The sequence below is a fragment of the Paenibacillus sp. KS-LC4 genome (assembly GCF_036894955.1).
Taxonomy (GTDB): domain Bacteria; phylum Bacillota; class Bacilli; order Paenibacillales; family Paenibacillaceae; genus Pristimantibacillus.
Map to the genome: position 1 here is coordinate 4,655,387 of NZ_CP145905.1, position 57,671 is coordinate 4,713,057.

At 43.1% G+C, this 57,671-nt stretch carries 44 protein-coding genes and 2 pseudogenes (2 of these 46 running past the window's edge); 8 read left to right on the forward strand and 38 right to left on the reverse strand.

What is annotated here, in order from left to right; genetic code table 11:
* Positions 1-193: the 5' end (the start) of an RHS repeat domain-containing protein gene (locus V5J77_RS19690; RefSeq protein ID WP_338552535.1), read on the reverse strand. It extends 1,415 nt beyond the left edge of the window; 193 of the gene's 1,608 nt are visible here — the first part of the coding sequence; its start codon is at positions 191-193; its stop codon lies beyond the left edge, outside the window.
* Positions 194-886: 693 nt separating this feature from the next.
* Between V5J77_RS19690 and V5J77_RS19695 the strand changes: the two genes are divergently transcribed.
* Together V5J77_RS19695 and V5J77_RS19700 are read left to right on the forward strand one after the other, a co-directional pair.
* The gene (locus tag V5J77_RS19695) at positions 887-2,308 is read left to right on the forward strand and encodes an FG-GAP-like repeat-containing protein (RefSeq protein ID WP_338552536.1); all 1,422 of its coding nucleotides are present in this window, start codon (positions 887-889) and stop codon (positions 2,306-2,308) included.
* A 246-nt stretch (positions 2,309-2,554) separates the two neighbouring features.
* Positions 2,555-3,726 (forward strand): annotated as a pseudogene (locus tag V5J77_RS19700) (transposase); the annotation flags it as partial.
* A gap of 482 nt (positions 3,727-4,208) precedes the next feature.
* On the opposite strand, the gene V5J77_RS19705 reads toward V5J77_RS19700, so the two are convergent.
* The 19 genes from V5J77_RS19705 to V5J77_RS19795 all read right to left on the reverse strand — a co-directional run bounded on the left by V5J77_RS19705 (position 4,209) and on the right by V5J77_RS19795 (position 28,793).
* Positions 4,209-4,739 (reverse strand): hypothetical protein, encoded by a 531-nt coding sequence (locus V5J77_RS19705; RefSeq protein ID WP_338552537.1) that lies wholly within the window; start codon positions 4,737-4,739, stop codon positions 4,209-4,211.
* 1,093 nt (positions 4,740-5,832) lie between these two features.
* Positions 5,833-6,099 (reverse strand): hypothetical protein, encoded by a 267-nt coding sequence (locus V5J77_RS19710; RefSeq protein ID WP_338552538.1) that lies wholly within the window; start codon positions 6,097-6,099, stop codon positions 5,833-5,835.
* A gap of 509 nt (positions 6,100-6,608) precedes the next feature.
* Positions 6,609-7,100: a hypothetical protein gene (locus V5J77_RS19715; protein WP_338552539.1), complete on the reverse strand. Its 492-nt coding sequence runs from the start codon at positions 7,098-7,100 to the stop codon at positions 6,609-6,611.
* 113 nt (positions 7,101-7,213) lie between these two features.
* Positions 7,214-7,726 carry a hypothetical protein gene (locus V5J77_RS19720; RefSeq protein ID WP_338552540.1) on the reverse strand — a complete coding sequence of 171 codons (513 nt, stop codon included), beginning with the start codon at positions 7,724-7,726 and terminating at the stop codon, positions 7,214-7,216.
* 142 nt (positions 7,727-7,868) lie between these two features.
* The gene (locus V5J77_RS19725) at positions 7,869-8,108 is read right to left on the reverse strand and encodes a hypothetical protein (RefSeq protein WP_338552541.1); all 240 of its coding nucleotides are present in this window, start codon (positions 8,106-8,108) and stop codon (positions 7,869-7,871) included.
* Positions 8,109-8,119: 11 nt separating this feature from the next.
* Complete coding sequence (locus V5J77_RS19730; RefSeq protein ID WP_338552542.1) at positions 8,120-8,425, reverse strand: hypothetical protein; 306 nt, start codon at positions 8,423-8,425, stop codon at positions 8,120-8,122.
* A 17-nt stretch (positions 8,426-8,442) separates the two neighbouring features.
* Entirely contained in the window at positions 8,443-10,851 is a 2,409-nt protein-coding gene (locus V5J77_RS19735; protein WP_338552543.1) for a hypothetical protein, read from the reverse strand.
* A gap of 97 nt (positions 10,852-10,948) precedes the next feature.
* A complete protein-coding gene (locus V5J77_RS19740; protein ID WP_338552544.1) occupies positions 10,949-13,132 on the reverse strand; it encodes a hypothetical protein in 2,184 nt (727 codons plus the stop codon).
* A gap of 18 nt (positions 13,133-13,150) precedes the next feature.
* Positions 13,151-14,926: a hypothetical protein gene (locus tag V5J77_RS19745; protein WP_338552545.1), complete on the reverse strand. Its 1,776-nt coding sequence runs from the start codon at positions 14,924-14,926 to the stop codon at positions 13,151-13,153.
* 173 nt (positions 14,927-15,099) lie between these two features.
* Entirely contained in the window at positions 15,100-15,528 is a 429-nt protein-coding gene (locus tag V5J77_RS19750) for a GtrA family protein (RefSeq protein ID WP_338552546.1), read from the reverse strand.
* Positions 15,529-15,538: 10 nt separating this feature from the next.
* Positions 15,539-16,816 carry an NAD(P)/FAD-dependent oxidoreductase gene (locus V5J77_RS19755; RefSeq protein ID WP_338552547.1) on the reverse strand — a complete coding sequence of 426 codons (1,278 nt, stop codon included), beginning with the start codon at positions 16,814-16,816 and terminating at the stop codon, positions 15,539-15,541.
* An 18-nt stretch (positions 16,817-16,834) separates the two neighbouring features.
* On the reverse strand, positions 16,835-17,779 hold the full coding sequence (locus V5J77_RS19760; RefSeq protein WP_338552548.1) for an NAD(P)-dependent oxidoreductase: 945 nt from the start codon (positions 17,777-17,779) through the stop codon (positions 16,835-16,837).
* Between the two features lie 21 nt (positions 17,780-17,800).
* Positions 17,801-18,709, reverse strand: coding sequence for a decaprenyl-phosphate phosphoribosyltransferase (locus tag V5J77_RS19765; RefSeq protein ID WP_338552549.1), 909 nt, complete (start codon positions 18,707-18,709; stop codon positions 17,801-17,803).
* Between the two features lie 59 nt (positions 18,710-18,768).
* The gene (locus V5J77_RS19770; protein ID WP_338552550.1) at positions 18,769-19,506 is read right to left on the reverse strand and encodes an SDR family oxidoreductase; all 738 of its coding nucleotides are present in this window, start codon (positions 19,504-19,506) and stop codon (positions 18,769-18,771) included.
* Positions 19,507-19,511: 5 nt separating this feature from the next.
* Positions 19,512-20,876, reverse strand: coding sequence for an FAD-binding oxidoreductase (locus V5J77_RS19775; protein ID WP_338552551.1), 1,365 nt, complete (start codon positions 20,874-20,876; stop codon positions 19,512-19,514).
* 11 nt (positions 20,877-20,887) lie between these two features.
* Positions 20,888-23,320 (reverse strand): hypothetical protein, encoded by a 2,433-nt coding sequence (locus V5J77_RS19780; RefSeq protein ID WP_338552552.1) that lies wholly within the window; start codon positions 23,318-23,320, stop codon positions 20,888-20,890.
* A gap of 21 nt (positions 23,321-23,341) precedes the next feature.
* Positions 23,342-27,226 carry a glycosyltransferase gene (locus tag V5J77_RS19785; RefSeq protein ID WP_338552553.1) on the reverse strand — a complete coding sequence of 1,295 codons (3,885 nt, stop codon included), beginning with the start codon at positions 27,224-27,226 and terminating at the stop codon, positions 23,342-23,344.
* Between the two features lie 29 nt (positions 27,227-27,255).
* Complete coding sequence (locus tag V5J77_RS19790; protein WP_338552554.1) at positions 27,256-27,993, reverse strand: ABC transporter ATP-binding protein; 738 nt, start codon at positions 27,991-27,993, stop codon at positions 27,256-27,258.
* Between the two features lie 11 nt (positions 27,994-28,004).
* On the reverse strand, positions 28,005-28,793 hold the full coding sequence (locus V5J77_RS19795) for an ABC transporter permease (protein ID WP_338552555.1): 789 nt from the start codon (positions 28,791-28,793) through the stop codon (positions 28,005-28,007).
* 144 nt (positions 28,794-28,937) lie between these two features.
* Here V5J77_RS19795 and V5J77_RS19800 point away from each other — a divergent pair, with 144 nt between their 5' ends.
* Both V5J77_RS19800 and V5J77_RS19805 read left to right on the forward strand, forming a co-directional pair.
* A complete protein-coding gene (locus V5J77_RS19800; protein ID WP_338552556.1) occupies positions 28,938-29,240 on the forward strand; it encodes a hypothetical protein in 303 nt (100 codons plus the stop codon).
* Between the two features lie 788 nt (positions 29,241-30,028).
* The gene (locus V5J77_RS19805) at positions 30,029-31,588 is read left to right on the forward strand and encodes an IS1182 family transposase (protein ID WP_338552557.1); all 1,560 of its coding nucleotides are present in this window, start codon (positions 30,029-30,031) and stop codon (positions 31,586-31,588) included.
* Positions 31,589-31,949: 361 nt separating this feature from the next.
* Here the strand turns inward: V5J77_RS19805 and V5J77_RS19810 are convergent, their stop codons facing one another.
* From V5J77_RS19810 to V5J77_RS19840, 7 genes are all read right to left on the reverse strand, one after another.
* Positions 31,950-34,166, reverse strand: a complete 2,217-nt coding sequence (locus V5J77_RS19810; protein WP_338552558.1) for an ISL3 family transposase — start codon at positions 34,164-34,166, stop codon at positions 31,950-31,952.
* A gap of 59 nt (positions 34,167-34,225) precedes the next feature.
* The gene (locus V5J77_RS19815) at positions 34,226-34,786 is read right to left on the reverse strand and encodes a hypothetical protein (RefSeq protein ID WP_338552559.1); all 561 of its coding nucleotides are present in this window, start codon (positions 34,784-34,786) and stop codon (positions 34,226-34,228) included.
* 745 nt (positions 34,787-35,531) lie between these two features.
* Entirely contained in the window at positions 35,532-37,478 is a 1,947-nt protein-coding gene (locus V5J77_RS19820; protein ID WP_338552560.1) for a GBS Bsp-like repeat-containing protein, read from the reverse strand.
* 343 nt (positions 37,479-37,821) lie between these two features.
* The gene (locus V5J77_RS19825; protein WP_338552561.1) at positions 37,822-39,102 is read right to left on the reverse strand and encodes a class II aldolase/adducin family protein; all 1,281 of its coding nucleotides are present in this window, start codon (positions 39,100-39,102) and stop codon (positions 37,822-37,824) included.
* A 200-nt stretch (positions 39,103-39,302) separates the two neighbouring features.
* Complete coding sequence (locus V5J77_RS19830; RefSeq protein ID WP_338552562.1) at positions 39,303-40,721, reverse strand: NAD-dependent malic enzyme; 1,419 nt, start codon at positions 40,719-40,721, stop codon at positions 39,303-39,305.
* Positions 40,722-40,826: 105 nt separating this feature from the next.
* A complete protein-coding gene (locus V5J77_RS19835) occupies positions 40,827-41,774 on the reverse strand; it encodes a response regulator (protein ID WP_338552563.1) in 948 nt (315 codons plus the stop codon).
* On the reverse strand, positions 41,771-43,363 hold the full coding sequence (locus V5J77_RS19840) for a sensor histidine kinase (protein WP_338552564.1): 1,593 nt from the start codon (positions 43,361-43,363) through the stop codon (positions 41,771-41,773). The genes V5J77_RS19835 and V5J77_RS19840 overlap by 4 nt, the downstream gene beginning before the upstream one ends.
* A gap of 119 nt (positions 43,364-43,482) precedes the next feature.
* Here V5J77_RS19840 and V5J77_RS19845 point away from each other — a divergent pair, with 119 nt between their 5' ends.
* Both V5J77_RS19845 and V5J77_RS19850 read left to right on the forward strand, forming a co-directional pair.
* A complete protein-coding gene (locus tag V5J77_RS19845) occupies positions 43,483-44,523 on the forward strand; it encodes a DctP family TRAP transporter solute-binding subunit (RefSeq protein WP_338552565.1) in 1,041 nt (346 codons plus the stop codon).
* A gap of 115 nt (positions 44,524-44,638) precedes the next feature.
* On the forward strand, positions 44,639-45,967 hold the full coding sequence (locus V5J77_RS19850) for a dicarboxylate/amino acid:cation symporter (protein WP_338552566.1): 1,329 nt from the start codon (positions 44,639-44,641) through the stop codon (positions 45,965-45,967).
* A gap of 113 nt (positions 45,968-46,080) precedes the next feature.
* On the opposite strand, the gene V5J77_RS19855 is transcribed toward V5J77_RS19850, so the two are convergent.
* Both V5J77_RS19855 and V5J77_RS19860 read right to left on the reverse strand, forming a co-directional pair.
* The gene (locus tag V5J77_RS19855; RefSeq protein WP_338556937.1) at positions 46,081-46,323 is read right to left on the reverse strand and encodes a type II toxin-antitoxin system HicB family antitoxin; all 243 of its coding nucleotides are present in this window, start codon (positions 46,321-46,323) and stop codon (positions 46,081-46,083) included.
* A gap of 246 nt (positions 46,324-46,569) precedes the next feature.
* A pseudogene (locus V5J77_RS19860) lies at positions 46,570-48,068 on the reverse strand (dienelactone hydrolase).
* Between the two features lie 188 nt (positions 48,069-48,256).
* Between V5J77_RS19860 and V5J77_RS19865 the strand changes: the two are divergent.
* Positions 48,257-49,219, forward strand: a complete 963-nt coding sequence (locus V5J77_RS19865) for an RluA family pseudouridine synthase (RefSeq protein WP_338552567.1) — start codon at positions 48,257-48,259, stop codon at positions 49,217-49,219.
* Between the two features lie 103 nt (positions 49,220-49,322).
* On the opposite strand, the gene V5J77_RS19870 is transcribed toward V5J77_RS19865, so the two are convergent.
* The 7 genes from V5J77_RS19870 to V5J77_RS19900 form a co-directional block, all read right to left on the reverse strand.
* Positions 49,323-49,739, reverse strand: a complete 417-nt coding sequence (locus V5J77_RS19870) for a GNAT family N-acetyltransferase (RefSeq protein ID WP_338552568.1) — start codon at positions 49,737-49,739, stop codon at positions 49,323-49,325.
* 184 nt (positions 49,740-49,923) lie between these two features.
* Complete coding sequence (locus V5J77_RS19875) at positions 49,924-50,565, reverse strand: PepSY domain-containing protein (RefSeq protein ID WP_338552569.1); 642 nt, start codon at positions 50,563-50,565, stop codon at positions 49,924-49,926.
* Between the two features lie 129 nt (positions 50,566-50,694).
* Entirely contained in the window at positions 50,695-51,465 is a 771-nt protein-coding gene (locus V5J77_RS19880; RefSeq protein ID WP_338552570.1) for a PepSY domain-containing protein, read from the reverse strand.
* Positions 51,466-51,578: 113 nt separating this feature from the next.
* A complete protein-coding gene (gene ilvD, locus V5J77_RS19885; protein ID WP_338552571.1) occupies positions 51,579-53,270 on the reverse strand; it encodes a dihydroxy-acid dehydratase in 1,692 nt (563 codons plus the stop codon).
* A gap of 24 nt (positions 53,271-53,294) precedes the next feature.
* A complete protein-coding gene (locus V5J77_RS19890; protein WP_338552572.1) occupies positions 53,295-53,960 on the reverse strand; it encodes a GntR family transcriptional regulator in 666 nt (221 codons plus the stop codon).
* 147 nt (positions 53,961-54,107) lie between these two features.
* Positions 54,108-55,679 (reverse strand): HAMP domain-containing sensor histidine kinase, encoded by a 1,572-nt coding sequence (locus tag V5J77_RS19895; protein ID WP_338552573.1) that lies wholly within the window; start codon positions 55,677-55,679, stop codon positions 54,108-54,110.
* A complete protein-coding gene (locus tag V5J77_RS19900) occupies positions 55,676-56,383 on the reverse strand; it encodes a response regulator transcription factor (protein ID WP_338552574.1) in 708 nt (235 codons plus the stop codon). Before V5J77_RS19900 ends, V5J77_RS19895 begins: the two co-directional genes overlap by 4 nt.
* A gap of 414 nt (positions 56,384-56,797) precedes the next feature.
* On the opposite strand from V5J77_RS19900, the gene V5J77_RS19905 reads away from it, so the two are divergent.
* Positions 56,798-57,094, forward strand: a complete 297-nt coding sequence (locus V5J77_RS19905) for a DUF6509 family protein (protein ID WP_338552575.1) — start codon at positions 56,798-56,800, stop codon at positions 57,092-57,094.
* A 104-nt stretch (positions 57,095-57,198) separates the two neighbouring features.
* On the opposite strand, the gene V5J77_RS19910 is transcribed toward V5J77_RS19905, so the two are convergent.
* Both V5J77_RS19910 and V5J77_RS19915 read right to left on the reverse strand, forming a co-directional pair.
* The gene (locus V5J77_RS19910) at positions 57,199-57,468 is read right to left on the reverse strand and encodes a glutaredoxin family protein (protein WP_056041432.1); all 270 of its coding nucleotides are present in this window, start codon (positions 57,466-57,468) and stop codon (positions 57,199-57,201) included.
* Between the two features lie 23 nt (positions 57,469-57,491).
* A protein-coding gene (locus tag V5J77_RS19915; protein ID WP_338552576.1) for an ABC transporter ATP-binding protein crosses the window boundary here: on the reverse strand, positions 57,492-57,671 show its final stretch. It continues 1,839 nt past the right edge of the window; 180 of the gene's 2,019 nt are visible here — the last part of the coding sequence; its start codon lies off the right edge, out of view; it ends in the stop codon at positions 57,492-57,494.

Genomic DNA, 57,671 nt, shown 5'->3' on the forward strand with positions numbered 1-57,671 from the left:
CCTTTAAAATTAGATTCCCGTTCTGATCGTAGACATAATCTACTTTTTCACCATTGTCTTTCACTTCAGAAATAAGTCTTCCATTGCTATCATAAAGATAGGAAGTGCTAGCATAAGCTAGATTAGTAACCGTCATTAACACTAAAACAATACACAAAATTTTTAAGTAAATACGTGATGCTCCTGAATTCATTCCTAATCCCCACCATTTATATTTCTATATAAATCATCATTTTGAACTAGCTATAATAAAACGCTGCTTTATCCACATAAAAAATTCCCGCAGCATCTGCTTCATTGGCTCTTAGTAGGTAAGCATTTACTCCTCCAATTAGGATAATCTCGAAAAAAGCAATAATTATATAACGTGAAACCTATTAAGTGGCATATATGACTTCCCCTCCCCAAAAAGACCCAGTGATAAATATATCATGGTTATAACCTTCTATTCATCAGGAGATTTTGTCGAATTATGTATTTAGATGTCGATTTTTAATGAGAATTAATTATTCTTGCTCAACGAAACAAAATCTTCTATCTTTTTCATCTTATTTCTACAAAATCAGCTTAGTTTTTATTGAAGATTTAACCCCTTTGATATTGTAGGCAAAGTTCTAATAGTGTTATTACGATAAATATAGTAATAAAAGATATTAGGGAGTATTGTCATTGAATGGTCGAAGATCCGGAAATATGACGAACGTTACTAACTGCCGTTCGCATTACACGGTAAAATTTCAACCTGCACCCCCAAGCAGCACGGGGTTAGTTTCGAATTCATAGGTAGATTTAACTATGCTTGGAATAGAATATCTGTTACATTATATTAGTATTTTCCTTGCGTTTAATACATGCATAGCAAATAAATGAATATGGAGGTTTTTTGGTGATTATTAAGATATGGCGGAATTCAGGTAAGCTCGGAACAATTAGACGATTAATCTTAGCACTAGGTATACTTTTTACTATGAGTTCAACTTATGGCGCGGATAAAATAAGTGCCGCGAATGCTGCAGCAGGCTACATGCCCTGGACCTGGAATTCCAGCGCAAGAATACTTGAGGACAACGGCAATATGTGGTTTGCCGATGTAAACGGAGATGGCAAGGCTGATCTGATCACTAAGGGTGAGACAGGGGCAGCGAATGCAGGTTTTGTATATGTAGCATTAAGTAATGGAACTGGCTATCCAGCATGGACATGGCATTCCGGGAAACGGATGATTGATGATAATAGTACGATCTGGTTTGCCGATGTAAACGGAGATGGCAAGGCTGATCTGATTTCTAAAGGACAGGCTGGAGCATTAAATGCAGGTTATATATATGTATCTCTTAGTAACGGAAAAGGATATTCGGGCTGGACCTGGCATTCGAGTGCAAGAATACTTGAGGACAATAGTAAGCTGTGGTTCGACGATGTCAATGGAGATGGGAAATCAGATTTAATCTCCAAAGGTGAAGCCGGAGCATGGAATGCAGGCTTTGTATATGTGGCACTTAGCAACGGAACTGGTTACCCAGCATGGACATGGAATTCGGGAAAAAGAATGATTGATGATAACAGTACCATGTGGCTTGCAGATGTAAATGGTGATAAGAAGGCCGATCTGCTTACCAAAGGTCAAGCGGGGGCTGCGAATGCAGGTTTTGTGTATGTTTCCTTAAGCACAGGAAGCAGCTACCCGTCTTGGACCTGGGACTCAGGTAGACGAATGATTGATGATAACAGCAGTATGTGGTTTGCCGACATAAATGGAGATAGGAAATCAGATTTGGTCTCCAAAGGACAAACTGGTGCCGCGAATTCTGGCCAAGTATATGTTAGTTTAAGTAATGGAACCGGCTATCCATGGTGGACCTGGGATTCAGGCTCCAAAATGTTTGATAATAACAGCGGTATCGCTTTTGCAGATGTGGATGGGGATGGGAAGACAGATTTACTGGGTGTAGGCGAAGCCGGAGCAATTAATGACGGTTGGGTATATTTTTCATTAAGTACCGGAACAGGCTTTGAACCATGGACCTGGAATTCAGGCCGTAAAATTGTTAATGATACCTCAAGCTTATGGTTGGCAGATGTTAACGGGGATGGGAAGAGTGACATAATAACTAAAGGAGCGGCACCGGGCCCAACAGCAGGTTTTGTCTTTGTTGCATTAAGTACCTATCTTGATCTGACAAAAACCCAGTACGAGTACAATGCTGCGGGGCAGCTCAAGACAATAACGTATCCCGACGGGACAAAAATCTACTATGAATATGACAATAATGGGAATTTAATTAGCAGAAAAAAAATAACCACTTAAACGTAAGAAGCCGAAAAAGCTCATGGATTGAATTCCAAGAGCTTTTTTAGTATGCCCAGCATGATCATCTCGAAGGTGAAAGTCACGAGCGAGGACGCCAAGCGCCTACCGTTGAAGACTCTCTGGACATAATGAGTGTCTAAAATTCAATCCAGATTTTTTTATTACTTAAAACAACTAATAAACCTATATAGGTGATTGGGTGGATTCATAAGAAAAATGTCTCTTTATGGTACTCCTGTTGAAGTCAATTACAGAGCGATGGTTAATTCCTTGATCATCCGAATCGTTGAACGTATTCCAACGATTAAGGATTTAATAAAATGGCTTCAGCATGACCTCCTTTTCCGCCTAGATTGTGGCTTTATGATTTCTGTATCTATTCCTTCTGCATCGTCGTATTCCCGATTGGTGTGCAAGATTAGCCAGAGTCATGCCTTGGAGGAAATCCAAACACAGTTGATGAACCAGGCGATGGTGGAAGGATTCATCACCGACGATACGGTTGCCCTTGATGAAACACATATTGAAGCCCGCGATCAGGCAGCAGCAAGGCAGGAGAAAGAAAAGTCTGAGCCTAAAAAGCGCGGTCGTAAACCAAAATTCGAACGTGAGGTCTGGCTCAAACAAAAACAAGAAGAAGAGAAACAAAAACCAATCTTCAAGAAAGAAATCGCAGCACAGCTTAGAGAGACGTTTCATGTGCTAAGGGATGAAATGCCTCTTGACCCGCAGTGGGAATTAAGAAAAATAGTGATGGTAAAAATGTCTTCTAGTATGGCTATAAAGGTCATCTTGCCGTTGGAACGAAGAGTCAATATATCCTTGGAGACCTGTTATCATCTGGGAACTTGAATGATGGAAAAGCAGCGATTCCCCTCCTAAAAGGGCTTGCTTTGCAGTATCCAACTTTCCATTTTAACTATGCAACTAGGGATGCTGGCTGCGATTATGAGCCCATTTATAAGCAAGTTCTCGAAGCGAAGGCTCATGCCATTATCGCCTATAACTGTCGTTGAGATTCCGAACTTGTCGGGTTTGACGAATACTTCGCTCCTACCTGTGTGTGAGAGCATTCTTATCGTTACGACAGCTACGATAAAAAATATGAAACACTCAAATACGTTCGACCAAAAGAATATGAGAGCTGTCCGTTAGCGCAAGATGCCCTTTGTCAGAAGGTTTACAAGATGAAGATCATGACCGATCTTAGAAAGTATACCTCTCCGGCTCGAGGCTCCAGCCGTTGGAAAGAAATCGCTAAAAAACGATCTGCAGTCGAAAGGATTAATGCATACCTAAAAGAATTCTTCCGGTTGAACAATGTGAGACATCGAACAGGTCAAAAAGCGAAAGCACATTTCAACTTGGCAACACTGGTTTATAATTGCACAAAGTTAGCATGTGACCGTCTAAGTCGCCAATTACACAACAAGCAGCCTAATTTTCAAAACGAAAATGCTCAAATTCGGTTCGTCTACGATTCTGTAACTAAGTATTATGAAATTGATTCACATTAGGATTAATTATAAAATCATCGCTTGAAACAAACGTTTTTTTATAAAATGGGTTATCAAGTTTTCTTTGATCGAACTGCGAGTATTTAATGGAATAGACCACTCGTTTACCCAGTATGCTCTTAATATCGTTTTCATCATAAATACTAACTGTCCCCCATTTAATATCCTCTTTTATTATCCAAGTACCAAAAAATAAATGTTCTAATGACTCAGTACTATCGTTATAGTTTAGCGTTGGTGAAGCTTTTTCTTCGAAATTTGCTTATATTCATACTTGTATCAGGTTGTGGAGTAAAAAAAATGAATTGTATTTTTTCTCATTATATAGATTCCAACTTAGCCATAGCTAGCCCCTCAATTATAAAAATTCAATTCTATAATTAGCTCATAACTTCATATGAGAATAACTCGACATAATAGCCGCAACGTTCACCTCTTCCTTCCATACATGCTAATAACTCTTTCAACGTTTTTTGGGGGCTGCCTATTTTTTGATTCAATTCATTCACCGTTTCCTCCCACGTTCGTTCCATCCTCATATTATATAAAGGATCAACTTTACAATCGGATGGCAAATAAATAGCAGGACCAAATCTTTTGCCAAAACGGCTTAAATCCTTACGCAGTCGATTTTGCAGCCGTTCATCCTCTAAGAGTGTGTGCCAACCTATCATGATGTCAAAAATAAAGAAATGCTCTCCTAGTTCGATATCAAATCCATGCACATTTAGAAATTCAAGTTGACCAGAAATACTCATACATTCAGGGGAGTGAGTATCCTTTTTATTATAGGCCCATTTCCATACTTCTTGAGCATTTGATGTATCTAGCATTATCTCAGTGAGCTTTTTGCATGCAAGCCCCAAGTCAGATCCTTGATTTTGAAAAATTGCTGTGAATGTTGATCCCATATATCCCCCTTGAGTGTTTCTAAACTCATATTTGACTGATTAAATAACTAAAAATTATATCTCTCCGCTAATTGGTAGCGGTATCAAGTCCTTCTTCTCTTTGTTCCACCAAAATGAGTTTACTCCATAATAAATATCATGCGCCCATTCTTCAGGCAGTTCTAGTTTATAAATCTCAAAATTTTGTATCTTTCTAACAGTTATTCATTTTGATTTGCCATATTGAATTTAAGAACTTTTTTCAAATCCATCGTAATTTACAATCACAAGCGAAATGAAGCAAAACTAAAAGGCATGAGTCCGGTAAATTTCCAAACTCATGCTCAACAATCAGACTAATAAAATGTCCTGTATTATTTCAGGGAGATAAACTCAAAAATAGCTACATATAATTTAAAAATAATCAAACTTAATTTTTGAATGCCACCGCTAAAAATAGATAAAAAAATATGCTTGAAGCAATTAAGTACAGCATGTGTATAAATAAAGTTACCAACACCGCCCTATTTGTCAATCTCACCAAACAAATGACAAATGAAACTAAAGAAATTAGAAAACAAACAATATTCACCACGAAAAAAAAACCAAAAATATTTTGAAGAAAAAGATTTAAGTTTATATCAGATATTAACATCAATAATACTACCAAAAAAATGCTCCAGTTAAATATACCAATTGATAAGAGTTTATTTTCAATAATCATCCCTTATCTCTCCTAATATATACTTTAAAAATTTAATGATAGGGTAAAACATCATTTTTAAAATGTTCCCAGCCATTGTCAGGACTACTAAAATTATAAGTTCCTTCATTTATTGGAGAAGTTACAAGTTTATCATTAGTCCCATATACACCCTCCATTATACCATCAGCGGACACATACTTCTTATGGCATTTTAATCGAATGCAATCGACACCGTTTGTCTGGCTGAAAATATCAACCGCTAATTTCTAGATCGAGCCGTAATTATTTTTTATTGTTACTACTCAGGTCTACCTCAACTCCGAGGAAGACCTGAGTAGTAAATAAAATTTTAATCATTTTGTAAATAGAAACTTTATTTCGATTTTTCAACAAATAAAATAGCTTCTTTTATATATTCATAGATTTCATTTCATTCAGTGACTTTGTTCTTTTTATAAAAAGAGGATTTAACCAATCATCATTTTTCACTATATTTAATTTAAAACTACCATCGTCTAAGTTAAACTCTGGATACCAACCTAAATCTAAAACAAATTTATTATCATACCTAACTTGTAATATATCCTCCTTGAAAGACCAAATTTGATGGTCTAGGGCGACACCTTCATTAAAATCAAAATCATTAAGAATGACATCGCCTGATTTAAATAGCACCTATGACTTCGCTAAACTTCATAACCTTCCCATTCCCTCAATGTTATGTCGGCGCTGACTGCGATATTTGGGGAATTCGAGAAACTCAGTTCTTTTAGCACTTTTTCTGATTTTTCTTCGTCTATAATTAACACATATCTAGCAGCCCAAATTCTAACACTCTCATTATCATGATTAAACAATGAAATTAATTCAGAAACATAACTAGTTTCTTTAAGCCATTCATACGAACTATTCAGCTTATTATATGATCTATTGGCTAACCGAGAGTTTCCTTAATCTGTACCTTCTTGGTGCTTCATTGCAGCTTCAATGAATTTTAAAACTGCTGTCTCTAATCTCAAAATATCTCCTCCTTAAACAGTGTGAAAGACCCTTCAATAACTGTTTGTTTAGCTACACCATAATGTTGTTAAACGAAAAGGTAGACACAGAGCTTCTAAACTCACATATAGTTTTAGCCTTATTTTTTTCATACCCGTACAAAAGAATCCATCAATAAAAAACTATTACTTAGGTCCTTCTATAGGAATAACTATTTTACTTTTTTCAAATACATGGACGAGATATTTTGAGTTTTGCTCTACTTGTACATATCCTGGAGCCAATGAAAATACTTTTCTTTCTTTATTCATTTCCACTAGTATCCTATCACTATCATTATAAATTTTTTCCCTACTTAAAATTACGATTTCTTTACTTTGATAACCCATTATAAATGAATCTACAAAAAGATTGGAAAATTGTATGGCAGATAGCAATCCAAGCCAAAATCCATAGATGCACATTCCAATAAATAATACTTTTTTCAGTTTAACCAATTTAGATTTAATCGCTTTCCACATGACAAAAAAAAGTTCAAAAAACAACAAATAGCAGCCTATAAAGTGAGTGGCAATCTTGAAAATCAAAATATTCCGCTCAAATTTATCGTACATTAGAAAGATTATAGTGATCATAATGATAACAACGCAGAAAACTAAAAGTCTCAGCCATTTCATGCTTGATCGTCTCATGTATCTCCCTTCTTAAATAAAGCTAGTACAAGTCTCTGAAGTAAGCAAGAAACCACTTTTGCATATGTTCCAGCTAGGCCGAGGTCGTGTCTGAAGATTTATGCAACACTAGTGATTACTTTTATCAAGTCATAATCATAAATATTGAGATAGCTGTTGGGCGTAAAATATTTTCTAAAGGATGCTCTTTTTATAGGATATACGATTTCCCATTCATCCACATTTAGATTGGCATATCGAACTTTGGTTTCCTTATCTTTTTCAAAACTTTCGACGTTACCTATTAATAAAAATCTATTTTCTAATTCATACCATCCAAAATCGAACTCCTTTTCGGATAGAAATTTGTTTGGGCTATTCCTAGACACTCTCACAGCAAGGTTCTCTTTCAAGTGCGAATTAATGTTTGTTTTTGCAATCCAACCTGTATCAAGTACATATTTAGCTTCCGTTACACAAATATATTCCCCAGTGTTTTGCCTTTGTTGTGCTTCGACGAGTTTAACCGCAAATTTTATAGGAATAAAGTTCATTAAAACTGGAGCTATTACTACAAATAACGATAAAGAGATGACTATTCTCTTCACACTCCCAACTTTTTTAAGCATCATTTACATCATCCTTCTCTTCCATATGGAAAACTGGTTATTTTATCATCAACAATTAGAAGCTCATGGTATCCCAGCCCTTAGAAAATATTTTCTACACAAAAAGAAACCACTTGGAATTTTCATACTCACAAGTAGTATCGTTTTAAAAAATATACTTAAAACTATTTGATCTGTCATAGCGAAAATCTAAATTAGTGGAATTGATAACAGCATATCGCGGTGAAACTTCTTTTATTTTATTTTGAAAATACCCTAAACTTTCTTTACATCGCTTTCTTCTTTTTAACTGTTGTAAATATTCAGAGCTCCCTTTATATCTTTCATCTGAAAAGGCGATACCCTTAGGGAAAAAATTATATATTTCTTTAAAAAATCTATCCACCCGGTTCACCTCTACATATTGAACAATTGCTGTGCTTCAATAAGAATTTCGTCCTGATTCGCTTCTAGCTTTTGAATTATGATGCTGCTGCATGCCTTTTTCTCGGTTTCGGTAAGGCTATCGGCTATAGCTTCTAATAGCATGAAGGATTGAAATCTAACTTCTATGGCAGGACTGTCTAGGAGCCTCGTAATGACTTCAATATATGGACGATAATCAAGGTTTTCTAATGCATAAAGAAGTGTTCCTCTACTCTTTATCGTTTTAGGATGCTGTATTTTCAAATTAACTGTAGGCAGTCTGTGATGAACTTGCAATACTCCAGCTCCTGTCGTTAATGAAAGACGATATCTCGGATCACTGCCCAATCATAAGTCGAATCGTTGTTTGCACCTGCATCTACTCTAAGTCTTAGCCGCTCGCTGCCAAGCCTCTGCAACTGATTGGCCTGCAACTGGCGGGAGAGGCGGTCGTCCGATGGGTCAATAAATATACGGTTCAACGTTGTCCAGGCTTGATTGTTTGGATCAAATGACTCCAGATAAAATGTAACGCCGTCCGATTTGCCGGCAGCCTTGACTTCGGGCAATAATCCGACTTCGACAGATACCGAATGGTCTGTCGGCTCCAGGTTAAACAGCAGTTGCCCGTTCGGATGAAAAAGAACCGCTTGTTCATTTCCCCAAATTCTCTTCTCCAACGGATGCTCCAGAACGGCATCAACCGGCGTTCGGTTGCTTATACCTTTTAACGCAAATTCCCATGGATTGAATGCGCCCTCAATCAAGCTTTCAGAATACAGCTTTAAATGGATTCCACTTTGAAAATAAGCCGGATTCGTTGTCGATAGCTTGAGTTGAGTCACATGCTTCTGCGATAAGCCGGATAACGCGGACAACAAGTCATCGTTATTCTCTACAAGCGGGGATAGCAGGAATAGTTCTCCTACCATTGCAGGTATAATCCGAAACACCTTGTTCATCCCGTCCTCCAAAGTAACCTCGATAAAAACCAGCGGAGGCTTAAACAGTGCCGATCTTGCTTTTCCCAGCACATTTTCGTTAATGTCAAGGCTGATGTAGCTCAGTTGCTCCGACGGTTTCAGATGGTATGGAACTCCCCAGCCCACCTCGCCTTCATGCACGAGCGCGAGCTCAGGCGTTTCTCGCTCCTCTCTCTTTTGGAACAACAGGAAGGGGCTTTCCTCATCCACAATGGAATAGCGGTGAAGCAATTGGGTAAGCCAAAGACTGTCGTCCGCCGTTGGAAATCTGCCGTCAATCGTTTGTATCTGTAACAATACGAAGGCAGGCCCGTTTTCGATAATTGCCGCCTCATTAGCTTTCAGCAGTTTGCTTGTATAGGCTGAATAGCTTTGGAAGATGGGCCGCGGCGTCCAGTTCAAACCGTTAAAAATCGCGTAATTTTGGTTAAAGCCATACACATCTACCGTTTCGTTCCCTACAATGCTTTTGATCTTATCCAGGCGATATTGCGATATCGTCGCAGCCTGCTGATTCTCCAGGTCGCTTTTTAGCGCTTGCATGCTTCCGGGAATCAACAGCCGCCCGGCGTTTCGTTTCAGCTCGTATATTTTTTCAGAAAGAAAAGCCTGAGGAAAATGATCCCTGTACTTTATACTGCCGAACATGAAAAATGCCACGCAAAGCACTATAATCAGCCCCCCCTTAAAAAACCATGGGGACGTTAAAACCAGCACAAGCTCCTTCCCGCTTTCCGTTTTTACTTTAAAGAGCTTCTCCCATCGTTCTCTCTCCAACTGAAGAGTTTCCTTAAACGATAGCCTTGCGGCTCCCAGTACGACTCCGGAAACAACTGCGATGAACGCGAAAAACATAGGTTCGCGCACATTGTGCCGGATAAATCCAAGCTTCCATACCAAAAAAGTAATTATTAGAATATAACCGTATATAAAAAGCGTCCCGATATGTTTTCTCCATGAAATGAATGGTGTTTTGGGAGTGACTAATCCTAACAGGGTTAAGCACAATACAACTGCGAGGATTGATGCTGGATCGCCGTATCTCGACATCGCCGTATATCCGCGAGATACCTCTAATGCATTTATGATATAGATAAAAAGATGGTGGGGAGCCTGATCGGCCGCTACCGTCCAAAGTGCAAAAAGAGTAAGGGAATAGAAGCCTGCGATTGCAAGGAGATGAATAAACTGCCGCTTGAAGCAATAATAGCAGGATAACAAAACAATGGCGATTCCTACTGTGACAAACAGCGTAAATTTGGTCAATGCCAATACACCGAAGATACCGCACACCCCAAAGAGCAAGGGGATGTAGAATCTATTGTCAGACTGGCTATACATAATTAATAGAGTATAAGCAAGCACAACCGTCGAAATGAAAAAGCTGTCCAGGCTCAAGGTGAGCACAAGCCCCAAAAACACCAGCCCTGCAGCAAGCGTTCCCGAAGCTCTGCGAAACAAACCGAGCATGACAACGGAAACCGCCGCCATCACTAGCCAAAAGCTCGTTTTGCCCCAAAAAAGCTCCGCATCGAATGCCCTCAGCGTCAGCCAAGACAAGGGACCGTAGGTAAAAACAATTTCCGTGCCAAACGAGAAATCAGATTTCGCAAAATAATTGTATGCGTTTCGCCACGAAGGGTCCAAAGTGGTATCCGTAATCTGAAAATCTACGGAACACACGAATAAAAATAAAAGCACATATAGCATAACCCAGCATATTCTGCGCGCATAAACCATACCCTGAGCCTCCTGGTGTTTCTCGATTCTAATACTCGGCAAATTGCCTTGATGTAACTGGACAAAGCCGAAACCGTTGCCCTTTCTCGCTGTATCTCTATTTGCTTATGATGCGACTTATGGCATCGCGCAGCTTATAATATTTCGATAATATTTTCCAGCCGTTCGAACTATAGATTTTTTCCAGTTCTTTTCGAAAGGAAGCTAGTTCTATATCTCTTTGTTCAAGCTCCCGCACATAAACCGCTGCCTGTTGAAACCTTGATAATCCACTTTCCTTAAGCCAAGCAATGCCCGCCTTCGGATATCCATAATACCCCAAAAAATCTGGGGCTTTCGCCGATACAGCTGTCAGCAAGTCACGATACTGAATGTGAGTTAGTTCACCAAACTGTCCGCTTTCAACCTCTGGACGAAGATTTCGGTATTGAGGCAGCGGAAAATTGTGACCTGGCGGCAAGGCTCTCACAGTCAGGCCTGTCCCCCATATAGCCAATGCCAAACAGGCCTCGCCGCTCCCCACATAGTCGCTGTCTGCAACACTCGCCGGGTCATGCCCGGCTTGAATTTGTCGTACTTCATTGGTCAGCGGATGAAGTCCAGCTGCAACAGATAGCAGAAAATAATCGGCCGTCCGCTGAAATATGCCGCAGCTTCTGCGAACAACAACAAACCCGCCATTATAACCAGCCTTCACAGTCTGACGATCGACAACGGATACAACGAAAGGAAGCCTGTTATAATCAACACCGCATAGACTGCATAAGCTCTGCCAATAAGCATCTCGAGGATCTTCCGCTCCTGTTGAACAGATACCTTGGACAGTCACCGGTCTTGCTGCCGCATTGTCATTTCCCAGACTCAAATCAGGTTCAGCCAAAAAAACGGTATCACTGTCCAACCCAACCAATATGTCAGCGGTTGACATTTTTTCATATTCTGCCCAGACAAGCACTTTGAAGCCAGCCTCATATTCCGGGCAAGGCGAAACGAAGGATAACGGAATATACCTAGCTCCAAGACCTTCCAATCTTTGCAGCGTTGCTTTTCCAGGACGACGATCCGGACGCGGTGAAATTACCGCTATGCCTGATTGAGAATAACGACCGCCAAACTGTCGGATACTTTCACACAGCATAACTGCTTGAACTTCTGAAATTCCTAGCTCCGCGATTATTACAAACTCATAAATAGCATCCTTCTCTGCCAGAGCCTCTTTACTCTTTGCTGACAAATATTCTAAAACTAAACTCCTCAGTATTGGAGACAGCTCAAGAGCCGCTTGCTTTATTTCCTCCACTTTTTCATTGGAAAGCTCATAATTTAAAACGCTTGTTTGCAATACTTCTACACTTGTATAGTCAATTCCCCAATTTTTCTTTAACCATGCCCTATCATTCCGACTAAGCTCAAGTATTCTTTGTTTATCAAAATAAGGGATATCGAATTTAGGCCCTTTTATCCTCCATAATGGACGGATATCCCCATCAGACCTTTGCTCGCCAAGCAAGTTCTTTTCTCGAAACAATGGCATTTTTTCATTTATATACGAAATAATATCTCCAGCAATTAATGAGATGCTCTCATTGGCAGTAACAAGATGAACGTTTGATATCTCTTTATCGCTCATCCCAATGGTGGATAAAAAATGGCCTACAAGTCCAAATTTATCCAATACCGCTTCTTCAAAGGAGTAAACGTTGACAGATTCTTTTCCAAAAACATGTACAAATTTATCTATACGATTGACAAAGAGATTTTCAATAATTTTTTCAAAATGGGCTGCTGCATTTTTATAACTTTCTCTTCCAGTCTTAACGAATTGCTGTATAGCACTTACAGTCCATTCCAAAGGGGATCTTACATAAATCATTACTTTAATATTGTCTGTGAAGATTGTACTTAAATATTCTTTGTATACACTTAAATTATTCACTGAAAGCAATGAAATATCTTCGCCTGAAAGGATTAAACTTGTTAGCTTTCTTTCATCTATCTCTGCTTGCAGCTCATTTAAATATCTTTCATTAAGAGAAGCGATCTGATCCGCCGTATATCCATTCCTAATATGGATATGATAAGCTGTTGGATCATCACAGAACGAACTATAAATAGGTATAGAATGGTTAGAAGGCCAGCATTTCGGATAGAGGTAGCCTTTGCTTTCCAGCAGCTTATTGTTGTGATCTACATGTAATGTATCCTGAATACTCGTCGTGCCTGTTTTATGCAAGCCAACATGTAAAAAAATCTCTTTTTCCTTTCCTTTATCAAAACTCATTGCCTCACACTTCTCTCCCTAATCAATATGAATTTGCTTGATTACGGCCCAATCATATGCGGAATTATTATTTTCCCCGCTATCTACACGCAGCCTTATTTTTTCAAAATCTTCGACAATATCAGCTTGAAAGGATTTGAAGCTATTTTCATTCAGATTTTTGGGATTCAACTCAAATTCACCAATAACTTTCCATTCGGAACCAGCCAGCCCTTCCCAAAACAATCTCACTCCATCCGATTTATCAGGGCCAATAGCATCCGGCTTTAACGCAACCTGGACAGCAGCTGATCTGTCGGTTGGTTTTGTACTAAATTCAATACTTGCAGCAGGGTGGAATAAAAATGTCAGACTCCCATTAACAATTGAAGGTTGAAACGGCGCGGTTTTTTCGGAACTGCTCGGGATTCTATTGCTATACCGACTAAATGCCATCTCTTCATAGTTGTCTCTAAAGACAGATACTTTATATTTTTGCATCGTTGGAACCAAGTTTATTTGCAGGTATGGAGAGTTGTATGTGGTTTTTTCAATTTCTTTATTGGCCACCGCAAGTAATTCATATCTGATCCACGCGTACTTCTCTTGATCTTTCATAAAAAGTTGAACGAACGTATCTGAATTAATCATAAACATTGAAAAAAACGTTGACAAGCTGACTGCAATTATGATTTTATGATTTATTTTCATTTTCTTATCTTTGTAATGCTCATCTAAAAGATAAAAGATGATTACTGCCAAACCAATCCAGAAAAGATTTGATATGGTAGTGTATCTTGATGCGAAATATTCCAGCCTTCCTGCACCTGTAGACAGCTCACTGATCAGCCCGTATGAACTGATTGTTACCCATGGCAATACCTGAATCACTTTATTTTGAGCTGCATAATAACTAATAAAAATGAATAGGGTTACTCCTATAGCGCCTGTAATAACCGAGTAAATCGGGGCAGCTTCAACGAAAATAATTGATGCGCCCATGTTTCTTAGAAAATAAATCATGACTTTTAACGGTTCATGCAAAAAATTCGAAATAATAGCAGCTTGATTGCTAAAGTGATAAAAATAAGTCAGAATAAAAAATAATGATGCTCCGATCCATGAATACAGGAATTTTAATTGAATTTCTTTAGTTGCAACTCGATAAACGACAGGGATGAAGCCTACAAGCCAGTAGTATAACCCATTAGCAAATGAGTACAAGGCAAGAAATCCAAATACTGCTGATGCTGCTAAATGCACATATCCAAGTTTTTTTTGAACCAGAAAATTTAACCCCACTACAGTAAATAGTACATTTAGAAACACCTGAATTTGAAAACCTGTTGAGTAATTTTCGAATTGCATGATTGAAAAACAAAAAAAAGAAAGAACAACCATTAACCAATAATTATACTTCAAGCCATTTTCAATATATGTTTTTATTGATCGAAACACCATATACAGATAAATCAGAGTGCCAATTATAACATTAGCTGCGATTTCATAATAAACATTCCAATGTGTCGGTATGTCGATGGCCAATAAAATCAATTTGGGAATCATTAATCTGTGCTCATTATGTTGCTCAAAAAAATCCTTGAAGGTTAAGGTGCCTAAATGGTACTTTTCTATATATTTCAGCATCATCCATCCATCTGGCGACGGTAAATCTACTGAATATTGAATTAGTTTGGATATAAGAAAAAGTAACGGTAAAAGAGCAATCCCGGCACAGGCAATCCTAATATAGACTCTACGAGTATAGTTGTTCGGCATAAAATCCCCTTGATTGGCATTTTTATCAGTTCGCACTCCATCGTCGCCAAATCATTAATTTTGATCCAATTCCTGCAAAAAGGCTTTCAAGCCTTCTCGCCATGCAACTCCCCCGCTCGCTTGGATTTTCCATATACACTTTGCGGGCTCGTAACGCCTTACCTCTCGCTTCCTCCCAGTATGCACTTCACATTCTCTGCAAATATTATTTACGAATTTTTGGCACCTGAAAAAGTAACGTATTTGTGACCAACATAGCTTGAGAAAATAGGTACACATACACCAATGAAGTGGGCAACTTCATTCGGATGAAACCCCCAACCAATAAATGGGAGGAAATAATTTCTAAGCACGATGCTGACAATTAATGTTTGAATAATCGCGATAACATTAACGAGAGTAAAGTATGCTAACTGCCGAATAGCTGAATGTTGACTTGCTCCATGAAATACGAATAGCTTGCTCAGGACAAATGCTGTAATCATGCCAAACATATAGGCAAGTGCAACGGAGAGCGTAAAACTCAAATAATGATTCAATACTATACGCGAACCCAAATTAACAATCGCCGCTAATCCTCCTGAAGCCAGGAACAGTAAAAATTGTTTCGATGTAAAAAACCTTATCCATTTTTTCATGTTCATCCTTCTAAATCATTTTTGAAATTTCAATGCCTATCCTTATGCTCTCTGAAATAGAGCGATCTTCCGGATAGTAATAGGAGGTGTCGGCCATATACAAGCCTTCTAATTCTGTTTTCATTGGAGGCAGCATTTCTAAAAATCCGGGAGGACAGATAGGTTGAGCGTACTTGTATCTGGAAACAGTTGAAGCCAAAATCCAATCTTCCGAAAAGTCGGGATTTACCATTTTAGCATAATGAATAACTTTTTCAAGGAATGTAGCATTGCTTTCTTGATATTTAGGATGATCTTTATGTAAATAAAATGGAACATATAGAATCTTATCTTCCATCGGGTTTAAATTAGAGTATTCAATCATCCCCGGGATCTCCATACGACTATCATTTATATTCATCCAGAAATTTTCTGTAAGGGCCTGTTTTAGCTTTAATATCACACATACCACACCCACGTTATCTATTTGCTCGATTCGCCCCTTAGTCTCTAGTGAAAAGTCAGGTACGAGGTCAGGAACAAATGGAAGGGGAACGGTAGATATGACATGATCATAAGCAATTACATCATTATCAATTTTAATGCCAGTGACTTTATTGTCAACAACGATAACTTGATCTACATTCTGTTTTAAATAACAATGCCCGCCCATCTGCTCAATGCGTGCGAGTAAGGCATTGAGCAAAGTTTCCGAGCCGCCCTCTATATACCCCATTCTTTCTTGGAAGAGACTTTTACGGGATTCAGCCACTCTTTTTAAACGCGTCCAAATCCATGCTGCAGAAATATTAGCAGTATACTCATAAAACTTTAGATCAAATAATGGTTTCCAAAAGATATTATAGGCTTTATTGCCTACAAAACTGCGAATCCAATCAACTGCTTGAACCGAATCGAGATCCCTCCAATTTTCCCGTTTACTAGAAATAAATAAATGCAAGCCATATCTCAATTTAGAAATGAAATCGGCCTTGGGAAAGCCGAGTACATAAAAAGGATTTCCCCATTTATATAGCTTTCCTTCATAGTAAAAACCCATCTTGGTATCTGTCCATTTGAGCTTATCGTAAATTTCCAGTTCTTTTAACATTTCGAACAACGTATAGTCCGGCGCACAAACAAAATGATAGTATCTTTCAATCTTCAACCCATCAAAATCAAAAGATGCGGACATACCGCCGATTCGATCATCTCTTTCATATAGATCGACCTGAAACCCTTTTTTTAACAACTCATATGCACTGGCAAGTCCCATTGCTCCAGCGCCAATTACCGCAATTCGTTTCATGGTGCACCTCTATCGCGATTATCGCTTTAAAATGTACTTACTGTATTTCGAATCATGATGCGTTTCTTGCATGGCTCTCTCAAATGGGGTAGCTGTGACCTCAAATGTTTCCCACCAATGGTCTTCAGGAAAATGATCCCCCGCAGCTAACGCTTTTAATTGGTCAGCCGTAAATGGCGGCTTGCTGCTGAAGATTGCGTAAACGCGAAGAAGAAATTCAAAAAAACCAAATGGAATCGTCATAATGATCGTATGCAGATGTTTAACTCGCTTTATAATTCGTATCATATCAATATAATCAATTTTTTCTTTCCCTGTTATGTTATAAATTTTTCTTTCAGGCTGATTTTCCATGCACTTCATAATAACCTTGCAGAAATCTCTAACATATAGTGGCTGTCTCATAAACTTGCCATCCCCTGGTACAGGAAAGACAGGAATTCTCTTCATAAAGCGTGACAGCCAGCCTAAATGTTTACGGTCGAACCACCCAAACATTAAAGTTGGTCTTAGAATACAATAATTAAAATCGCTTGATTTCACCAATTCTTCTTGTCTGGCCTTTGTCCGCGTATAATCATCGTCAGCAACCGAAATAACTACAGAAGAACTAATATGAACGATGTAAGGAATTTGATATTCTTTAGCTGCATGCAAAACAATCTCGGTTGAAGTAATATTATTTCGAACAAATGGATCTGCGGTCTTGCTTGTAAGCTGGGCTTGCAACATAACTACGATATCTCCGCCGGCAAACGAGCGTGTCCATTCTCCTTCCTCGGCCAAATCTGCTAAGATGACTTCGATTTCAGGATGCAGTTCTTTAAGATATTTAATATTGTACTCATGCTGATCAATCGCTACAATATTCCAGTAACCCGACTCCTTCAACAAAACAATTAAATTCTGGCCAACTAATCCTGCAGCACCAGGAATAATGATCTTGGCGTTCTTATTTAACATAATTCTCTCCCATTACATAAATTAGAGATACGCTTTAATAAACAGTACGGAGCATGCGAATATAAGTACAGTAAACAAAATGTGCTTATCTGTGATTAATATTTCCTCAGGCTTGCCGCCGCCATTTTCCATATGCATTAAATACAAATATCTGAAAACACCGTAAAGAACGAACGGAATTGTAAACATCATATAATGATTCTCAGCTGCATACAGCGAATAGCACATAATAGTTAAGCCCGTGACAATGGATATTAACTGATCAAGTAATTTAATCGAATAAAATTGCATAACCTTACGCTGTTTACTTGTATCGCCTTCAAACAATTGCAGCTCGTGTCTACGCTTTCCCAGTGCAAGGAACAGGGATAAAAGCATAGCGCATAAGATAAACCAGGACGTCAGATTGCCATTCACAGCAACAGCCCCAGCAACGGCTCTCAGTACAAAACCAGCAGCAATAATCATCACATCGATCAGAACAACATGCTTTAATTTGAAAGAATAGCCTACGTTCATAATAAAATAAAATAACAATACTGCGGTTAACTGAGGAGAAATAAAATAAGACAATAAAGTAGAGCCTGCAAATAAAATTGCTCCAAGACCTACAGCGGTTGGCATAGTCAAAGCCCCGGAAGGCAGAGGCCGCTTACACTTGTCTGGATGTAAACGATCCTTTTCAACGTCTGCAATATCATTAATAATATAGATCGTGCTTGCAACGCAAGAAAAACAGACAAATGCCAAGAAAGCATTCAAAAAGGTAGAATACTCCAAAAACGTTCCCGCAAAAAGTGCAGATGCAAAGACGAGTATATTTTTAGTCCATTGTTTTGGACGAAGTTGCGACATACACGCTAAAATGAGGTTTGGCTTCGCCGCATTCATTGACAGCTGCTTCTCATTTTTTGGGGTTAATGTATTCAAAGCCTTCTCTCCCTTGGATAAGTCGAAAGATTTGTGAATTCGCCTTACCTACTTTATTCTTATAAATTCATTTTTGCAAAGACATTCTCCGGTATTATTTTAATAATAAGCATAATCCATCTCCAGAAAAACGGTGTATACAGCGTGTTTTTCTTTTTCTTCATTGCTCTGTATATATCATTAGCCACTGCTGAAGGCTTTGCCACCAGAAACATCCCGGTTTGTCCATACGTCATTTTCGTGTCAACAAAACCCGGCTTAATCGTTAACACATGAACTCCCGATTTGCTCAGTCGATTTCGTAGCCCTTGTAAATATAGCGCAAGCGCCCCCTTGGCCGATCCATAAAGATAATTGCTTTGCCTCCCCCTGTCTCCGGCAACCGATGAAATCGCACAAATAGTGCCGCGGCCCTTTTCTTCCATATAAGCAGCTACAAGTGACAGTATAGATACGCAGGACGTGAAGTTGACATCAATAATGGCTTTGGCTTCGGCCATATTGACTTCACCCAATTTTTGTTCCCCCAGATAACCGTAACATAAAATAACCGTATCAATATCCATTAACATCAAACACTTTTGCCAAAACTCCTCGTGTGAGTCCATCTGGATTGCGTCATAGTTCATACTAAACGTTTCGACATCGCACCTGATCCTCAGATCGCTTGCAAGTTTCTCAACTTCCTCTGGATGTCTGCCAGCCAATATTAGCTTGCATTTTTCCGATGAGGCCAGTTTATATGCAAGTGCAGATGCGATCCCGGAGGTCGCGCCCAAGATTAAAACATGCTTCACAACATTTATGCCTCCAATATGTTCAACCTTCTGGCCATTGATGAAGAAAATATATGGTCAGGGTCCACCTTGTTTTTAATTGCCAAAAATTCATTCAATCTCGGGTACATGATTTTACATTTTTCCGGAGCAAGTGTAGAATCTTTAGCTAAATAAACTCTTCCATTATGTTTAATGACAAGCTCATCTAATTCTCTTAAAAAAGGAAATAACGAATGATCCTTAATTGGAATATCCAAAGCAAGCGTATAGCCTTTTTTAGGGAACGAAAGCATTCCCTGCCCCTCTCTTCCCGAGCTTTTCAATACCGCCAAAAACGACGAGCGGTTTGTACTGCTCAGTTTTTCCAGCATTTTAATTAAGCCTTCGATTTCGTTTGGCGGAAAAACTGCTTGATATTGAACGAAGCCTTTTTTCCCGTACATTCGGTTCCAGTTCATTATGGAGTCTAACGGATAGAAAAAAGAATCAAAGTGCACAACCTTGTTGACATCGCTTGGTTGAATGCCATAATAAGCAATATTGAATAGCTTGATGCTGTAAGGATTTAAAACAAATGGAGGCATATTTATTGGCATACTTAATTTTAAATTTGTCTTTATTTGAAGAGGATTTATTCGTTGTTTCCATGATAAATCCTCTAGCCTCGCATGATTTCCCCTCATTAACACGCTTTTGCCAAGTGAATTCCCTTTAGCCAAACAATCAATCCATGCAACAGAATATTGATAATTAGCATCTGATTCTCGAAAAAGCTCAAGGGCCTCTTCAATATTTTTCGCTTTTTCATATTTTACATGATAATAAGAACTTTCTACTTTAATAAGACGAAATTTCGCAGTCAGAATAATTCCGGTGAGGCCAATCCCTCCAACAGTAGCCCAAAATAAATCAGAATTGGTTTCTCTTGAGCATTGCATAATTGAACCATCGGCAATTAACAGTTGGAAACTCAATACATGTTCAGAGAAACAACCATCTGCATGATGATTTTTCCCATGAACATCATTGGCTATCGCTCCGCCGACGGTCACAAACTTAGTACCCGGAGTTACCGGCAGAAAAAAACCCTTTGGCAGGAAAATTTCAATGATTTCTTCAAATGTTACGCCAGCCTCGCAGTTCAGAATGCCGGAATCCGCATCGAAAGCAATTAGCTTATTCATATGAACAGTACGTATAACGCCGCTATTGCCGTTTAATGGAGCATCTCCGTAGCTTCTTCCTAGACCATAAGAGATATAGCTGGCGCAACTCGCTCTTTGAATCTTTGCTTTCAGCTGTTCTTGTGTTTCGGGTCTGGAAACAAAACAAGGTTCTTTCGGATAGTTGCCCCAGCCTGCCAAAATCTCTTTTCTTTCCAATTTCAATCACGCGCTTTCTAATTAATATCTACTTCTTTAATTAACGCCCAATCCCAACTGCTGTCGTTTGCCTTCCCATAATCCACTCGCAGTCTAACAACAGTATATTTGGTATTTGCAGGAAGCAGCGTTGAAAAATCCACAAAATCATCACTGAATTTGTCAGGTTCTAAATTGAACTTTGCGATAGCTTTCCACTCGTTGTCAGAAAAGCCCTCCCAGTAAAATTGAACGCCATCCGACTTCCCCTTCTGTTTGGCTTCAGGCCTTAGTCCAACCACAGCATGAAGTGACGTATCTTCTGGCTTCAGCTTAAATTCCATTGATGCTTTTGGATGGAAGAGCATCGTTGGCGAATGAGCCACTTGAACTTTTTCTAAAGGATGCTCCGTTTCGATTCGTTCAGGAGAACGCTTTAAAATATCTGACCATTGCAGATTTAGATAATTCTCCACTTCACTTTGAATAGGGCTATGATCCCTGAACAAGGAAACACGGATGTCAGAATTAAAATATTTGGAGCCGGCTGGTGCAGAAATTTTAATTGACTTCATTATTCTTTGATTTTGTTGAACTAGAGCCCGCATTACGTCATCATTGGTTTCGTTTAGCGGCGAAAGCAGTATAGGCTCTCTTAGCATCTCAGGAATGATTCTAAACACTTGTTCTTCGCCGTCAACAAACTGGATACTCAAATTTACTTGCGCAGGCTTAAAAAGCAAAGACCTAAGTTTTCCTAAAGCATTCGATTGGATATGAATGGATGCATAAACTAACCTGTTATCGGCCTCTATATCAATGGTTTGCTCGAATGTTGTTTGTTCAGACTTATACATCTCCAGTGGGTAACTGGCGAGTTCATCTACAGAATGCCGTTGCTGAAAAAGCAAAAAGCCTTTTTCCTGTGTAACAAATTTGTACTTGTGCAGTATTTCATACAACCAAAGACTATCATCTATTAGCGGAAATCTATGATCTATTGTCTGATTTTGAAATAAAACGAACTCAGGAGCATTAGCAATTAAGTCATTCTTATTTAATTGCAACAGCTTGGACGTATACGCAGAATAACCTTGGAATACCGGTCTGGGATTCCAGTTAAGACCGTTATAGATCGCATAATCCTGATTAAAGTTATAAATATCTACAGTCTGGTTACCTACTATGCGTTTAATCTGAGGAAGCTCCAGTTTTTTTGACATTTCATTGTACTGCATATCCATTCCTTTTTTCTTCTCCGCCAAAGCAGATGGATGCGTTATGAAATGAACGTTTTCCTTAAGTGAATGGATGCGGGAAAAAACTAATTCTTGTACAAACCGTTCCGAATAAAACGTATATCCAAAAGCGCTAATGGATACAAAAACTAAAATGATTGAAATGCTTCTTTTAAGAATATTCGAAGCTGCCAGGATTAAATATTCATGATCAATATCCCTGAAAAACTTTTTCTTTGCCAGCCATGCAATAATTTCTTCATTTTCATTGATTTTTTTATAATTCATTGCAAATAATAGCGCATAAATAAAAGACATAAACGAATAAAACTCAGCAATGTGGCCATCTTGTCTTACTATTCCATGCTTCCACGAAATAAAAATAAATCCACACATGCCTAGTAAAACAAATAACAGCTCTATATTGTTCTTGTAATTTTTCAATACCTGCAATGGAATTACAATTACATACGCAGCCATTAAAACAATGGTGAATAAAACCGTGCTAACAGGCCCGTAAATAGCCATGGCTTCATTATAACCTCTTGCAATCTCAAAACTGTTGACGAGGTAATAAGGCAAATTAAACAGTTCTTGCCCCAGTACCATCCAAATCACAGAAACCGAGATTAAGAACCAGATTACGCCAAACAGGGCAAGCCTCCAATGATTACGGAGAATAAAGCTTAGCAGCAGCACCGTGATTAACGCAGTCCCGCTTAACATAAAGGTAAATTTGATAAGGCCTGTAGCGGCAATTACGCATATTAATAATGCTGCTTGGACGTATCCCCTATATCCTTCCTGTCTTCTATTCATTAAAAATACCGCTAGCAACAATAGCTGAAAACTGAAAATAAAACTATCATAGCCCCTGCAAATAATGAATGAGCAGGATAGAACAAGGAAAGAAATAAGACCAAATTTTCTTCGGACAATTAGCATTATCAAGCATACCGCCAGGGCAAGGATGAGAGAAAAAATAATTTTGTCCCAATACAGCTCCGGACTAAACGCTTGAACATACAGATATGCCAGCGGCCCATATGTAAACGCAATGTTTGAACCAAATTGCATGGACATAATATGAAAATAGTTATATGAATTTTGCCATGACGGATCTAAATTTCCATCAGAAATAAATTGAGAAGTATTGATAATGGAGCAAAATAACACGATTAATACTAAAAAAAATACCCCATCTTCTATTGTTTTTTTAAAATTTATGTTCAATCAGGCATACTCCCCTTTCTATTACTCAATACTCAAACGAAAATCTTCATGTTCAAGAGTCAGATTCGGATTATAATAAGGGTCTAATTTCAACCTTTCACCCCATCTGTTTTGTACATATTCAATCTCTCTATTAAACCGCGCAATTTTCGCAGGCGTGTTCTCCTGTCCGCGGCTTTTGGATTCATGATGATACAATTTCACTTGCGGCAGCCACACGTTCCTCAAGCCTATGTCACCAACACGCAAGCAAAAATCAACATCATTAAATGCCACTTCAAGATTTTCGTCTAGCCCCTCTACAGAAAGATAAACTTCCTTTCGAATCATCAGACATGCCGCAGTAACTGCTGAATAGTTGGTTACCATCCTCAATCTGGAATAATATCCGTACTCTTTCTCACTAAAGTATTTATGGCTATGTCCGGCGACTCCACCAATACCCAGCACAACACCGGCATGTTGAATGGTGTTATCGGGATATAATAAACACGCTCCTACCGCTCCAATCTCATTTCGAATTGCTTGAGCTGCCATTTCCTCCAACCAGCATGAAGAAATAACTTCAATATCATTATTAAGCAGTAAGATTAATTCACCATTTGCTTTTTCCACCGCTAAATTGTTCAACCTGGAGTAGTTAAATGGAATATCAATTCTCTCCACTCTAAATCTACTTGGTTCTGTAGCACTCCATTTTTGAAGTAATGCTAAGGTAGCAGGGTCATCGCTTCCATTATCTACGATTATAATTTCAAAATGATCATAACTCGTTTGTGCAAAAATAGATGTAATGCACGTTTCAAGTATAGCCGTCATATTTCTAGTAGGAATAATGATTGAGATTAAGGGTCTAGTAGTCAAGCGATGATGTACGACATACAAATTGGATACATCAGGATCGGGCTCTACCCACCCTTGAATATGTCTTCGCTCCAATGCTTCTTGAAGAGCGCGATAGCCTGCATCATTGGTGTAGCCTTTTGCTGCGCCACCCGATGCTGTCGATTGTGGAATGGAGCGCCAATGATACAAAATTTTAGGAATGTGATAGATACGATTTGTTTTCTCAGTAAAGCGCAAGACCAAATCATAATCTTGACTGCCTTCAAAACCTCGTCTAAAACCTCCAATTTCTCTTATTAACGAGGTTCGATAGACACCCATATGACAGGTGTACATCTGTGACATAAATGTTTCCGGAGACCAATCCGGTTTGAAGAACGGAGAATGCCTTATCCCGTCGGGGCTTATTTTGTCCTCATCGCTATAAATCATATCTGCATCTGGATGATTATTTAATAAACGAACGACTTCAACAAAAGCATCCTTCGTAATTTCATCATCATGATCAAGCAGTGCTATAAATTCCCCATTAGCGATTTCCAATGCTGAATTGGAGGTTTCTGAAATATGTCCGTTTTTTTCTCTAAAAATAACCTTGATTCGACTATCCATTGCCGCATACTCAGTTAAAACTTTACGGATATGTGTCAAAGTTGAAGCATCATCTGCAATACATAGCTCCCAATTGTCGTAAATTTGATCAAGAACGGAATCAAGACACTTCCTTAACCATGCCTCTTCTACATTATAGACGGGTACAACTACTGAAATCATAGGTTTATATGTAAATGAAGCGCTAACGTCCTTCAATTCTGCTTCCATATCAGCTGTTAAACGATTCTTCTCTATCCAAACTGAATAATCCATAGCTTCCGCAGCCTTGCTAGGCGAAATCTCCGATTTAATTCTCCTCCATACACCTTGAAGACCGCTTTTTTGATAAACATGAAATACTTTTTTAAACAACAGCATACTTGCCCTGAAATTCAGCTTATTTACTTTTCGAAATCTGTTAAAAGCTTCAACGACTACATGTAGCCTTGTTGCCTTGTACATCTTGATTTCTGAAAAATTAAATCTCATCTGCTCATCGCCAGGATCCAATCTCAGGCTACTGGTTTCGGGATCCAAAAAAAACAGTACACCTCTGGCTTGAGCACTATGATTCATTCTCCCAAGCATAATACTTGTTGACTCGCTTACTCCATCAAGCGTTTCCGGATAAAGCTTCATCACAGCTTCTCCATCAGCCTTGGCGGACCACGCGATTCTAACCCAACCAACCGGAAAGCGTCCCTCTAAATGAAATTGCGGGTCTTCGCCTGTAGCTTGCCAACGGAAGCTGCCGTCGCTGCATGAAACGATATCATTCAAGGGCTGTAACTTTAATTTTCTTGGAACGTGGAACACCATATAAAATACATTCTCAACCATTTCAACGATACGCTTCAGCTTTCCTAATCTCGACGCTAATCTCCAGGAATACGAGTGACGCATATGTGCCAGCTCTCGTTCCTTCATAGATAGTGCCGACTGTAAGTTCATGATCTCATTATTTTTATTGGCCAACGTACTGTTCAGCAGATTCATCTGTTCCAAACTTACTTTCGTTTCTGCATTTTGCAAGAAAATTGTATCCCTCAACTGAACAATCCTATTTTGCTTGTCTTGAACCGCTTTTTGAAGCCGCGTGATGCTTTCCTGGTTCTTCATATAAATTCGTTTATTTTCAACTGTCTCCGTTTTCAGGGAGTCGATTTGATTAGCTTGTTGTTCAATTATTCCAATTACATCTGGGCTTAAAGGGCTAGAAGTCCTCATCTCAATAGATATTGCCGCTTTGCTCGTGTTTTCCGGGAAAGACAGACCCTCTATCTCAAAATGAGGATCTTCCCCTAATGATAGACAAACAAGATTATTATTTTGATTAAATATTTTTAAATCGCTTGCATTAGCGACAGCTCCAAATTGATCCTCGCTTGAATCGTACACCGTTACGGTTTCACTGTCAGCTATCGCTATGATGCTTACTGACTTTATTTCAATAAAAGCGCAGGCATCTATCGGATCAATTCGCAAACAAGTCATAGCAGCAGGCAACTCGGTTGTATACGTATGCATGTGAAGGTCGCATTGCAGCGATATTTGAACCGAGGAATCCTCAGTAAAGCCGATCTTATTATTTTCCCAGTAGATTTGCAGCAATTGTGAAGCGACTTTGTTTGAATATTCTGCATATAAAGCATCAATTTCTCGTTTGCATTTTTCTGTAAATCCCTTTTTTTTCATCTCAAAATATAATTCGTAGATTTTTTTTGTATATAAAGGTATTGAGATATCCTCATTCAAGGTATTTATTTCAGTTTTACTATGTCTTAGAGTCGGCTTGATTACACTGGACATTAACCGTGTAAATTCCTCTTCGCTATACGGACAAGAGATATCGAATTCCTTTGAAACCTCAATCAAAGCGTCTTTCCAGTTGTCTATAAACAAATCGTAGTGAATGAACACGACGTTTGAAGGAGTCGAAGCCAAACTTTTGAACATTGAAATGGAGTAATAGCTCCACAGATCCATTGCTGCCTTGCATGATAGCTGGTCTCTCTTTTTTAAAGAAGAACCGACATCGATCGGGTTTCTAACAACTACGACGAAATTCATTTCTATGCCAAGCTCTTCAAATATATTTTGCCATATCGGGAGCAAAACGCATGTTCTGGGGTCCTTCCACATCCAAACATCCGCATTCATGAAATTGAACCTTACTTCGTTAATTAACTGCTGCTTGAAGGACTCTACTCCGGGTAATTTCCACCATTCCTCGGGCAGCATACCGGCAGAATGCCAGCTGTGTCCGAGAAATTCCAGAAGCTTCTCTTGAATCGTAACAATATTCACATTTTCCCAGTAACCTTCAGGATTATCTTTTCCCGCTGGCATCAAGTCCTCGGCTTTTCCAATATGAACGCCTAGCAGATTGATTGCCCTTGTTATTACGGATGTCCCGCTTCTGTGCATGCCAAGGATACAAACGGCCTTCTTTTTTATCTGAACCATCCGGGAATAACCTCCTTGATCTCAATAAATCAACTTTGGGAATAATAATAATCACAAATTTCATCTATATTACCTTGTTTAATTAAATGTCCTTTTTCCAGAATGATCCCTCGATTACACATACTTCTCATTTGTTTCTTTGAGTGGGAAACTAAAATAACGGTCGTCCCATCTTTAATCATTTTACCGATTTTTTCCTCGCACTTTTCCTGGAATTTATAATCGCCTACGGACAGGATTTCATCCACAATCAGGATGTCAGGATTAATAATTGTCGCGATTGAGAAGCCCAATCTGGCATACATGCCTGAGGAAAAGTTTTTGATTGGAACATTAATAAATTCGTGAAGCTCAGAAAATTCAACAATTTCATTAAATTTTTCATTCATTTGTTTTTTACTTATTCCTAAAACAGCACCATTTAGAAAAATATTTTCCCTGGCCGTCAGATCTGCATCAAAGCCAGCTCCAAGTTCAATTAAAGGCGCCATCGTACCTGATATTTTAACCGTTCCTTTTGTAGGCTTTAAAACACCGGCTATTGTTTTTAACAAGGTACTCTTTCCAGCGCCATTCAATCCAAGTATGCCAAATACTTCTCCCTTATTAATCGTAAATGAAATGTCCTTTAATGCCCAAAACTCATTATAAGTAATACTCCTTTGAAGCCATTTAATCAGGAATTCTTTTGAGGTTGAGATTTTCTCCGAAGTCATGTTAAAGCGCACAGATACGTTTTCTACAGCCACTATAACCTTGTCATCCATCTAGTTACTCCTTAGATATACAAGATAAATTTATCTTGTCTCTTATAAAAAACATATAGCCCAATTATTAATGTTACAAATGAAATACAGAAGCATTGCAGATTCAGTTCCATTGAAGGGATATGCCCATACAGCAACCCTTCCCTGAAGTGGTTTAGAAAATAATATAAAGGATTGCTGTGTACAATAAATAGATATTTCTCAGGAATGATCTCAGCAGGGTAGATGATCGGAGTCAAATACATCCATGCAGTGAGAAGAACGCTATAAATATGCTCCAAATCTCGGAAGACGACGACAACGCTGCTTAAAATCAATCCAAAACCAATACTGAAAATTAAAATATAACAAGTTGAAAGCAGACTAAAAAACAAAGCAGGCTTTAATGGGACATCTGTAAGGAAGCAAACCAGTAAAATTGAAGCAAATGAAAACAGCATATTGACAAAAGAAAATAAAACCTTAGAAAGCGGAAAAATGTACTTCGGAATATACACTTTCTTGAGGATTTGTCCGTTCGAATAAATTGATGACATGGCTAACGAAGTGGATTCCGAGAAAAAAGTGAAAAGCACCTGGCCGCTAATAACATATGCAGCAAAATTCTCCACACTGAATTTAAATAGTTCCTTAAATACTATAGTTAAAATAATCATGGTGAATAATGGGTTCAACAAACTCCAAATGATGCCTAGAAAAGATCTCTTATATTTTAATTTTATGTCTTTTAGTACTAAAAGCTTAATTAGTTCTCTGTATTTCAAAAAATTCCGTATATGTTTCTCTGTTGTATTCAACAAAATTCACGACCCTAATTTAACAAATAGTTGACTGCATCTCATACTGAGATAGTGAATAAGGAATTGTCTAAAAATAAAACCGGCAACTACAACAAAATGTGTCATGAATAAAGTATGACCAAAGTAGAAGTGAAGTCACTTGAGATGCGCATTGCAATTGGTTATAACGGAATCCGTCATGTAAGCCGATTGTCAGGGTTATCTCGTCAAACGCTTCAGGAAGGCGTAAAAGAATTGATTGCTCAAGAAATGGTGAGACATGAGCCAGACCGAAGTCGCAGATCGGGCGGCGGACGCAAAAGCATACAGGGAAACCAGTCTGAAATACTGGATGCGCTGACCCATATGTTAGAAGGCTTTGTGAACGTTGGCATAAGCTCCGATACGGCCGTGGATGAAGCATTTAACGCAATCCGTATTACGCAAGACAATTTCCATGGTGAATGAAACTATGCTATTTGTCGAATCAAGGAATAACTTGTTAATTTTATTTCTAGGCATTTCCCACTTCCAGCGCTCCGAGGATTAAATAAGTTGAGGGCATATTGTAATACTTATTGTCTTGTCTGGTCTGGTTTGTCGTATAATACAATAATATAATTGAGGTTAACGGATGTCATTTCCTTGTCGAATGCAGCCTCGCACTACTTGGCAACAAGTACGGTTTATGTAAAAAAGCTGTATGCATCCTTTTTCATTCTAGGTGTATTTTTGACAAAAAACAAGATTGGTACGACAATTTTTCGACATTTTTCTTGGTGACTGGGTACTTCAATGGTATTCTTCTGGTGATGCCGCTCTTCTTTAAATTCAGCCGGCAAATTCTGTTACTCATTCCCTGTGGGCTGGCTTACTAAAAATGATATTTCGGACTGCCGTCCACATCAAATAGGTGCTGTAGTCTTGTCCGCACTACATGCTTGGAATCGTTGAATCATAAAAAGAAGAGGCTTCGACTGGCTCCACATAGTCTACCCATGCGCCATTGACATACTTCACATTCACGCTTAGTCAATGCTCCGTCTTGTGCTTCATTATGCTGTAGATGTGTTTTTGGTTTAAAGAGGAGTTCATTCGGTACTAGTGTTCCTCTGACTCAGAATAAAGCAAAGGGGCTGTCCCAAAAGTCATAAATGACTTAGGGACGCCCCTTCTTCATAATGTCAAACAAAAAGAAACCGTTTCTTGGTAAAATGGAGGTACCACCCAACCAACTACCAAAGGAGACGGTTTCTTTGTACATTCAATATACCATGGATCAACTTTGCTTACCAATGGATTTAGAAGAAGACATACCCGCTAACCATTTGGTTCGTGTAGTCAACGCTGCTGTTAATCAGCTCGACGACGCGATCTTCGACGCGGCTTATCCCGGAGGCGGAAGAGATAGCTATCACCCCAAGATGCTCACCAAAGTTATCATTTACGCCTACTCACAGCGAATCTACTCTTCTCGTCAAATCGCCAAAGCGGTTCGTGAGAATATCATGTTCATGTGGATCGCAGGCAGACAACGACCAGACTTTCGAACGCTGAATCGGTTTCGTTCCGAACGAATGAAAGAGGTACTGGAGACGGTCTTCACAGGTATCCTTCATTATCTTGCAGAGGAAAAGTACGTGAAGCTTGAGCATTACTTTGTCGATGGCACGAAGATCGAAGCAAACGCGAACCGTTACACCTTCGTCTGGGGCAAAGCCGTCGTGAAGCACAAGGCAAAGTTGCAAGAGAAAGTACGGACACTGTTTGCAACGATTGAAGCAGCGGAGAAGCAAGAAGAGCTGGAACAGGCTGGAGAAGACCTCACCGAGCTTGGCGAGGCATCCGCGCTGACGAGCGAAAAGCTAGAGGCTGCTGTTCAACAATTGGAAGCTAAACTGCAAGTCCAGCCGAAGGACAAGCCGCTTAAAAAAGCGGTGCGCGCGCTCCGTAAAGACCTGCTCCCTCGTTTGCAAAAATATGAAAGGCAGCAAGAGCTTCTTGGGGATCGGAACAGCTTTAGCAAGACGGATCCCGACGCTACCTTCATGCGAATGAAAGAAGATCACATGCAAAATGGTCAATTGAAACCTGGCTACAATGTGCAGATCGGAACAGAAAACCAGTTCATCATCGGCTACAGTTTGCATCAACGCCCAACCGACACGCGTTGCCTCAAACCTCATTTGGAGAAGGTTAAAGCCGCTCTAGGAAAGCTGCCGAAAACCGTCATCGCGGATGCAGGATACGGCGGTGAAGAAAATTACGCATACTTAGAAGGTGAGCAGTTAGAAGCATTAGTGAAGTACAGTACCTACCACAAGGAAAAATCGAAGAGGTGGCAGCAGGATATCAGCAAGCTGGACAACTGGCAGTACGTTGAAGCCGAAGATACTTGGACATGCGCGGTAGGGCGCAAGCTGCTGTTTCGTTATGAAAGTAAGGGAACGACTGAAAGCGGATATGAAGTCAGAAAGCGACACTATCGTAGCGCAAGCTGCGAAGATTGTCCGCTCAAAGAAGCTTGTACAAAAGCACAAGGGAATCGGGAAATCAGCGTGAGTCTCAAGTATTTGCGGTACAAGCAGCAAGTACGCGAGAAACTCAGGAGCGACGAGGGATACGCTCTGGCGGTTCGACGAATGATCGAGCCCGAGAGTGTATTTGGACAACTGAAGAACAACCGGGGATTCAGACGTTTTCTGCTTCGTGGCCTGCCTAAGGTAAGCCTGGAGGTCGGGTGGCTTTCGCTTGCCCACAATTTGCTCAAGAAAGCGACAATAGACCAAAAGTCAAAAATAGCGGTGCAGGGATGACCTCCCTAGCACCGCTATTTCTTTATTTTTGCCTATTTTTCATGAAGCGAGCTGTTTCCTCAAGTGAGCGAACTTACTTTTGGGACAGCCCCCAATATCTTGTAAGTCTTTGCTGACTAGACGCTCCTACCTATATCTCGGTCAGCTTCTATTTGAAGTTCTATCGTTTTAGATCCCATGTATTTTCGTGCAGTCTCGAGAATCGCTCTGTCATTCCCGAGTATTTCCAGTACCGTAACTGAAAAATTGTGGCTCTTCGCTCAATTGAGTGGCTAACACCGAATTATTTAGATTCATAGTGTCGCTTAGATGTGAGAGTTTCTTTAAAATCTGGTAGAATGGAAAAGGGGAACTGACGAGTTTAGCTCCTACGTGCTGCGAGTGCTGGAAGTCGTGTTTTATTAGCGGTCATGTAAGCCATAGAAATCAAGTTATTCACGTTCCGGTAACCGCGTGCCTTTCGTTTTGAGGCTTGAACAAGTCCATTAATCCCTTCAAGCAAACCGTTGGTCATCTTACTGTGAAACCATCGAAGTATGCCCTCTTCATGCGTTTTAATGGTTTTTGCAAGTTTAATCATCGGCTCAAGTTGAGATCGTCTTGCCCAACCGATCCATTCACGGAGATACACATCAGCAAGTAGATGAGGCGTCGTCCATAAGTCTTGCATCGCGAGCTTTAAGCGATACGCTCTGCCTGTCTTCAAGTTACTGTCCTTCAGACATTGCAGCTCTTCCTTCTGTTCTGCCTTTAAATTGGCTTCATTCTTCAACCAGAGATATTTCGTTTTCTTGAGCTGAGGAGCTTCTTTTTGTTCCGATCTTCGAACATCATCAACGGCTTCATTGACCAATTTCATGACATGAAATTTATCGAAAGTCAGTTCTGCTTGTGGGAACTGCTCTTCAATACCGCTTATGAATGAGACGGACATATCGCTGCAAAACTCCTGTATTTGTGCAGGTTCTACACCTTTATCCAGCAGATGGCTGTGAAAGCGCGCAATGGTATCTTTCCCTTTGCCTTCCGTTGCAAACAGCACTAGCTTGGTATCGACATCTACAAATAGTGTGATGTAACGATGACCGCGGCGTGAAGAAGTTTCATCCACGGCTATTCGTTTCACTTTCGACAAATCCAAATCTGTCATCGCTTTATTCACGTAGTAACGAAAGATCCGCCACATACGAGTATCGTGTTCTCGAAGCTCACGGGCGGCGGCATTCACAGGCATTTCCGCCATCAGACGCATGGCCCAGGCTTCAAAATACAGCGTAAAGTGCGATTTCGGGCGAGACCACGGGGCAGGGACGAGCAGTATTTTGCCGCAATTCGTGCACTCTGTTCTTGGAACTCTGGCATGGATATAGGTTTTCCAATTCCAGAAATCAAGATGCCGCCAATGTTTAAACGTGTAGTGGTTTGCTCCGCCTTCCGCATACCCGCCAATATTCACTTTATTGCCCACACTTACAGGACGTCTGCTTGACGCTGCCGCAAAATCCTTTAATGTTTGCTTCACTCCATCTATGTAAAGTTCGACATTGGCCGAGGATATTTCTCCGTTATAAAATATGGCTGCTACATGTACCCATCGGTTTTTCAACGCTGCTGATGGTGCCCCCATAATATCCCCGTTGAATATATTAAATCCAAACATGCCTGCGGCTAAATACAAATCATATCCTGGATACCATGCAAACGGCATCACAGCATCTGTACCATCCCAGTACATCCAAAATTCAACGGTATTCTTTCCACCTGCTGCTATGTTGACCCCGTTACTTGAGAGCTCTAGTACCTGATCCCCGTTAAATTGCTTAGATTCTAGCGGACTGTCAGACAAGACCCATTCTCCCACAAGCCCCTGCTCATTTCCTGCTAGCTTGCGATACATGTTGGATTGAAATTGACCTACAGACAACCCCGTATTCCATATTCGCATATTGGACAGCTTCCCTTTAAACGTGTAAAGATTAGTTGCTCCTTCTGCATACCCGCCAATATTCACTTTATTACCTACACTTACAGGACGTCTGCTTGATGCTGCCGCAAAATCCCTTAATGTTTGCTTCACTCCATCTATGTAGAGTTCGACATTGGTTGGGTTTATTTCTCCGTTATAAAATACCGCTGCTACATGCACCCATCGGTTTTTCAATGTTGCTGACGGCACTCCCATAATATCTCCGTTGAATATATTAAATCCCAACATGCCCCCGGCTAAATACAAATCATATCCTGGATACCATGCAAACGGCATCACAGCATCTGTACCATCCCAATACATCCAAAATTCGACGGTGTTTTTTCCACCTGCTGCTGTGTTGACACCATTACTTGAGAGCTCTAACACTTGATTTCCGCTAAATTGCTTTGATTCTATCGGGCTTTCGAACAAAACCCATTCTCCCACTAGTCCCTGCTCGTTTCCTGCAAGCCTGCGATACATATTAGATTGAATTTGATCAGCAGAGGGCCCTTTATTCCATATTCGCATATTAGACAGCTTGCCTTTAAACGTGTAGTGGTTCGTTCCTCCTTCTGTATATCCGCCAATATTCACTTTATCGCTCACACTTACAGGACGTCTGCTTGATGTTGCCGCAAAATCCCTTAATGTTTGCTTCACTCCATCTATGTAGTGGCTGGAGATATTTCTCCGTTATAAAATACGGCTGCTACATGCACCCATCGGTTTTTCAAGGTTGCCGACGGTACTCCCATAATATCTCCGTTGAATATATTAAATCCGAACATGCCCCCGGCTAAATACAAATCATATCCTGGATACCATGCAAACGGCATCGCAGCCTCTGTACCATCCCAGTACATCCAAAATTCGACGGTGTTTTTACCACCTGCTGCTGTATTGACACCGTTACTTGAGAGTTCTAGTACTTGATTCCCATTATATGCAAGACTATTGGTAGGACTCATTACAACATTCTTTTTTTGAAGCAAATTCCCATTCGCATCATAGTTATGTTTCATAAACTGTCCTGTTGGTAAATGAATGTAATCAAGTAAACCATTATTACCATATATATATTTAGTTCCTGATTTAATAGCAGGCTGACCTTGGGAAGCTTGAAGATCAATTGAAGTGGCATAAATACTTCCAACCGAATAATACTGACCTAACATTGCCAATATACATATACTTATTAACATTTTGTAGACATATAATTTGTTCACTACTCTGCTCCTTTTATATTAATCCTGTTACCGTTAATTAACTAAAATAATGACATAATGAATCCCTTCAATACTCTAAAAGACCCAACAATAAATATACCATTCTCCATTTCTATATTTCACTAAGATATTTTGTCGGATTTTAAATTTAAATGTCGAAAAATTAGAAACAAAAGGTTATCAACACTGATTTTAATGAAATTTCAGATGTTTTCTACAACTTTTAATGAGAGTACAATAAAATGCACATAAAAAAGCCCAGGGCCAATTGTTATGCAGGAGGAGGTCAAATCCCCTACACAAAATTAGCTATGGACTAGAAACATGCTAAATAAACATCATTCAATCTGTTTTTACGGTAATTTACTTTGTATTAACTCAATATTATCTATATCCAAATAAGCCTTTTCCGCACCAACAACTGCAAACCTGTTTTTAACAAATTTCGTAGTTGCTTTGGTTGTAAAATTAACAGAACTTCTATGCGACTGCCCAATTTCCATTTAAAAATTTTGTCGAATGATAGGCCAACTGAGTACCATTAAATCAAATTCAATGATTCCAAGTACAAGCATTAAGTCCATACCTCATATCTGCAAAAACGGCATAACTTTGTAAGCCCCTTACCGGTATCCATTCTGAATCTGCATATTGGTATGAGGCTGCATCACCCGTTCCATTATAAAGACGATAAATATTTTCACCTTCCTTAGGCTCCTTTTATAATTATGTCAGCCTAATTTCATTACTTTACTATTACAATGCCGTTTTCGATCCCCAAATTATTACCAGCAGCATCATACGTATAAACATGTGTAATATAGCTGCCTTTTTCATTATTATGTTGATTAAATGGAATCCACACTTTCCATGTACCTTGTGCTACCTTTTCTCCTTCATTCCACACTAAATCATCTTGCCCATTCAAAGTAGTCCACGTCGGAAAACGAACTCTTGTTACACGATCCCCCACACCGTCTATATAAATCTCATACCCGCCTGCTGTTAAATTTACTTCTTTTGGAATTCGCAAGCTAGTTGTATGCTTAACCGTTGTGCTGTTAATTTTCCAAAGTACATTATCCACATAAATATTTGTTGTATATAAACCAATCCCAACATGTTCACTGAACGGAATAGTCACCTTCCATACCCCGGCTTGAATCTTGGTCCCCTCATTAAAAATAGCATTCTGATCCTTCACTGACCATGTAGAGAACTTTACACTTGTTGCTGCAGTATCAATGCCATAAGCAATAATGTCATAAGAAGCATTGGAACTACTTGTTTCTACCGAAGCTGCCACACCTTCCTTCACTTCAACTGTACGATTGGCAATCCCCAATTTGTTACCAACAGCATCATACGTATAAATATGTGTAATATAACTACCTTTTTCATAATTGTGCTCACTGAACGGAATCCACACTTTCCATGTACCTTCAGCTACTTTTTCTCCTTCGCTCCATACTAAATCATCTTGTCCATTCAAATTTGTCCATGTTGGGAACCTAACTTTCTTAACCCGTTCTCCTACCCCATCTACATACACCTCATAACCACCCGCCGCAAGACTAACCTCAGATGGAATTCGGATACTGGTCGTATGCTTGACCGTTGTAGTACTTAATTTCCAGAATGTATTCCCAACATAAATATGTGTTGTATATAGACCAATTCCAACATGTTGACTCAGTGGAATAGTTGCTTTCCAAACACCATTTTGAATTTTTTCACCCTCATGCCACACCTGGCCCTGATCCTGTGTTGACCATGTAGGGAACCTCACAGATGTTGCTCCAACATCTACCCCATAAGCAATAATGTCATAAGAAGCATTGGAACTACTCGTTTCTTCAGGGGCTGCTACGCCTTCCGTCACTTCAACAGTAAAATTAGCAATCCCCAATTTGTTACCAACGGTATCATACGTATAAATATGAGTAACATAGCTACCTTTTTCATAATTGTGCTCATTAAATGGTATCCACACTTTCCATGTGCCTTGCGAAACCTTTACGCCCTCACTCCATACCAAATCATCTTGTCCATTTAGAATTGTCCACGTGGGGAATTGAACTTTGGTTACTCTATCGCCTACTCCGTCTACATACACCTCATAACCCTTTGCTGTCAGACTAGGTTTAGTTGGAATTCGGATACTGGTCGTGTGCTTGACTATTGTATTGCTTGAATTCCAAAGTGTATTTCCTACATAAATATCTGTCGAATAAAGACCAATCCCAACATGCTCACTGAAAGGTACTATGATTTTCCAGATACCCTCTATCACTTTCTCCCCTTCTCTCCAAACTGGCACAGGATCCTGCGAGGTCGACGTTTTAAAACGAACATTTGTCGCATTCGAATCAATGCCATTTACAATAATTTCATAGGACACATTAGAATAACTAGTCTCTTGAGGTGCCAATATAGAAGATACTTCTGTTTTACTTTTAGAAATCAAATTACCAGCAGCATCATAATTATAAGAAATTTTATATTGTTTATTACCATCCGTTGTATATATAGCTATTAATCTATTGGAATCATCATACTCATAATAATACGAAGCCGCATAAATAGAATTTTGATAAACAAATAAAATAGCAATAGCTACAATCAAGCTTATAACAAATTTAAAATTTCTCTGTCTATCCCTTTGATAGACTATTTGAATAAAATTCAACATTTTAAAACCCTCCAAGTAAAATAATAAAAACATCAATAAACTGCTTATTACGCAAATACTTCATAATGCTTCTTTTTATACTTCAATTTGTCTCACAAAAAAATTTACAGCTCATATGTGCCCCCTGCTTACTTCACATCTGACTATTATTGAATAAACAATTTTTCACGTAACTTATAATTTAACATAAATTAGATCTTTGTAAAAGTTTAGATTTATAATTTAATCTCTTTAGGATTTAAGAATACGCTCCCTTAATCTAAAGCTATAAAAAAAAGCCCACCCCGTAAAATTACGGACTGGGCAATAACTACCATATTTTGTATTTTTACCAATAATCCTGTTACTTCAACCCAAATGCCTGCTCCAGCTCCACAATCCGCGACTGCTCCATATGCACTATCGCCCCAATATTTTTCGCTGAAATCGTTGCTTTCGCGCTGTATTCGGCGACCTCCAGACGGTCGAAGGCGTTCAGCAGGCTTTGCCCGGTGACGATGACGCAGTCATTTTCGGCAATGACGATCGGCGTATTCTCCTGAAAAAGCTGTGCCGCCTCCTGCGGCTTCGTATACAATTCTCCATACGGCAGCTTAGGAATATTCCGCAGCAAAATATAGCTTTCCGGGATCGTCCGCGAATCCAGCAGCTCCGCTGTCACAGCAAACGCCATAATGTTAGGCGGATGGGCAATAATAACCGAGTTCACATGCCGCTGCGTCTCATAAATATGCTGGTGAAACTGCACCGAGCGGCTAGGCACCTTGCCTGCCTCTTTCTTCCCGCCGTCGATGCGCACGAGATCCGCTGGCTCCACATATTTACGGTCCTGATCATACGGCGTAATAATGAAGGAATTTTCACCGACCCGATGGGAAAAGGTCCCCTGCGTGCTCGTAAACAGCCGCTGATCGTAAGAACGCTTAATGAGCTTGCACATTTCCCGCCGTGCTTCCTTCTCCTCACTGCTGTAAAAGTCAGGTACAAACTCCTCCAGCAGCACCTCGCGCGTATCCGCCAGCTGCTCGGCTGCCAGCGTTATTGGCGTCCCGATCCGATTTGCCTGTATCTCCATCCGCGCGCAATATTCAAGCGTCTCGAATCTTTGAAAGGCTTCGAATAAATCGCCGCCGCCCACCACGACGCCGTGATTTTCCAGCATAATCGTGTTCAAGCCCTCGCTGAATACATCCGCTATATTTTCACCCAGCTCCGCGCTTCCCGGCAAGCCGTATTTCGCCATGCCCACCTCGCCGCAGATCAAATAGTCATTCGGCAGCAGGCGGACATTGGGCACTTTACGCACCATGCTGAACGCCACAAGCGCTGGTGGATGAGCATGAACAACCGTTCGAATATCCGGCCTTCTGCGATAAATCATCTGATGAAACGGGTATTCGCTCGATGGCCTATGATTGCCTGCAATCGTACCGTCCGCCTTCACACAAACGATGTCCTGCCGCGTCAGCTCACCCTTATCCATTCCCGCAGGCGTAATCCAAAGATCGCCATTATCGTCCAAAAGCGATAAATTGCCCCCTGACGTCGTCGTCATGCCATAGCCGTAAATGCGCTCCATCATCATAACCAGCTGATCAGAAGGATGTAATAAGGTAAATTCCATTTGCGCGTCCCCCTTTTTCGTATTCAACATCTTTGTTTATATTGTATTACTTTTGTTTGTTTTTGAAAGTGATTTTTCTAACATGACAAAAAAAGAATGCCCCAGGCCCGTAGCTAGCCTCGAAGCATTCCCCTTTTTCAACCTTCTCAATAATCCATATATTCCCTTATTTTATTTCCTGCGCTCTCGCCATATGCAAGCTAAAGCTTGCGCTCCCGTCTGCGGGCAACGCCAGAGGCATACGCCGCTTCAATAACCGCCTCTTTGACACGATCTGCCACATGCGGATTAAATATGCTTGGAATGATGTAATATTCATTCAGCTCATCCTCGGTAACTACCGCAGCAATCGCCTCGGCGGCAGCCAGCTTCATCTCCTCTGTCACCCGCGACGCCCGGCAGTCCAATACACCGCGGAACAATCCGGGGAAGCATAGAACATTATTAATCTGATTCGGATAATCCGACCGCCCCGTCGCAATGACACGCACAAGGCCTTCCGCTTCCTCCGGCGTTATTTCCGGCGTTGGATTTGCCATTGCGAACACAATGGCATCCTTCGCCATTTTGCGGACATCATCCGCCTTAAGCACGCCCGGCCCCGATACGCCGATAAAAATATCTGCGCCCGCAATGACTTCACTCAGCTTGCCCTGCTCCCGGTTCGGATTCGTATGCTCCGCATACCAGCTCCACGCTTCATGCGCGTAGCTATTGCCAGCGACGAGCGCACCCTCACGATCAACTCCGATGATGTTCCGCACACCTGCCGCTAGCAAAATCTTCGTGCAGGCAATGCCTGCCGCCCCAACGCCGCAAAGCACAACCTTGCAATCTGCAAGCTGCTTGCCAGCAAGCTTGACTGCATTAATAAGACCTGCAAGCAGCACGACCGCTGTGCCATGCTGGTCATCGTGGAATACCGGAATGTCCAGCTCCTCAATGAGACGCCTCTCAATTTCGAAGCAGCGCGGCGACGATATATCTTCGAGATTAATGCCGCCGAAAGTAGGGGCAATGCGCTTAATGGTCGCAATTATTTCTTCCGTATCCTGTGTATCGAGGCAGATCGGGAAGGCATCGACTCCTGCGAGCTGCTTAAACAGCATCGCCTTGCCCTCCATGACTGGCATCGCCGCGAGCGGCCCGATGTTGCCAAGCCCTAATACGGCTGTTCCGTCCGATACGACGGCTATCGTATTTCTTTTTATCGTGAGCGAGTGTGCCCGCTTTGGGCTTTCATGTATAGCCATGCAAATATTCGCCACGCCCGGCGTGTACACCCGCGACAGATCATCGCGTGTTTTAATCGTCATTTTCGGTGTTACTTCGATTTTACCGCCAAGATGCATAAGGAAGGTCTGGTCTGACACCTGCAGCACCTTTACGCCTGGCGACTTATTTAATACGCTTACAATTAGTTCTTTGCGCTGCGTATCCGTAATATTGACCGTCACATCACGAATCGTCGATGCTTTGCTTGTCCCGCTTACGTCCACAGCTACTATGTCGCCGCCCGCCTCACCAATTGCCGTAGCAATCCGGCCGAAGGTTGACGTTTCCTTGTCCATCTCCAAACGCAATACGATATTCGTGCTTCCCGTTGCCGGCACCGCCATCCTGACCACACTCCCTTTGCAAACGCTTAAGCGCTTGCTTATTTGCCTTCATGATAACGGTTCCATGAAAACGTGGGAAGCTTTTGACCATATTGTTGGTTTTGGTCATTTTGGTCTTTGCTGCAATACATAGCGATTGATGGGACGCCCAACCCCGCCATAGTTGATTTCCAGCAACACATAACCGCTCTTCTCCAAAAAATCCAAATAGCGCCTCGCCGTTACTCTTGCTATACCGATTTTCTCGGCTGCTTCCTCCGCCGAAACCCCGCCCTCCAGGCGATGCATGACCTCGATAATTTGCCGCAACGTAGCCGCATTAAGTCCTTTCGGCAGGCTGCTTTGCTGCTCATCCAGCCCAAGAAATCCGGCTTGCCCTGCTGCCCTTACTGGCCTTGCTTGTCCTGCTTGTCCTGCTTGTCCTGCTTGTCCTGCTTGTCCTGCTTGTCCTGCTTGTCCTGCTTGTCCTGTTTGTTCACCTCGTCCAACTTGTCCTAGCGGCCCAATCTGTCCTGTTTGTCCAGCCTGTCCCGTTTCCTGCTGCCCACTGCCACGCTTCTGCCCCTGCCCCCCGTTTTCCCCACTGAGCAGCATACGATCCAGCTCCTCTTGGGTAACAGCCTTTTCTTCCGCCAAGCCCTCATGGCGGTCGCGGTAACGCTCCAAGGTTTGGCGAATCCGCTCCAGCTTAAAGGGCTTAATAATATAATCCATCGCGCCCCCGCGCAGCATTTCGCGAATCGTCTCAGGGTCTTTCGCCGCTGTTACGACAATAACATCAACAGGCATTGCCGCCGACCGCAGCTCCCGCAGCGCCGCCATCCCGTCTAGTGCTGGCATAAATACGTCAAGAAACACCAAATCCGGTGCAAGCTCACGGATGAGGCGCAGGCCCTCCAGCCCATTCCCCGCAATGCCCACGACCTGAAATCCGTCTACCTGCTCAACAAACTGGCGATTAACCTCCTGCACCATAGGATCATCTTCGATAAGCACCACTTTGAAAAAGCTTCCGTCCTGTCCTTTGCTCATATCCTCCGCCTTCACATTCATCCGCCAGCCCCTCCCATCGGAAATGTTAGCTCAATAGCCGTACCGCTTCCTGGCTCTGACTCAATACGCAGCTTCCCATCGCCCTTATCGACGATGCTGCCAACCAAATACAGTCCAATACCGCGATTGTCGCTGCCTTTCGTCGTATAGCCCCGTTCAAAAATACGCGACTGCACCTCAAGTGGCATGCCGCAGCCATTATCTTCAACAAGTATAGACAGCAATTCTTCATCCTGCTCCATACTAACATAAATTTCCTTTTCATTGCGCGTTACTTGCGCCAGCGCATCAAAAGCATTTTCAATCAAATTGCCGATAAGCAGCACTATATCATGCTGATCCAGCATGACGGGAAATTGCTTTACCTCCATATGAGGATCAAGCTTAACCTGAATGCCCAGCTCCTTGCCCCGGCTGATTTTGCCAAGCAGCAGGCCTGCTAGGCTGTCATCCGCAATATGCTGATGCAGAAACTGCGTCAGCTCCTCCTGCTGGCCGGAAATATCGTATACATATTGCAGTGCCTGCTCTTTTTTATCCAATTGAAGCAGTCCGGCAATCGTGTGCAGCTTGTTGCTATGCTCATGATTTTGTACCCGCAGCGCATCGACGAACTCTCGCACACCCGTCAACTCCTCTGCTATGCGGGTTACCTCGGTCCGATCTTGAAAAATCGCAATCGCGCCGATCATCTTTCCCTGCTCAAGAATTGGAATGCGGTTGCTCCAGATCAGCGTTTTGCCTACGCGCAGCTCTTGATTAAAAACAGGGCGCTCCAGCTCCATAATTTCGGGCAGCCGTGTATCCGGCAGCACCTCCCTAATCGGCAATCCAACTACGTCGCGGGATACGCTGAAAATCTGCTTCGCCCGCTCATTAAAAATCGTGATCAGCTCCGATCTGTCAATCGCAATGACCCCTTCGTGCATCGCCTGGAAGGCCGCTGTGCGCTCCCCATACATACGCGCAATTTCATGCGGCTCCAAATTGTACATTTGCCGTTTAATATGCCGAGCAAGCAGCGCTGAACCGAATATCCCAAATAATAAAGCAATCAGCAGCGTAAGTGCAATCGAGCTTTTCTGCTCCTCGATAAGCTTCGCCAGTCCCGGCAGCAGCCCGCCCGCCACGACGACGCCTACCTGCTGATGGGCTTCATTCAAAATGGGGACATAAGCGCGCAACGCAACGCCCGCCTCCCCCTTCACCTTCGACATATAGGTGTGCTCGGCAAACGCGGCATCCGCATCCGATGAATGAAACTTGCCGCCGATCCTTGCCGCTAATGGATGAGATAGCCTCGTCCGGTTCATATCCAGAACGACGACATAAGCCACATTATTAATCATGCGGATATTGTCCGCCACAGGCGCAATCCAGCTTGCGCTATCTGGTTCATTGATCTGATTTTTAATGGATGGCAGCTCGGCAACGGTTCGGGCTGTAATTAGCAGCCGCTGCTTAAGCTCATCCTCCTTCATGCGGGTGACGCTTCCAATGACGACAATGCCGCCGATAAGCAGCGAGAGGAGAACGAGTCCGAATGACAGCAAGATCATTTTCCAATAAATTCGCAGATGGCTGAGCATCGCTTCTCCTCCCTGTTGCTTCGTTTACGTTTTTTCTCTATTGTGAAATAATAAGGGTAAAATAGCAACTGCGGCAAACGCTGCTAATCTGGCGGGTAGGGAAGGAGAGTGGTTTAAAAATGAAAACCACAATCGGTATGATCAGCTTTATTGCTGTCGGCTTGCTGGCAGCCATTTTGTTCGGCTTTCGTCCCGAGGCAACTCGTAACCTGCCCTTTGATGAAGAACAAACGGGACTGACGGATAGAATCGTCATTAAGTTCAGCCATGTGGTCGCGGAAAATACACCGAAGGGACTGGCGGCTACCCATTTCGCCAAGCTCGTCAAGGAAAAGACGAAGGAAGCCGTTGAAATTCAAATATTTCCAAACGGCATGCTGTATACCGAGGATACCGAGGTCGCAGCGCTCAAGCGTGGAGATATTCAAATGATCGCACCCTCCTTTTCCAATCTAAGCGCCGTCGATTCCGCCTGGCTCGTTATGGACCTGCCCTTTGCTTTTTCCGATCAGCAGGCAGTGGATAAGGCGCTTGCAGGGGAGCTTGGCACGCTTTTAGCTGCTGCGATGGAGAAGCATCATATAAAAAGCGTTGCCTTTTGGAGCAATGGCTTCAAGCAAATGACGAACAGCATTCGTCCACTGCGGGTTCCAGAAGATTTTGCAGGGCTGAAATTCCGCATGCTGCCGAGCGATGTCGTCATCAGCCAATTTCAAGCGCTTGGCGCCACTACAGAGAAAATCCCCTTTAACCAAGTATTTGCAAGCTTAAAAAAAGGCATCGTCAATGGACAGGAAAATACGATTTCCAATATTTTTACGAAGCAGCTGTTCCAGACGCAGCATTATATGACGATTAGCAATCACGGCTATCTCGGCTATGGCGTAATGTTTAACGAAAGCTTTTGGGATGAGCTCCCCCCGAGCATTCAGGCCGAGCTGCAAAGCGCGCTTACAGAAACGACCGAGTGGATGATGCGGAACACAGCGGCCATGCAGGAGCAGCAGCTTGGTCAGCTCAAGCAATTGAAGGATATTGACATTCATACGCTGACCCCGCAGGAGCGGGAGCAATGGGTGCGGGCTTTTCTGCCGATTTATGACCAATACCGCGATAGGATCGGGGAAGCGCTGATGAAGGAAATCACGCGACCAAAATAACCAAAACGAACAATATGACCGTATGCTTGTGACAGAGGCTCTCCTTCTTTTACAATGAGGACGCAAACAAAATTAAAGCGTTTTCATTTTGATAAAAGAAAGTGGGGCCCTCCTCATGAAGCTGAAATTCAACCTGAAAAACCTAACCGTCCAAGTCGTGTGTGCGATCATTATTGGTATTTTATTTGGCCATTACTTCCCGGAGCTTGGCGAGAAAATGAAGGTGCTTGCCGATGGATTCATTAAGCTGATCAAAATGGTTATTGCTCCCATCGTCTTTTTCACCGTCGTGAACGGCATTGCCAATATGGGCGATATGAAAAAAGTCGGCCGCATCGGCGGCAAGGCGCTGCTCTATTTTGAAATTGTGACGACGCTAGCGCTTGCGATTGGCCTCATCGTCGTCAATTTGGTGAAGCCGGGCGCAGGCATTGATGCCAGCAAAGCCAGCGGCGACATTACGAAGTACACCGACGCTGCTGCTCAGTCCAGCCACAGTATGGTGGATTTTATACTCGGCATTATTCCGGATAACGTCATTTCGGCCATGGCTGGCGGCGATTTGCTGCCGATACTCTTATTCGCAATTTTGTTCGGCTTGTCGCTTACGGCGATGGGACAATCGGCAAAACCAGTTACCCAGCTGTTTGACAAGCTGTCGCATGGCTTTTTCGGCATCGTCAATATGATCATGAAGCTTTCGCCGCTTGCTGCTTTCGGCGCTATGTCCTACACCATCGGCAAGTTCGGCATTGGCTCGCTGACCTCGCTCGGCAAGCTGATGGGCTCCGTCTATATTACGATGGCGCTGTTCATCATCCTTGTGCTCGGCTCGATTGCCCGCTTTTATGGCTTTAGCATTTTCAGCTTTATCCGGTATATCAAGGATGAAATTTTCCTTGTGCTTGGCACTTCGTCCTCCGAATCGGCGCTGCCGCGCATGATGGATAAGCTAGAAAAATACGGCTGCTCCAAGCCCGTCGTTGGACTTGTGGTTCCAACCGGGTACTCGTTCAACCTTGACGGTACGGCGATTTATTTGTCCATGGCCGCGATGTTCGTCGCTCAGGCCTCCGGCGTTGAGATGTCGCTCTGGCAGCAGCTTACGCTGCTCGGCGTACTGATGCTGACGTCCAAGGGAGCCGCAGGCGTTACAGGCTCCGGGTTTATTACGCTGGCTGCGACGCTTGCCGCATTCCCGAGCATTCCCGTTGCTGGCATGGCGCTGCTGCTCGGCGTTGACCGCTTCATGTCTGAGGCTCGCGCCATCACGAACCTGATCGGCAACGGCGTCGCAACCGTCGTCGTCGCCAAGATGGAAAATGAATTTCATCCAGGCGGTACACCGGATGCAGCTGTGGCTGCGAAAGCCGAACCCACTCCTTCGGCTGCAAGCACAAGCCTCGCTGGATCACTCGTTAAGCCTGCTGCGGAGCAGTCTTAAGCTCGGCACAGCTAGCTTACGTAGTAAAACATTAAAGTTCAGTTCCCTTTCTTAGCGGGGACTGAGCTTTTTTCAAAAAAACAATTATTAATCATGTGCTAATTAACAAACCTTTAAAGTCCAATCAAGAAAATCTTTTCAGTTGGTTTTAACATCTCCTCTTTTAAAATCGTGGATTGAGGAATGTCTTCTTTTTTTATATCTTCTAAGTACAATTCAAGTGCCTCTTTTGCCATTTGCAATGCTTCAACTGTAGAATACCCACAGGAAATACATCCAGGTAAATCTGGGAAAGTGATTGTTATTCCATCTTCCTCATAATTAAATATAGCGTAATAGCAATGCTTACTATTCATGAGCTTCACCTAATATCCTGCTTGATTCATTATGCCTGATTCTACTTCTCAACTTAGCCCATTCCAGCTTTTCTGTTTTTAATACCCTCTCTCATCTGCAACCAACAGAGTGTTCTGAACATCATTATACACCGCTCTCAGCAATTTACCATCGGGATAAACTTGGCCACCCGTCAGTAGAAAAGCTAGAGGGTTGCTTCACCCAATCTGATAGCTGTGTCTGGCTGATGCTCTTGTATTTATCCCTTATAGCGGGGTTACAAACTTCACCTCAGGAAGCGGCTATCCGCTCCTTTCATTAAGTTTCCGCCTTGATTTTTCAAATACTTATCGAAGAAATCCAGCATATAGGCATTCATAACGGCGTTCGCTCTTTCGGGCGCTATCTTTCCTGTAATGCCCAGCATTTTGAAAATAGGAGAAATAAACTGTACGTCGGCAAAATTTAAATGCTCCGTATTTTCGATATAGAGAACTTGTCCCCCTTCGTTAACCGCTTCGCGCATCCGTTCAAGCTCCAGCCTTTTATCCTCCGTTACTTGATCCTCCCACTCTCTTGTTGAGCCCATACGCTCAAGCTCTGCATCCGTGTAGACCCGGTTATCCATCACCATTTTTAATTTTTCGAAATAGCTTTCCGAGTTAATGAACAAAAACGGCTTTTGCAGACTCTCTCTGTCGCGCAGCCGGTAAAGCCCTCCATCAAGGTCTATTCCAACTGCGATTCGCGGATCGTAAGCAGCGTCATAGGCCGTCGCTCCGCCGATGGAATGACCGAATATCCCGACATGACCGAGATCAACTCTCCCTTTTAGATGACTTGAAAGCTGCCCCGATTGGATGAGCTCGAATTGGTCCAGCACAAACGCCACATCGTCGGTTAGAACCTTTCCCAGCTTGTCGCGAATTCCTCTACTCGTCTGGTAATCATCGTCGGGTGAGAATAAGTCATTGGTTGTGCTGGTCGTAATTCGACCGTCTGGAAACTCAGTCGCAAATGTATTGTAGGTATGGTCGATCACAGCCACGATATATCCGTGACTCGCGAGATTTTCCGCTTGCGACGTGTGGAGGAACCTAGAAGAGCCGTTGCCGGGATTCTCAAGGATCAGCGGAAATGAAGTCTGTGCCGAAGAAACTTTTGCCCCCATATAAGCATGACTGGATACGTACTTCAGGTGTTGAAAAGTAAACCCGGGAAGGCCATAGTTCGCAGCCATATAGCGTAAAATCTGGGTATCTGGAATAAAGGGAGCGTACTTGCCAGTCCCGGCTTGAGCAGGATACCAAACCTGAACCATCAATTCTCTTTTACTATCTCTAGCTTCGTCAAAAACCTCCTCCCTATTGGTATCCACGAAATGAAAAGCTTGCGTTGCTACCTTAAATTTGCCTTTCGGTTCAGGTAGTTTAAATAGAGGAAAAGCATACATGAGACATGCTGTTACGAGCAGCATTATCGCTATAGCGGTATAAGCGGAACCCAGCAGGAATCGCGATTTTTTTTTTTGGCTCGTTTTTTTAAAATAGCTATAACCTGAAATGGCTAAAAAAATGACCGTTATGCAATATGGAAAAAATAACTGAACTCTGCCTCCTTCCACCGTCCAATGAATGACCATCAAAAGTGTGGCGATCCCGCTTATAACATATATGGGGATTCTACGCCATCCTTTTTTTAATAGGGCCGTCCATGCAAACAAGCCGATGTTTGATAACAGAAGCAACAGCTCAAATAGCCTCATCTCGATTCTCCTTTGAAAAAAATGTCTATTTTCGTTTGCTCTAATGTTATCCTGCCAAGCTGACCTAAGCTATCGTTTTCCCTTACATCTACCTTACAATATTGTAATTCGATACGCCCTGCATAGAATTATCCCTTCCAACCGTGGTATAGTGATAGCAGCAGTGAACAAGCAGGGGGTATTTAAGCATGTCGAGGAAACAAAATGAAGGCGGCAAGCCGCGTAAAGCCGCACAGGCCAAGCAATTCACGGTCAATGAGCCGTCGGAACTGCTGGCTTTTTTATTGACCCACTTATCCCATATGGGACGAAATTCGGTCAAATCGGTTTTGGCGCGCGGGCAAGTATCGGTCGATAAGCGTGTGCAGACGAAATATAATTTTCCGCTTGAGGTCGGGCAGACGGTTTCCATAAATACGGAAAAAGCGGTCGAAGCTCCGCCGCTTATGGGACTCACCATTTTACATGAGGACGAGGCTATTATCGTCGTGCAGAAGGATGCGGGACTGCTGTCCATCGCTTCCTCCAAGGACGAGCAGGAGTTTACCGCTTACCGTCAGCTGACGGCGCATGTTCGCGCCTTCGATCCGAAAAATCGGATTTTCGTCGTGCATCGACTGGACCGCGACACCTCGGGTGTCATGATGTTCGCCAAAACCGAGAAGGTGCAGCAATCGCTCCAAAACAACTGGCAGGAGGCCGTCAAGGAACGCTCCTATGTAGCGCTTGTAGAAGGAAAAGTACGCAAGCCTGAAGGCACCATTCAATCGTGGCTCAAGGAAAGCAGCACGCTGAAAATGTATTCCAGCTCCCATCCGAATGATGGACAGCATGCTGTAACCCACTACAAGCTCATTCAGGCTAACGACAGCTTTTCCTTATTAGAGGTGCATTTAGAGACTGGCCGCAAAAATCAGATCCGCGTCCACATGGAGGACATCGGCCATCCCATCACCGGAGATAAAAAATACGGCGCACGTCTCAAGCCTATTGGCAGACTCGGTCTCCATGCCCGCGTGCTTGCATTCGAGCATCCGCACACTGGCAAGCTGCTTCGTTTTGATACGGGTATTCCCAAGCTGTTTCTTAATCCGTTTAAAAATGCTGCTCCAGCCCCGCAGGCTGGACAAGCACCAGGAAAACAGCGCTAAAGCTGCGTAAGCCGCTTTGTGCCTACTATAAAAGGGAAGGAAGCATCGACTAATGCTTCCTTCCCTTTTTTGCGATTCAATTATTCCTATGACTACTCGAGCCTCAAAGGTTTTTCTTCAAATAAAACTTAGTATCACCTTCGTTAGGGCAATCCTTCATTTCACCAAAAATTTCGTATCCTTGTTTTTGATAAAAATGCGGAGCTTGCCAGCTCATTGTAGTTAACTCACTAACCTTGCAGCCGCGTTGCCTCGCTAGGGTTTCAATTTCATTGAGAAGTGCCCCACCCAATCCATTTCCTCTGTAAGAGGGATCGACCGCCAAAAGATGTACATTCAAGATATTCCAGACCATATCCCCGGTAACGCCGCCAATGTATGTATCGTTTTCATAAGCAGCGAGAGAGATAACTTCGCGTTCATAGGGAGGAATACTCATGTTAGCGGCTTCGCTGTGCAATTCCAGCAATCTCGATATTTCTTTTTGATTATTCTCATAGCTGATTTCTGAAATTTTCAACAAACTCACTCCTTAAGCTTGCTTACCAACTATTCCATTTTATCTGGCGCATCCATCGGTGACAATTCCAACACTGCGGGAAAGCCAGCGAAACGGGATAGGCTAACTCAAAAAAAGCAGCCTCGGACTTCGTTTTCTCGTCCAAAGCTGCCTCTGTTTTTTACTTGTGGGATCTGACTATTGCTTAATCCTCATCATAACGGTCATCGTCATCGTGGTCGTCATCGTGGTCGTAATCCTTATCCACGGACAGCACCTTTCCCGTTGCTGCATCCACCTCTACTTCGGCTTTACCGCCAGTAATGCGCAGATCAACCTCGTAAATGATTTTTCCATCATCCCGATCACGTTCAACCTTGACTACAGTACCTCCCACTTTAGCAACTGCAATAGCGCCAGCCTGTTCAGCGGTCTTTAACACTGTCGTTCCCGTGTTAGCTGATGGACTGGCAGCCGGCTGATTCACTGTCCCTGCGTTGGAGGCTGTTCCCGCTGGTGCTGTTGTCGCTTGAGCTGCACGGCGATCGTCGTCATCATCATCGCTGTCATAAATGCCTAACAGCTTGCCGCTGTATGCATCAATATGCACATCGACTTCACCCTTATAAGCTCCGCGCTCGACCTCCACCTCGTAAAAAATGCCTGTTTGATTCCGCTCCAGGTCTACACCGTCAATTCGGCCCTCTACATGCTTCAAGGCGATCTTTTTCGCTTCGGCTTTGCCGATCAACGTTTTCGTATTTGAAGCAGCCGTTGCCGCACCGCCCATTGCGCCGAGTGCCAACGTAACCGATACAACACCAATCCAGATTTTTTTATTCATCATTTTCTTGTTCCTCCCATTTTCAAATGTCTCTCGCTTGTCTCACCCTTACTTTACCTGCGGCAAATGAGATGACCATGACAGCAACATTAGAATTTGATGATAAAAAGCTGAGTCTGCGCTCATTGAAACTTAGTCGTCTTCTCCATCGTCCTGATCGTCCTCGTCCCATGTGATTGACATGATGGCTCCCGTTACAGCATGAATCTGCACCGTAGCCTCACGGTCGTCTGGCGTATCAATTTCGACTAAATAATAGCGGGCGCGGTCGGAGCTTTTCAGCTCGGTATCCTCCACCTTGCCTTTTACCTGCTTGAGCGCAATCGCTTCCGCTTCATCTGGTGATATACCCTGTTTGGCGGGTGACGCTGGTGATGCTGGTGACGCTGCTGGCGTTCTCCCCTCGTTACCATCACTTGGCCTCGTGGTTGGCTTAGTGGTTGGCTTAGAATTTGGATTAGTGCTTGAATTTGGCGCCGGGCTTGCGCTTTGCTCTGGGCTCGGCGTTGCCAGCGGGCTCTGATCGGGCGTCGGCTCTGCCGCTGGCGTCGCAGTTGAGGCAGCTGTAGGCTCGTTGGCTGAAGAGGCAGGAGGCGATTCTTCCGCAGCAGGCTGCTCGCTCTCTATAAGCTTAATGGAAATGATGCCTCCGCCTTTCGCATCAACCGTCACATCGTATATGCCCTTATCTGCCTGAAGCTTAACCTCATAGACGCTGTCGCCCAGCTTTGCGCTAAGGATTTTCCCAACATATTGCTGGAGAACCTGCTCGCTCGCCTGCTCCTCCGTTATGGAAGGCCGGGCGTCAGCAACAGATCGCCACCATAGTCCTCCCCCAATGCAGATAATGACCACACAAGCTATCGTTATGCCCAGCACCAGTCTCGCTTGCTTTTGCCGCATCTTCACACCCCATTTATATCAGAAACATGCCTTTCAAGCTCGATGCTTGAAAGGCATGTTGTATTTCAACCTATTATATAACCTGTGGATTAGAATTTGGTGAGAAAGGCGGATTACAAATCCAGATCAGTCACCGCGCCTTGCGAAGCCGAGGATACGAGCCGGGCATATTTGCCTAACACGCCTGTTCTTACCTTCAGCGGCGGCTGCACCCACCTCGCAAGCCTCGCTTCAAATTCCTCAGCCGAAATTTCCATATTCATTTCCTGCGTCTCGCTGTCAATGGTAATGATATCGCCCTCTTGCAGCAGGCCGATGGGCCCGCCCACCTGAGCCTCTGGCGTAACATGTCCGACAACAAAGCCATGCGAGCCGCCCGAGAAGCGTCCATCGGTCATCAGCGCCACCTCTCCGCCAAGCCCTTTCCCGCTAATCATGGCGGTTATAGACAGCATTTCCGGCATGCCGGGTCCGCCCTTCGGCCCAACATAACGAACGACGAGCACATCGCCTTTTTTAATCTCATCGCGCGCTATCGCATCGGCAGCCTCCTGCTCGCTGTCATATACGCGGGCTGGGCCGCTAAAACGCATCTTTTTAAGGCCCGACATTTTAGCAACTGCCCCATCAGGTGCCAAATTGCCCTTCAATACGATCAAAGGTCCTGTTGGCTTTAATGGCTGCTCGAAGGAACGAATGACATCCTGTCCGCTTTCCAGCGGCTCGGCGTCCGCCAAGTTTTCCGCAAGCGTTTTGCCCGTTACGGTTAAGCAGTCTCCGTGCAGCAGCCCTTTCTCAAGCAGCAGCTTCATCACGCCCGGCACACCGCCGATGTTGTTCAAATCCTGCATCACATATTTGCCGCTTGGCTTCAAATCGGCCAGATGGGGAACGCGGCTGCGCACCCGCTCAAAATCATCCAGCGTCAGCTTCACGCCAGCCGAATGCGCAATCGCCAGCAGATGAAGCAGCGCATTCGTGGAGCCTCCGAGCGCCATGACGACGGTGATCGCATTTTCAAAAGCCTTCAGCGTCATAATATCGCGGGGGCAAATATTTTTTCTCAGCAGCTCGATTACCGCTTTGCCCGCTTCCGTACATTCCACCGCTTTATTGGGAGCAATGGCTGGTGTAGACGAGGAGCCAGGGAGAGCCATGCCCATCGCTTCTGCCGCCGAGGCCATCGTATTCGCCGTGTACATTCCGCCGCACGCGCCAGCGCCTGGACAAACACTGCATTCTACCTCATGCAGCTCCTCATCCGTCAGCTGCCCCTCCTGATATTTCCCGACTGCTTCAAAAGCCGTAACAATATCAACATCCTTGCCATGCAGCTTCCCTGGCTGAATCGTACCCCCATATACATAAACAGACGGAAGGTTCATCCGGCCAATGGCCATGAGGCAAGCCGGGGTATTTTTGTCACAGCCGCCAATCGCCACGAGTCCGTCAAAACGCTCAGCATTCACAACCAGCTCAATCGAATCGGCAATCGTTTCCCGACTCGGCAGCGAGAACAGCATTCCCTCATGTCCCATCGAAATGCCATCCGACACTGTAATCGTATTAAAAATAAGCGGAGCCCCGCCATGCTGCTTGACCCCGGCCTTCGCTTCTCGCGCCAGCTGGTCAATATGAATATTACATGGCGTTACCTCGCTCCATGTGCTGGCGACGCCAACCATCGGCTTCTTGAAATCCTCATCCTGAAAGCCTACCGCCCGCAGCATCGCCCGGTTCGGCATCCGGTTGACCCCTTCGCTTATATCCTTGCTTCTCCCACGCAAATCTTCCTTCTCAGACATGCTCATCCATCTCCTCATCGTTCGTTAAATAATGGCGTAAAGCTCGCGCATTGGGCGCAGTAAATTTTGCTTCATCATAGCTGCCGCCTGCTCAGAGTCGCCAGCCTCCATAGCTTCAATAATTGCCTGATGTTCCTCGACTGATACATGCGTCGCCTGAACAGGCTGTTTTAGAAACACATATTTAAAGCGACGAATATGTACCTGAAGTGAAGCGCTGTAAGAGGCCAGATATTCATTATCTGCGGCTTCCACGATCACATTGTGAAACTGCTCGTCAAGCTCCATCGCCTGAAAGGGCAGCCCCTGTTCAATCGCTGCGGCAAACTCGGCATTCAGCTGCCTTAGCTGCTCTATTTGTTCGGGTACAATGACGCTGGCAGCCGTCTCTGCTGCTAAAGCGTGCAAGGAGGCCAGCGTCGAATACATTTTTAAAATATCGGATTTCTCCAAGCTTTTGACCTTCGTATAGTTGCCCGGATGCACCTCCACGAGCTTCTGCACCTCAAGAATTTGCAAGGCTTCACGGACAGGCGTCCGGCTGACTCCCAAAGCTTCAGCGAGCTCCGCATCGCCAATCTTCTCGCCGGGAAGCAGCGTACCGTCAATAATCCATCGCTGAATTTGAGAAAGCGCTCGTTCTTTCGCTGAAATTTTAATCGGTGTTGTAAAATGGCTCGGAATAGGCATACACATCTTCCTTTCTTGTATGTAATATATCGCATACATATACGTATATCAATCTTTTTTTATCCCTCTCTATCTTTGCTCGTCTCAATAAAAAAAAGAAAGCAGCCCTCTGGACTGCTTCGGGCTGCTTCAATTATCGTGTAGCTGTTAGTTTCCTGCTTCCGTACTTCTCAATCTAATCGTCGCCGTCGTTCCGACGTCCTCCTCGCTTGCAAGCGCTAGGCTTGCGCCAATAGCAGCGGCGATTTCCTTCGCCAAAGCGAGGCCAAGCCCGGCGCCGCCAACATCATGGCGGCTTCTTGCCTCATCGACCCGGTAAAAACGGTCGAATACTTTGGACAGCGCGGCCTGCGGAATGCCGATGCCCCGGTCAATGACCCGGATCTCGCTGTAATCGCCGCTCGCGCCAACCTCCAGCGTAATCGCAGCGCTACTGTATTTGCGCGCATTATCCAGCAAAATAAACAGCAATTGGCGCAGCTTATTCGCATCTGCATACCCATAAATGCCCGGCTGCCCGCCTTCGCTGCCTAACTCCTCATTTGACGCATTCGTTGATGCAATCGCTGGCTCACTCGTTGATACACTCGTTGATACACTCGTTGATGCACTCGTTGATGCACTCGTTGATGCACTCTCCGCTGCATTCGCCGCTGCCGCAAAATAAGCACCATCCGGCTTGCCGCGAATGCTTTCACCACTCCTGCTGACTTGGCCGCTGGCAAGCCGCACCTGAATATCCCGTCCATACGCCTTCTGAAAAGCTTTGGACGACTCACTGGCGAGCTGCGTCAGATTAACGCTTTCCATCGTCAGGTTCCACTGCTCCTTGTTGCGGGCCAGCAGCAGCAGTTGTTCGGTCATATCCTTCATCCGCACCGCTTCGGAATGAATCGCGTCTATCGACTCGACGAATAAGTCAGGGCGATCCAGTCCCCGGCGCTTCAATAAGCTTGCGTAGCTTTCAATGACCGTGAGCGGCGTTTTTAGCTCATGAGAGGCGTTGGAAACAAATTGCTCCTGCTTCTCAAAATTCGTCTCCAGCAAGGCGATCATATCGTTGAAGGTCGCTCCCATTTCCGCAAGCTCATCCTGCGACTTGCCCACGGGCTTGATTTTTATAAAGGTCCCGCTGCGCTGGATCGCCCGCATCGTATGGGTCATATGGGCAATGGGTCGCACGATAATGCTTCCGAGCAGACGTCCCGAAGCAATAACAGGAATCATCGCGATGCCTGTTACCGCCAGCAATACAATTTGCAGCACCTTCAACTGATCTGTTGTGTCCTGCATGCTTTCAGTCACCTGAATATTGACGACTGCGCCATCGGTCCAAATGACCGGAATCGAAACAAGGGCATAGCTGCTTCCTTTATATTCAATGCTTTCAATCCGCTTCTTCTCTGTATAGACCGCTTCGCGCTCGCTGAGCTGCTGCTCACCTGGAGCAGTAACCAGCAGCTTGTCCGCACCTTCAGCTGTCACCATACGCAGCATGCCGTTCAGGGGCACATACGCTCGCAGCAAATCTGCTGTCGGCACCGTCCCGGCCGACTTCAGCATGCCTTCAGAAATTTTCAAAGCTTCCGCCTCTACCCGCTCCATTTGACTCGTAATTGTCAATTTGCTAAAGAGCGCATAGACGGACAAATTCATCGCTACGAGCAAAACAGCGAATAAGGCAGAGGAATAAAGATGAATCCGGCTGCGCAGCTTCATTGCGCTTCCTTGAGCACATAGCCGACTCCGCGCACCGTATGAATCAGCTCGCTGGCAAAGCCTGTATCCACCTTTTTGCGCACATAACGAATATATACATCGACAACGTTCGTGTCGCCGTAGTAGTCATAGCCCCAAACAGCCTCAACAATTTGCTCCCGCCCCAGCACTTGGCGCTGATGCTTCAGCAAATAGCTGAGCAGATCAAACTCGCGCGGGGTCAGCTCAATGCTTTTGCCCGAACGAATGACCTCGCGCGTCGTTTCATTGAGCTTTAAATCGCCTGCCAGCAGCCATGTCTCATCCACTAGCCCTGTGCTTGCTGCCTCCGCTGGAACAAGCCGCTGTCTAAGCGCTGCGCGAATTCTTGCCAGCAGCTCCTCCATTTGAAACGGCTTCGTCATATAATCGTTAGCGCCCAAATCAAGCCCCGACACCTTGTCCTCTACGGAGCTTTTCGCTGTCAGCAAAATAACAGGCGTAGCCGCGTCAGCCGTCCTGATTCGCCGTAATATTTCGATGCCGCTTATGCCCGGAAGCATAACGTCAAGCAAAACTAAATCCCATTCGCCTGTGCGGTACAGCTCCAGCGCCTGCAAGCCATCATTTGCCTTGGAGACGCGGTAGCCCTCCGCCTCCAGCTCAATTTCCAGCACCCGGGCAATTTTTTGCTCGTCCTCTACAATTAATATGGACTCTTTCATTGCTGTCCCTCCCTGTCTCTCCGCTCTTGCCCACATGCTTCGGCCAGCATGTGTGATTACGTTTATATTAGGCTATTTGTGGCAGCAGAAGCAACAGCCCCGCCAAGCCGCAAGCTCAAATACCCAGTTAGCGACTCAATATTCCAATAAACAGGAGGACGGCTGTTTCAAGCTTCGACAAAGCGATTAATAATAGCTACAAGCTTGTATATTTATGCGAGGGGGTCCATGGAATGAAGCTCCGCCGTTATTTGGCACAACTTGTTATCGCTATTTCCGTCCTGCCGCCTAAAGGCAACCATACCAACAAAGCACATAAATCAAGCTAATAAATCCAGCTTATCCATAGGAAAGTCTGCCTTCGCTAAGCAACTCTGCTATAATGGAAGGAAAAACACATCAAAGGATGATACGATGATTGAAATTTCCAGCTATAGCGTGCAATATATTAAAGACCCTTTCGGCATTTTAACCGGAAAACGCTACGAGTTTATCATTGATATTGAAGCAGCCGAGGACGACGATATTTATTCGCCTAAAGGGCTTTATGTACGTGCCGTATTTGCCAAAAATGACGAAGAGGCCAAGCTTGTCAAGCACGAAATTATCGAGCGCGAGACCGAGCGCATTTTGGATTTTGAGCTGGAGGACGAGGAAGAGCAGCTTGTGCTGGCCTTCTGCCTGGAGCATTGGCACGAAGCTGAGGAATAAAATACTGCCAAAAAACAGGGCTGGCTCGCAAGCATAAACCTCTGCTTGCGAGCCAGCCCTTCGTCTATTATTTCATTTTTGCAGCTTACATGATTTAGGAGCCCTTAGCCTGCTACTGGAGCAGGTGAGATCAGCGCTTTGATTTTCTCCAAATCCCAGTCCGTAACGGCGGTGTAGACGCCGTCGCTGCCGATCTCTACTACTGGCACATGGCGGATGCCGTATTTAGCTTCAAGAACGTCTCGCAAATAATCTTTGCCTTCAATATCAATATTTTCATAGGGTTGGTTGTTTTGCTCCAAAAATTGTTTAACTGTGCCACAATACTGGCAGCCTGTTTTACTCCATACAATGACCTTTTTTGCTGCGGACATGGTTATACCCTCCTTAATAAATATCAACCTACTACATAGTGGCAAGCGGCATAATGCTCACTGCCAATGAGCTGCAGTTCGGGCTCCGCCTCCCTGCAGCGATCCGTTGCGACAGGGCAGCGCGTATGGAAACGGCAGCCTGACGGCGGATTGGCCGGAGAAGGGATTTCTCCTTCAATTGCGCGAAAGGTTCGCGTTCGCCC

Excerpts from the sequence above, each read along its gene's own strand:
- V5J77_RS19705 (WP_338552537.1), bottom strand. The coding sequence starts at position 4,739 with ATGGGATCAACATTCACAGCAATTTTTCAAAATCAAGGATCTGACTTG.
- V5J77_RS19715 (WP_338552539.1), bottom strand. The coding sequence starts at position 7,100 with ATGAAATGGCTGAGACTTTTAGTTTTCTGCGTTGTTATCATTATGATC.
- V5J77_RS19720 (WP_338552540.1), bottom strand. The coding sequence starts at position 7,726 with ATGATGCTTAAAAAAGTTGGGAGTGTGAAGAGAATAGTCATCTCTTTA.
- V5J77_RS19735 (WP_338552543.1), bottom strand. The coding sequence starts at position 10,851 with ATGGTTTATGCGCGCAGAATATGCTGGGTTATGCTATATGTGCTTTTA.
- V5J77_RS19740 (WP_338552544.1), bottom strand. The coding sequence starts at position 13,132 with ATGAGTTTTGATAAAGGAAAGGAAAAAGAGATTTTTTTACATGTTGGC.
- V5J77_RS19750 (WP_338552546.1), bottom strand. The coding sequence starts at position 15,528 with ATGAAAAAATGGATAAGGTTTTTTACATCGAAACAATTTTTACTGTTC.
- V5J77_RS19755 (WP_338552547.1), bottom strand. The coding sequence starts at position 16,816 with ATGAAACGAATTGCGGTAATTGGCGCTGGAGCAATGGGACTTGCCAGT.
- V5J77_RS19760 (WP_338552548.1), bottom strand. The coding sequence starts at position 17,779 with ATGTTAAATAAGAACGCCAAGATCATTATTCCTGGTGCTGCAGGATTA.
- V5J77_RS19785 (WP_338552553.1), bottom strand. The coding sequence starts at position 27,226 with ATGGTTCAGATAAAAAAGAAGGCCGTTTGTATCCTTGGCATGCACAGA.
- V5J77_RS19790 (WP_338552554.1), bottom strand. The coding sequence starts at position 27,993 with ATGGATGACAAGGTTATAGTGGCTGTAGAAAACGTATCTGTGCGCTTT.
- V5J77_RS19800 (WP_338552556.1), top strand. The coding sequence starts at position 28,938 with ATGCGCATTGCAATTGGTTATAACGGAATCCGTCATGTAAGCCGATTG.
- V5J77_RS19820 (WP_338552560.1), bottom strand. The coding sequence starts at position 37,478 with ATGTTGAATTTTATTCAAATAGTCTATCAAAGGGATAGACAGAGAAAT.
- V5J77_RS19825 (WP_338552561.1), bottom strand. The coding sequence starts at position 39,102 with ATGGAATTTACCTTATTACATCCTTCTGATCAGCTGGTTATGATGATG.
- V5J77_RS19830 (WP_338552562.1), bottom strand. The coding sequence starts at position 40,721 with ATGGCGGTGCCGGCAACGGGAAGCACGAATATCGTATTGCGTTTGGAG.
- V5J77_RS19835 (WP_338552563.1), bottom strand. The coding sequence starts at position 41,774 with ATGAATGTGAAGGCGGAGGATATGAGCAAAGGACAGGACGGAAGCTTT.
- V5J77_RS19840 (WP_338552564.1), bottom strand. The coding sequence starts at position 43,363 with ATGCTCAGCCATCTGCGAATTTATTGGAAAATGATCTTGCTGTCATTC.
- V5J77_RS19845 (WP_338552565.1), top strand. The coding sequence starts at position 43,483 with ATGAAAACCACAATCGGTATGATCAGCTTTATTGCTGTCGGCTTGCTG.
- V5J77_RS19850 (WP_338552566.1), top strand. The coding sequence starts at position 44,639 with ATGAAGCTGAAATTCAACCTGAAAAACCTAACCGTCCAAGTCGTGTGT.
- V5J77_RS19855 (WP_338556937.1), bottom strand. The coding sequence starts at position 46,323 with ATGAATAGTAAGCATTGCTATTACGCTATATTTAATTATGAGGAAGAT.
- V5J77_RS19865 (WP_338552567.1), top strand. The coding sequence starts at position 48,257 with ATGTCGAGGAAACAAAATGAAGGCGGCAAGCCGCGTAAAGCCGCACAG.
- V5J77_RS19875 (WP_338552569.1), bottom strand. The coding sequence starts at position 50,565 with ATGATGAATAAAAAAATCTGGATTGGTGTTGTATCGGTTACGTTGGCA.
- V5J77_RS19880 (WP_338552570.1), bottom strand. The coding sequence starts at position 51,465 with ATGCGGCAAAAGCAAGCGAGACTGGTGCTGGGCATAACGATAGCTTGT.
- ilvD (WP_338552571.1), bottom strand. The coding sequence starts at position 53,270 with ATGTCTGAGAAGGAAGATTTGCGTGGGAGAAGCAAGGATATAAGCGAA.
- V5J77_RS19890 (WP_338552572.1), bottom strand. The coding sequence starts at position 53,960 with ATGCCTATTCCGAGCCATTTTACAACACCGATTAAAATTTCAGCGAAA.
- V5J77_RS19895 (WP_338552573.1), bottom strand. The coding sequence starts at position 55,679 with ATGAAGCTGCGCAGCCGGATTCATCTTTATTCCTCTGCCTTATTCGCT.
- V5J77_RS19900 (WP_338552574.1), bottom strand. The coding sequence starts at position 56,383 with ATGAAAGAGTCCATATTAATTGTAGAGGACGAGCAAAAAATTGCCCGG.
- V5J77_RS19905 (WP_338552575.1), top strand. The coding sequence starts at position 56,798 with ATGATTGAAATTTCCAGCTATAGCGTGCAATATATTAAAGACCCTTTC.
- V5J77_RS19910 (WP_056041432.1), bottom strand. The coding sequence starts at position 57,468 with ATGTCCGCAGCAAAAAAGGTCATTGTATGGAGTAAAACAGGCTGCCAG.